This window comes from Caballeronia sordidicola (assembly GCF_002220365.1).
Lineage (GTDB): Bacteria > Pseudomonadota > Gammaproteobacteria > Burkholderiales > Burkholderiaceae > Caballeronia > Caballeronia sordidicola_C.
The window spans coordinates 171,906-228,512 of record NZ_MTHB01000110.1 but is presented as its reverse complement, the minus strand read 5'-3'; the positions used below and the strand labels follow the sequence as shown (position 1 = coordinate 228,512).

53 protein-coding genes and 2 pseudogenes (1 of these 55 cut by a window edge) are annotated in these 56,607 nt (G+C 59.4%); 33 read left to right on the top strand and 22 right to left on the bottom strand.

Features of this window, described 5'->3' with window-relative positions; genetic code table 11:
- The first annotated feature begins 221 nt into the window (after window positions 1–221).
- From BSU04_RS18195 to BSU04_RS18180, 4 genes are all read left to right on the top strand, one after another.
- Window positions 222–977 (top strand): AAA family ATPase, encoded by a 756-nt coding sequence (locus BSU04_RS18195; RefSeq protein WP_089161911.1) that lies wholly within the window; start codon window positions 222–224, stop codon window positions 975–977.
- 83 nt (window positions 978–1,060) lie between these two features.
- The gene (locus BSU04_RS18190; protein ID WP_089161910.1) at window positions 1,061–1,519 is read left to right on the top strand and encodes a GNAT family N-acetyltransferase; all 459 of its coding nucleotides are present in this window, start codon (window positions 1,061–1,063) and stop codon (window positions 1,517–1,519) included.
- A 248-nt stretch (window positions 1,520–1,767) separates the two neighbouring features.
- Window positions 1,768–3,306, top strand: coding sequence for an MFS transporter (locus BSU04_RS18185; RefSeq protein ID WP_089161909.1), 1,539 nt, complete (start codon window positions 1,768–1,770; stop codon window positions 3,304–3,306).
- A 42-nt stretch (window positions 3,307–3,348) separates the two neighbouring features.
- Entirely contained in the window at window positions 3,349–3,819 is a 471-nt protein-coding gene (locus BSU04_RS18180) for a MarR family winged helix-turn-helix transcriptional regulator (RefSeq protein ID WP_089161908.1), read from the top strand.
- A 90-nt stretch (window positions 3,820–3,909) separates the two neighbouring features.
- On the opposite strand, the gene BSU04_RS18175 is transcribed toward BSU04_RS18180, so the two are convergent.
- A complete protein-coding gene (locus BSU04_RS18175) occupies window positions 3,910–4,212 on the bottom strand; it encodes a hypothetical protein (protein WP_089161907.1) in 303 nt (100 codons plus the stop codon).
- 277 nt (window positions 4,213–4,489) lie between these two features.
- Window positions 4,490–5,398, bottom strand: coding sequence for a LysR family transcriptional regulator (locus BSU04_RS18170; RefSeq protein WP_089161906.1), 909 nt, complete (start codon window positions 5,396–5,398; stop codon window positions 4,490–4,492).
- Between the two features lie 370 nt (window positions 5,399–5,768).
- Between BSU04_RS18170 and BSU04_RS18165 the strand changes: the two genes are divergently transcribed.
- Together BSU04_RS18165 and BSU04_RS18160 are read left to right on the top strand one after the other, a co-directional pair.
- On the top strand, window positions 5,769–6,488 hold the full coding sequence (locus BSU04_RS18165; RefSeq protein ID WP_089161905.1) for a hypothetical protein: 720 nt from the start codon (window positions 5,769–5,771) through the stop codon (window positions 6,486–6,488).
- Window positions 6,489–6,559: 71 nt separating this feature from the next.
- The gene (locus tag BSU04_RS18160; protein ID WP_089161904.1) at window positions 6,560–7,717 is read left to right on the top strand and encodes an alkene reductase; all 1,158 of its coding nucleotides are present in this window, start codon (window positions 6,560–6,562) and stop codon (window positions 7,715–7,717) included.
- On the opposite strand, the gene BSU04_RS18155 is transcribed toward BSU04_RS18160, so the two are convergent.
- The 5 genes and pseudogenes from BSU04_RS18155 to BSU04_RS18140 all read right to left on the bottom strand — a co-directional run bounded on the left by BSU04_RS18155 (window position 7,678) and on the right by BSU04_RS18140 (window position 11,219).
- Window positions 7,678–7,866, bottom strand: a complete 189-nt coding sequence (locus BSU04_RS18155; RefSeq protein ID WP_306427200.1) for a gamma-glutamylcyclotransferase — start codon at window positions 7,864–7,866, stop codon at window positions 7,678–7,680. The genes BSU04_RS18160 and BSU04_RS18155 overlap by 40 nt on opposite strands.
- Window positions 7,857–8,018, bottom strand: a pseudogene (locus BSU04_RS47685) (alpha-ketoglutarate transporter); the annotation flags it as partial. The gene BSU04_RS18155 and the pseudogene BSU04_RS47685, both read right to left, overlap by 10 nt.
- Window positions 8,019–8,107: 89 nt before the next feature.
- Window positions 8,108–8,995 carry an isocitrate lyase/PEP mutase family protein gene (locus tag BSU04_RS18150; RefSeq protein ID WP_089161902.1) on the bottom strand — a complete coding sequence of 296 codons (888 nt, stop codon included), beginning with the start codon at window positions 8,993–8,995 and terminating at the stop codon, window positions 8,108–8,110.
- Between the two features lie 53 nt (window positions 8,996–9,048).
- On the bottom strand, window positions 9,049–9,930 hold the full coding sequence (locus tag BSU04_RS18145) for an amidohydrolase family protein (RefSeq protein ID WP_256983007.1): 882 nt from the start codon (window positions 9,928–9,930) through the stop codon (window positions 9,049–9,051).
- Window positions 9,931–9,965: 35 nt separating this feature from the next.
- Window positions 9,966–11,219, bottom strand: coding sequence for an MFS transporter (locus BSU04_RS18140; RefSeq protein WP_089162001.1), 1,254 nt, complete (start codon window positions 11,217–11,219; stop codon window positions 9,966–9,968).
- Between the two features lie 121 nt (window positions 11,220–11,340).
- On the opposite strand from BSU04_RS18140, the gene BSU04_RS18135 reads away from it, so the two are divergent.
- Window positions 11,341–12,234: a LysR family transcriptional regulator gene (locus BSU04_RS18135; protein ID WP_089161900.1), complete on the top strand. Its 894-nt coding sequence runs from the start codon at window positions 11,341–11,343 to the stop codon at window positions 12,232–12,234.
- Window positions 12,235–12,301: 67 nt separating this feature from the next.
- Here BSU04_RS18135 and BSU04_RS18130 read toward each other — a convergent pair whose 3' ends face one another.
- From BSU04_RS18130 to BSU04_RS18110, 5 genes are read right to left on the bottom strand one after another with little or no spacing between them, the layout of a single operon-like run.
- A complete protein-coding gene (locus BSU04_RS18130; RefSeq protein WP_089161899.1) occupies window positions 12,302–13,075 on the bottom strand; it encodes an amino acid ABC transporter ATP-binding protein in 774 nt (257 codons plus the stop codon).
- 26 nt (window positions 13,076–13,101) lie between these two features.
- Window positions 13,102–13,815, bottom strand: coding sequence for an amino acid ABC transporter permease (locus BSU04_RS18125; protein WP_256982964.1), 714 nt, complete (start codon window positions 13,813–13,815; stop codon window positions 13,102–13,104).
- 29 nt (window positions 13,816–13,844) lie between these two features.
- Complete coding sequence (locus tag BSU04_RS18120) at window positions 13,845–14,687, bottom strand: amino acid ABC transporter permease (RefSeq protein ID WP_256982963.1); 843 nt, start codon at window positions 14,685–14,687, stop codon at window positions 13,845–13,847.
- Between the two features lie 45 nt (window positions 14,688–14,732).
- A complete protein-coding gene (locus BSU04_RS18115) occupies window positions 14,733–15,641 on the bottom strand; it encodes an amino acid ABC transporter substrate-binding protein (protein WP_089161897.1) in 909 nt (302 codons plus the stop codon).
- A gap of 51 nt (window positions 15,642–15,692) precedes the next feature.
- Window positions 15,693–17,015 carry an aspartate aminotransferase family protein gene (locus BSU04_RS18110; protein ID WP_089161896.1) on the bottom strand — a complete coding sequence of 441 codons (1,323 nt, stop codon included), beginning with the start codon at window positions 17,013–17,015 and terminating at the stop codon, window positions 15,693–15,695.
- A 212-nt stretch (window positions 17,016–17,227) separates the two neighbouring features.
- Here BSU04_RS18110 and BSU04_RS18105 point away from each other — a divergent pair, with 212 nt between their 5' ends.
- On the top strand, window positions 17,228–18,139 hold the full coding sequence (locus tag BSU04_RS18105; RefSeq protein WP_089161895.1) for a LysR substrate-binding domain-containing protein: 912 nt from the start codon (window positions 17,228–17,230) through the stop codon (window positions 18,137–18,139).
- 532 nt (window positions 18,140–18,671) lie between these two features.
- Window positions 18,672–19,601: a glycosyl transferase family 90 gene (locus tag BSU04_RS18100; RefSeq protein WP_089161894.1), complete on the top strand. Its 930-nt coding sequence runs from the start codon at window positions 18,672–18,674 to the stop codon at window positions 19,599–19,601.
- A 43-nt stretch (window positions 19,602–19,644) separates the two neighbouring features.
- Here the strand turns inward: BSU04_RS18100 and BSU04_RS18095 are convergent, their stop codons facing one another.
- Window positions 19,645–20,730 carry a GlxA family transcriptional regulator gene (locus BSU04_RS18095; protein WP_089161893.1) on the bottom strand — a complete coding sequence of 362 codons (1,086 nt, stop codon included), beginning with the start codon at window positions 20,728–20,730 and terminating at the stop codon, window positions 19,645–19,647.
- Between the two features lie 263 nt (window positions 20,731–20,993).
- Here BSU04_RS18095 and BSU04_RS18085 point away from each other — a divergent pair, with 263 nt between their 5' ends.
- From BSU04_RS18085 to BSU04_RS18060, 6 genes are all read left to right on the top strand, one after another.
- Window positions 20,994–22,085: a branched-chain amino acid ABC transporter substrate-binding protein gene (locus BSU04_RS18085; protein ID WP_256983006.1), complete on the top strand. Its 1,092-nt coding sequence runs from the start codon at window positions 20,994–20,996 to the stop codon at window positions 22,083–22,085.
- A gap of 5 nt (window positions 22,086–22,090) precedes the next feature.
- Window positions 22,091–23,128, top strand: a complete 1,038-nt coding sequence (locus tag BSU04_RS18080; RefSeq protein WP_089161999.1) for an asparaginase — start codon at window positions 22,091–22,093, stop codon at window positions 23,126–23,128.
- Between the two features lie 106 nt (window positions 23,129–23,234).
- Window positions 23,235–24,128 carry a LysR substrate-binding domain-containing protein gene (locus BSU04_RS18075; protein WP_089161890.1) on the top strand — a complete coding sequence of 298 codons (894 nt, stop codon included), beginning with the start codon at window positions 23,235–23,237 and terminating at the stop codon, window positions 24,126–24,128.
- A gap of 191 nt (window positions 24,129–24,319) precedes the next feature.
- Window positions 24,320–25,249 (top strand): hydroxymethylglutaryl-CoA lyase, encoded by a 930-nt coding sequence (locus BSU04_RS18070; RefSeq protein WP_089161889.1) that lies wholly within the window; start codon window positions 24,320–24,322, stop codon window positions 25,247–25,249.
- Window positions 25,246–26,454 (top strand): CaiB/BaiF CoA transferase family protein, encoded by a 1,209-nt coding sequence (locus BSU04_RS18065; RefSeq protein ID WP_089161888.1) that lies wholly within the window; start codon window positions 25,246–25,248, stop codon window positions 26,452–26,454. Before BSU04_RS18070 ends, BSU04_RS18065 begins: the two co-directional genes overlap by 4 nt.
- A 118-nt stretch (window positions 26,455–26,572) precedes the next feature.
- Window positions 26,573–27,991 carry an MFS transporter gene (locus BSU04_RS18060; protein ID WP_373452843.1) on the top strand — a complete coding sequence of 473 codons (1,419 nt, stop codon included), beginning with the start codon at window positions 26,573–26,575 and terminating at the stop codon, window positions 27,989–27,991.
- A 51-nt stretch (window positions 27,992–28,042) separates the two neighbouring features.
- Here BSU04_RS18060 and BSU04_RS18055 read toward each other — a convergent pair whose 3' ends face one another.
- A complete protein-coding gene (locus BSU04_RS18055) occupies window positions 28,043–28,495 on the bottom strand; it encodes a MarR family winged helix-turn-helix transcriptional regulator (protein ID WP_089161886.1) in 453 nt (150 codons plus the stop codon).
- A 109-nt stretch (window positions 28,496–28,604) separates the two neighbouring features.
- Here BSU04_RS18055 and BSU04_RS18050 point away from each other — a divergent pair, with 109 nt between their 5' ends.
- The 7 genes from BSU04_RS18050 to BSU04_RS18020 all read left to right on the top strand — a co-directional run bounded on the left by BSU04_RS18050 (window position 28,605) and on the right by BSU04_RS18020 (window position 34,793).
- Window positions 28,605–29,567, top strand: a complete 963-nt coding sequence (locus tag BSU04_RS18050; protein WP_089161885.1) for a quinone oxidoreductase family protein — start codon at window positions 28,605–28,607, stop codon at window positions 29,565–29,567.
- 53 nt (window positions 29,568–29,620) lie between these two features.
- Window positions 29,621–30,142 (top strand): GNAT family N-acetyltransferase, encoded by a 522-nt coding sequence (locus tag BSU04_RS18045; RefSeq protein WP_089161884.1) that lies wholly within the window; start codon window positions 29,621–29,623, stop codon window positions 30,140–30,142.
- Window positions 30,143–30,539: 397 nt separating this feature from the next.
- Complete coding sequence (locus BSU04_RS18040) at window positions 30,540–31,136, top strand: hypothetical protein (protein WP_256982960.1); 597 nt, start codon at window positions 30,540–30,542, stop codon at window positions 31,134–31,136.
- Entirely contained in the window at window positions 31,096–32,247 is a 1,152-nt protein-coding gene (locus BSU04_RS18035; RefSeq protein WP_089161883.1) for a GGDEF domain-containing protein, read from the top strand. Before BSU04_RS18040 ends, BSU04_RS18035 begins: the two co-directional genes overlap by 41 nt.
- A gap of 289 nt (window positions 32,248–32,536) precedes the next feature.
- Window positions 32,537–34,081 carry a methyl-accepting chemotaxis protein gene (locus BSU04_RS18030; protein WP_089161997.1) on the top strand — a complete coding sequence of 515 codons (1,545 nt, stop codon included), beginning with the start codon at window positions 32,537–32,539 and terminating at the stop codon, window positions 34,079–34,081.
- A gap of 125 nt (window positions 34,082–34,206) precedes the next feature.
- Window positions 34,207–34,461, top strand: a complete 255-nt coding sequence (locus tag BSU04_RS18025) for a type II toxin-antitoxin system HicA family toxin (protein WP_062090929.1) — start codon at window positions 34,207–34,209, stop codon at window positions 34,459–34,461.
- A complete protein-coding gene (locus BSU04_RS18020; protein ID WP_089161882.1) occupies window positions 34,458–34,793 on the top strand; it encodes a type II toxin-antitoxin system HicB family antitoxin in 336 nt (111 codons plus the stop codon). Before BSU04_RS18025 ends, BSU04_RS18020 begins: the two co-directional genes overlap by 4 nt.
- Window positions 34,794–34,968: 175 nt before the next feature.
- Here BSU04_RS18020 and BSU04_RS18015 read toward each other — a convergent pair whose 3' ends face one another.
- Window positions 34,969–35,463: a hypothetical protein gene (locus tag BSU04_RS18015; protein WP_218827306.1), complete on the bottom strand. Its 495-nt coding sequence runs from the start codon at window positions 35,461–35,463 to the stop codon at window positions 34,969–34,971.
- The gene (locus BSU04_RS18010; protein ID WP_089161881.1) at window positions 35,460–36,203 is read right to left on the bottom strand and encodes an SDR family oxidoreductase; all 744 of its coding nucleotides are present in this window, start codon (window positions 36,201–36,203) and stop codon (window positions 35,460–35,462) included. Before BSU04_RS18010 ends, BSU04_RS18015 begins: the two co-directional genes overlap by 4 nt.
- 125 nt (window positions 36,204–36,328) lie before the next feature.
- Here BSU04_RS18010 and BSU04_RS18005 point away from each other — a divergent pair, with 125 nt between their 5' ends.
- A complete protein-coding gene (locus BSU04_RS18005) occupies window positions 36,329–37,225 on the top strand; it encodes a LysR family transcriptional regulator (protein WP_089161880.1) in 897 nt (298 codons plus the stop codon).
- Between the two features lie 179 nt (window positions 37,226–37,404).
- Window positions 37,405–38,739: an argininosuccinate synthase gene (gene argG / locus BSU04_RS18000; protein ID WP_089161879.1), complete on the top strand. Its 1,335-nt coding sequence runs from the start codon at window positions 37,405–37,407 to the stop codon at window positions 38,737–38,739.
- Between the two features lie 160 nt (window positions 38,740–38,899).
- On the opposite strand, the gene argC is transcribed toward argG, so the two are convergent.
- Window positions 38,900–39,829, bottom strand: a complete 930-nt coding sequence (gene argC, locus BSU04_RS17995) for an N-acetyl-gamma-glutamyl-phosphate reductase (protein WP_089161878.1) — start codon at window positions 39,827–39,829, stop codon at window positions 38,900–38,902.
- A 126-nt stretch (window positions 39,830–39,955) separates the two neighbouring features.
- On the opposite strand from argC, the gene BSU04_RS17990 reads away from it, so the two are divergent.
- The 7 genes and pseudogenes from BSU04_RS17990 to BSU04_RS17955 all read left to right on the top strand — a co-directional run bounded on the left by BSU04_RS17990 (window position 39,956) and on the right by BSU04_RS17955 (window position 47,750).
- Window positions 39,956–40,840 (top strand): LysR family transcriptional regulator, encoded by an 885-nt coding sequence (locus tag BSU04_RS17990; protein ID WP_089161877.1) that lies wholly within the window; start codon window positions 39,956–39,958, stop codon window positions 40,838–40,840.
- Between the two features lie 222 nt (window positions 40,841–41,062).
- Window positions 41,063–41,611, top strand: a complete 549-nt coding sequence (locus BSU04_RS17985; RefSeq protein WP_256982953.1) for a class I SAM-dependent methyltransferase — start codon at window positions 41,063–41,065, stop codon at window positions 41,609–41,611.
- 613 nt (window positions 41,612–42,224) lie between these two features.
- Window positions 42,225–43,286, top strand: coding sequence for a multiple monosaccharide ABC transporter substrate-binding protein (chvE, locus tag BSU04_RS17975; RefSeq protein ID WP_089161875.1), 1,062 nt, complete (start codon window positions 42,225–42,227; stop codon window positions 43,284–43,286).
- A gap of 113 nt (window positions 43,287–43,399) precedes the next feature.
- Window positions 43,400–44,911: a multiple monosaccharide ABC transporter ATP-binding protein gene (mmsA, locus tag BSU04_RS17970; RefSeq protein WP_089161994.1), complete on the top strand. Its 1,512-nt coding sequence runs from the start codon at window positions 43,400–43,402 to the stop codon at window positions 44,909–44,911.
- A gap of 28 nt (window positions 44,912–44,939) precedes the next feature.
- Window positions 44,940–46,094 (top strand): multiple monosaccharide ABC transporter permease, encoded by a 1,155-nt coding sequence (mmsB, locus tag BSU04_RS17965; RefSeq protein WP_089161874.1) that lies wholly within the window; start codon window positions 44,940–44,942, stop codon window positions 46,092–46,094.
- Between the two features lie 188 nt (window positions 46,095–46,282).
- Window positions 46,283–46,487, top strand: a pseudogene (locus BSU04_RS47680) (transposase); the annotation flags it as partial.
- 246 nt (window positions 46,488–46,733) lie between these two features.
- Window positions 46,734–47,750, top strand: coding sequence for a GGDEF domain-containing protein (locus tag BSU04_RS17955; protein WP_089161872.1), 1,017 nt, complete (start codon window positions 46,734–46,736; stop codon window positions 47,748–47,750).
- Window positions 47,751–47,983: 233 nt separating this feature from the next.
- Here BSU04_RS17955 and chrA read toward each other — a convergent pair whose 3' ends face one another.
- Both chrA and BSU04_RS17945 read right to left on the bottom strand, forming a co-directional pair.
- Window positions 47,984–49,222, bottom strand: a complete 1,239-nt coding sequence (gene chrA / locus BSU04_RS17950; protein ID WP_089161871.1) for a chromate efflux transporter — start codon at window positions 49,220–49,222, stop codon at window positions 47,984–47,986.
- Window positions 49,223–49,368: 146 nt separating this feature from the next.
- Window positions 49,369–51,510, bottom strand: coding sequence for a heavy metal translocating P-type ATPase (locus BSU04_RS17945; RefSeq protein WP_089161870.1), 2,142 nt, complete (start codon window positions 51,508–51,510; stop codon window positions 49,369–49,371).
- A 67-nt stretch (window positions 51,511–51,577) separates the two neighbouring features.
- On the opposite strand from BSU04_RS17945, the gene BSU04_RS17940 reads away from it, so the two are divergent.
- Window positions 51,578–51,985 (top strand): MerR family transcriptional regulator, encoded by a 408-nt coding sequence (locus tag BSU04_RS17940; protein WP_089161869.1) that lies wholly within the window; start codon window positions 51,578–51,580, stop codon window positions 51,983–51,985.
- Window positions 51,986–52,100: 115 nt separating this feature from the next.
- On the opposite strand, the gene BSU04_RS17935 is transcribed toward BSU04_RS17940, so the two are convergent.
- A complete protein-coding gene (locus BSU04_RS17935; RefSeq protein WP_089161868.1) occupies window positions 52,101–53,558 on the bottom strand; it encodes an NCS1 family nucleobase:cation symporter-1 in 1,458 nt (485 codons plus the stop codon).
- A 492-nt stretch (window positions 53,559–54,050) separates the two neighbouring features.
- On the bottom strand, window positions 54,051–55,064 hold the full coding sequence (locus tag BSU04_RS17930; RefSeq protein WP_089161867.1) for an SGNH/GDSL hydrolase family protein: 1,014 nt from the start codon (window positions 55,062–55,064) through the stop codon (window positions 54,051–54,053).
- A gap of 298 nt (window positions 55,065–55,362) precedes the next feature.
- Between BSU04_RS17930 and BSU04_RS17925 the strand changes: the two genes are divergently transcribed.
- Complete coding sequence (locus tag BSU04_RS17925; protein WP_089161866.1) at window positions 55,363–56,514, top strand: serine hydrolase domain-containing protein; 1,152 nt, start codon at window positions 55,363–55,365, stop codon at window positions 56,512–56,514.
- 24 nt (window positions 56,515–56,538) lie between these two features.
- On the opposite strand, the gene BSU04_RS17920 is transcribed toward BSU04_RS17925, so the two are convergent.
- Window positions 56,539–56,607, bottom strand: the 3' portion of a protein-coding gene (locus tag BSU04_RS17920; RefSeq protein ID WP_179258354.1) for a DUF899 domain-containing protein. The gene runs 726 nt beyond the window's last position; only the last 69 of its 795 coding nucleotides appear in the window; its start codon lies off the right edge, out of view; the stop codon is at window positions 56,539–56,541.

The window sequence follows — 56,607 nt, the reverse complement described above, 5'->3', positions numbered from 1 at the left end:
GTGGGGATGCCCGGATTGCAGTCGGGCGGCACGAAAAATTTCGAGCATTGTAAATGAGGAGCGTCAGGCAGGTAGCCGCTCGCTCCATTACACGGTGGCCCACCGGGTTAAGATAGTGCTTCGTCAAGGCGGCGACAGGCGCGGCTTTCCGCTGTATCCATGAATGTATCCCCACAACGCCATGTCATTAGCGACGTCCGTGAACACATGACGCTACCATCATGATCTCTACCCAGTACATCAGCCGGATAAGCTTGCAGCGCGACAAGGTCGAGTCATTCGATCGTTATCCGTTCTCGCTGCCGGCAGTCCGGTCGCTGGAAACGCTTGAACTGCATCCAAAGATTACTTTCTTCGTCGGCGAAAACGGCTCCGGGAAATCGACGCTCCTCGAGGCCATTGCTGTCTCGATGGGATTCAACCCGGAAGGCGGTACGAAGAACTTCAACTTTGGAACCCGGCTGTCGCATTCGGTGCTTGACGAATACCTGCGCATTGCCAAAGGAGTGAGGCGTCCGAAGGATGGCTTCTTCCTGCGCGCAGAGAGCTTCTTCAACGTGGCCACCGAGATCGAGAACCTCGATGCGGAGCCCTCGTTCGGTCCTCCCGTCATCAACTCCTACGGCGGGAATTCCCTGCACGAGCGCTCGCACGGCGAGTCTTTTTTGGCGTTGCTGATGAATCGCTTCGGCGGCAAGGGTCTTTATCTCCTCGACGAGCCGGAAGCCGCGTTATCTCCACAACGTCAACTCACCGCTCTTGCCAGACTTCATGACCTGGCCCGCGACGAGTCGCAGTTCATCATTGCCACTCACTCGCCTATTCTGATGGCGTATCCGGACGCGTGGATCTACGAGTTCACCACGGAAGGTGTAAAACGCGTCAGCTACGAAGAGACAGAACACTTCCAGGTCATGCGGTCGTTCCTGGCCAACCCCGAGCGCATGCTGCGCACGCTTCTGGGTGACGAAGCATGACATGACCTGTGGAGCGTTGCGTTTCGTCGATCGCGGCACCACGGGTGCATATACTTCAACTCCTTACCCTATGAGGTTCTAACGTGGAACACATCGTTTTCCGGACCGCTCTGCTAGCCGATGTCCCTGCAATCGTCGCCTTGTTAGCCGACGACGAACTCGGGAGCCAGAGAGAAATCATCGGCACGCCGCTCGACCAAAGATACGTCGACGCGTTCAAGGCTATAGAAGCGGATGCGAACCAGCGACTAGCGGTGGTTGCCGATGGCGACGAAATAATAGGCACGTTGCAACTTTCATTTATCCCCGGCATTGCACGCATGGGTTCGTGGAGGGGACAAATCGAGGCGGTTCGAATCGCCGCGCATCGGCGTGATTCCGGGTTGGGCCAGAAGATGTTCGAATGGGCGATCTCCGAGTGCAAGTCGCGAGGATGCAATCTTGTCCAGCTCACGACCGACAAGAGCCGTAGCGACGCCCACCGCTTCTATGAAAAGCTCGGCTTCAAGGCTAGCCACGAGGGTTACAAGCTCGCCTTGTAGCGCCTCAGGGCGGCCCTGCCCGAAAGCTTCCCACACGTCTCCGCAGTCCTCCAGAACACAAACGCACAGGCATCCGTGCGTTTTCGTTTTTGCCAACACGGGGCCTTATTGCGCCTAGGCACGCAGCAGAATTTGCTTGCCTAAATTGCTGCACGGGATAATATATTGGCATATGCAACTACTTTGAATGGTCTTGCAACGGGCCGATGCGCCCAGCCCGGCCGCCGTTATCCCATCAAGGCAAAGATATGCAGAAAAGATTTCTGTTGTTGTTATGCGTGTCGGTACCGTCATTCATGATCAACCTGGACGCGAATATTGTCGCGGTATCGCTCTCGTCAATCGCGCGTTCCCTGCATGCGGATTTCGTCGCCATTGAATGGGTCATCTCGGCTTACACACTGGCGTTTGCAACATTGGTGATGCCCGCTGGCGCGCTCGCCGACCGCTTCGGCAGAAAGCGCCTGTTGATCATTGGCCTGTTCGTCTTCACCACTGCGTCTTTCATCTGCGGCGCCGCTACAACCACGGTTGTGTTGAACGCCGCACGCGCGCTGCAGGGAGTGGGCGCCGCGTTGCAGCTCAGCGCGGCACTCGCAGTCCTCGCACATGGATTTCAAGGTAAGGAACGCGCCAAGGCGTTTGCATTCTGGGGCTCGGTGATCGGCGTGGCCATCATGCTCGGGCCCGTGGCAGGCGGATTGATCACGCAGTCGCTGGGCTGGCAGTGGGCTTTCTATGTCAACCTGCCCGTTGGCGCAATCATGATTGCCATGACGTATTTTGTAGTCGATGAATCCAAAGATCCGCACGCAATCGCGATCGACATGTGGGGCGTGGTGACGTTCAGCGCATTTCTCGGGCTACTCACCTGGGCACTGATTTCAGGCAATCGCGAGGGATGGCTTAGCACTTCCGTCAGGGCGCGACTAGCGGCCTCAGTCATTTTCCTCGTAGCGTTCGTGATCGTCGAACTTAAGCAGGCGCGGCCCATGGTCGAGCTTGACTATTTCCGCAAGCGGACCTATCTCGGCGCGAATCTCGCCGGCGTGTCGTACGCGGTCGCGTTCCTGACCATGCTGACCTATCTGCCCTTCTTTTTCCAAAGCGCCCTCGGCTATTCGCCGCTCAACGCCGGCCTGCTGATGTTACCGCTCGCCGTGCCCTTGTTCGGGGTGCCGCGTATTGTGTCCGTGTATCTCGATCATCGGATGTCGGGACGCATGCTGCTCGTTTGCGGCTTGTTGCTGGTCGCAGCCGGCCTGTTCGGAACCGCGCTGCAGATCCAGGCGTTCAGCTTCAGCGCGATCTTTCTTCCGATGCTGGTGGCCTCGACGGGCGCCGGCATTCTCAACGGTCAGATCGCCAAGGTCAGCATGACGGTGATCCCCGTGGAACGGGCGGGCATGGCGTCCGGTGTATCAGGGACCATGCGGTTCAGCGGCATTGTGGTGGGGTTCGCGGCGCTCGGCGCATTGTTGTTTTATCGAATCCACGCGAGCATTGAGCGAGAATTGCCGGCACTCGGCGGCCACGACAAGCTGGAAATTACGCGTTCCATCGCGAATGGGAACCTGGCTTCCGCGGCGTCGCTGATTTCATCGCATCAGGGACTTGGATCAATCGCGCGAGCCAGCCTTGGTTACGGATACGAGGGTGTGCTGTTCGCGGCGTCCGCTGTTGCATTTGTAGCGAGCGCGCTGTGCTGGCTGTTGATCAGCGCCGAGGAAACGGCGCCTCATCAGGATCGGCAGTCTGCCATGCGTCTGGATGTGTCAATAGACTAAGATTGCCTGACGATCTTTCGAACCGTCATTTTCAAGTGAACCATGAACACTTCGAATAAACAGCACTCTTCGGCCGCAGTCTCGTTATGCAACGGCGCCGCGTTGCGCAAGGCCACGCGCAGGCTCTCGCAACTGTACGAGAGCGTACTTGCGCCTTGCGGTCTCAAGCTGTCGCAACATTCCACACTGGTGCATATTGATCGCGCGGGCACGCCGAACATGAGCGATCTTGCCAAAGACATGGTGCTTGACCGCTCCGCACTTTCGCACAATCTCAAGCCGCTTGAGCGCGACGGGTTTATTGAATTGCTTCCCGATGAAACCGATAAACGCGGACGTCGTGTTGCCTTGACCCCGGCAGGAAAAAAGAAACTGGCCGAGTCGAAGGCTCTATGGAATGAAGCGCAAATACGCTTCGAAAACGCCTATGGCGCAGCCAAGGCGTCGAAGCTGCGCACGCTGCTTGCGGAGGTATATTCCGACGAACTGGAGCAATCATTCCTTGACGGATGATTGCGACAGGCAACCTTGACCAAGCGCACTTGCGCTACGCCACGCGTGCCCCCAATGCTGCGAACAGTGGAACGAAAACGGTCGAATCGATTAAACGGTTGGCAGATCTTCCAACGTTTTTTCAATTCGACCGTCTTCAAAAGACGTTTCGATGCCAATGTGCCCGTTAGCGTAAGGGATGGAGCTAACCTGAGGACCCAGATAGCTTCGCCCCCCCAGCTTGAACACCGTGCGCACCAGCTCTCCTTTCTCCAGGACTTTCACCACGCGGTCCACATCCACGACTTTGGGTACCGACGTCCAGTTGGCCGTCAATTCATCGATGCTGCCCCAACGTACGTGGGTAACGCGATCATTAGTCCAACGAACACCATCAATGGCAACAATAGACATGGCGGACTCCGTCTATTAATGAAGCACCTTAATGAAACGGCAACCGTGTCCTGATGTGCTTATTTTTCTTGTATTGACCCTGGGGACGAACGGCTCGCGTGACACAGCTCGCCGCATTGCGGGCTTCGGCGGGAATCGCTATTAATCGATTCTTTTAATGCAGCCACCGCACGGCGAATGGCAAATAGATTGACACGGTTCAGGCGAATGTACAAGCGAGCACCGCCGCCTCGAATGCGATCGCGATCTTGTGTTCAAGTTCGGCTCTGTCTGCACATCATGAGGTGGAGCGCGAAGTGTCTGCTGTTACCCGCAGGTCCGCTATCAGGTGCTCGATCACGGCGCGACCAGCCGCACGGGTGGCGCGACCAAGCGGAAAATAGGCGTGCACGGGAACATCGACGGTTTTCCAGTCCGTGAGCAACGCGACGAGGGACCCGTCTTCGAGTTCACGGCGGCACGCCCATCCAGTCGTCGACGTAATGCCGAAGCCGGCCACCGCAGCAGCAACGGCACCTTCGTTCTCGTTCGTCGTGAAATGCGGCGAGACATCCGCCACCACGGTTTCGCCATGACGCTCGAACTTCCACGCCCACGGCACCGATGCCGCAGGGCCGCCCACAATCCTGTGCGCAACGAGATCATCGGGCGTGGCTGGTATCCCCGCGCGCTCAAGATAGCTCGGCGCCGCCAGGATCAGGCGAGGGATCGTTGCGATAAGTTTCGCTGTCGCGCCCGAATCTGCCAGCGAGCCAAGGCGGATCGCGACATCGACCGCGTCGCGAACCAGATCCTGCCTTCGATCCTCAAGCAGAAGATGGATTTGCAGATGGGGATGCCTGGCAGTAAACGTCTCGAGGCGCGGGATGACTTCGCGAATCGCCACGCTGGTCGGCATGCTCATTCGCAGCGACCCGCGCAACTCGCCTCCCTCGCGAACGCTATGTTCCGCTTCATCGAGAGCAATCAGAATGGGCTCCATTCGGGCGAGGAATTCGGAACCGGCTTCCGTCGGCACGACGGCGCGTGTGGTGCGCGAGAGCAACCGGGCGCCGAGCCCTGCTTCCAGCTCGGCAATGATGCGCGAGGCCTGTGACTGCGAAAGTCCGCATTCGCGAGCGGCGGCGGAGAAGCTGCCAAGCCGGGCGACGCGGGTGTAGAGCTTGAGCGCGAATATGTCTTTCATCAGGGTTTCCGTAGAACGAGATAACTGCGCCGGCACCATTCTCCGGAAGCAAGGTGATTGATGTGCCTAAGACATAAAAGATAACTGAAATCATCGGCTATCTGTCTCTTGGCACGCGCAGACCTGTCGAAACCACTGTTCGCGATGCGTAGAAACCTCGGACTTATGCGGACGCGGCAAAACCGTACTTCATGGCGTTGCGTTCTTCATTCCCGCTATGGCATTCGCCCGAACCCATGCGCAAACCACATAAGTCATAGCGAAAAAGACCGGCTACCGGCTCGAAGACAGTCGCTTTAACCTGTGTTCATCGACAACGCGAGCCCACCCCTCCTTACGCGTCGTTTCTTTTCACCACCGGAGATTGACCATGAACGACCTGCTTGCCTTTGCCATTGACGCCCACGGTGGCCTGGACCGTTGGAACGCGTTCAGCCGACTCAAGGCCGAGCTCTCGGTCGACGGCGCGATCTGGCACCTCAAGCAGCAGCCCGGTCTGCTCAACGACAAGGTCTTCGAGATCGACACGCATCAGCAGCGGCTGACGATCACGCCTTTCCTGGCGGCCGGTCATCGCAGCGTGTTTGTTCCGGGTCGTGTATCAGTCGAAAAGCTGGACGGCACGGTGCTCGAAAGCCGTGACGATCCCGAGGCCGCCTACGCCGGTCACGTCCAGGAAACGCCATGGGACAAGTTCCACGTCACCTACTTTGCGAGCGAGGCGTTGTGGACCTATCTCACGTCACCGTTCCTCTACACCTATCCCGGGTTCGAGAGCGAGGAGATCGAGCCGTGGCACGAAAACGGCGAGGAATGGCGCCGGCTCGAGGTGACGTTCCCTGCTGATATTCATAGTCACACCCGGACGCAGATCACCCATTTCGGTCCGGACGGGCTGATGCGGCGCCACGACTACACCGTCGATATTTTGGGCGGCGCATCCGGCGCTAACTATGTCAGCGATTACGTCGAATTCCAGGGCATCAAGATGCCGACCAAGCGGCGCATCTATGCCTATGACGAAAACATGCAGAAGGTGCCTGAGCCGCTTCTCGTTTCGCTCGACTTCGGTCAGTTGAGCTTTAGCTAAGCGTCAGCTTAGCCGTAATTGCCTGACGGCACGTCTTTCGCTCCATACCGCATTCGCCCGGGAATCTCGCCATGTCTACCGACCCACTTTTCGTGCCTCTGCAACTAGGCGCGCTGTCGTTGCCAAACCGTATCGTGATGCCAGCGCTTACCCGCATGCGCGCCGGACCCGGTGGAGTGCCTTTGCCCATCAGCGCCGAATACTATGCGCAGCGAGCCACGGCGGGTCTGATCATCACCGAAGCGACGGCAATCAGCGTCAACGGACACGGCTATCCGCAGATGCCCGGCATCTACTCGCCGGAGCAGGTTGCCGGTTGGCGCGCTGTCACCGAGGCCGTTCATGCCAGGGGCGGCCGGATCGTACTCCAGATCGTTCACCACGGGCGCTGGTCGCATTCGACCTACAACCCCGACGGTAGCCTGCCCGTCGCGCCTTCAGCTATAGCAGCGCCGGGCCTCGCTTACACGCCGGCGTTTCAGCAGGAGCCCTACGAGACGCCGCACGCGCTGGACACGCTCGAAATATCGGAGATCGTGGTGTCGTTCTGGAGCGCAGCGAGAAATGCGCTCGACGCTGGTTTCGATGGCGTCGAGATCCACGGAGCGAACGGCTTCCTGCTCGACCAGTTCCTGCAGGACGGCAGCAATCATCGCACCGACGAGTACGGCGGGTCGATCGAGAACCGGACGCGGCTGCTGCTTGAAGTGGTCGACGCGATCACCGACGTCATCGGCGCCGATCGCACTGCTGTTCGCCTGTCGCCGCACGGCAACCTTGGGGGCTTGCACGATAGCGACACGGTGCTTCATTTCACCCACGTGATCCGCGAACTCGGCCAGCGCAAGCTTGCGTATCTTCACCTGATCGAGCCGCGTGCGTCGTCGGCGGGATACGGTGATGACGCGAGCGTGGACAGTGCCAACAACGCCGCGCTTTTCCGCCATGCGTTCGACGGCCCGATGATCACCGCCGGCGGCTACAACCCCGGGACGGCGGTCCAGGTGCTCGAGTCCGGGCTGGCCGACGCCGTTGCGTTCGGACGGATGTTCATTGCCAACCCCGACCTGCCTGAGCGCATCCGCGAAAACGCAGTACTGAATCCGTTCGATCGGGCGACGGCTTACGCCGGGGACGCTCATGGTCTCACGGACTATCCGGCGCTAACAGCTGTGCAACACAGGGGATCTCAGACAGGAGCCGGCTTGGCTGACCTTGCATCGACGTAGACCCACGCCGAGGTGCCTGATGCGAGCAGGACCCGGTCGCGCCGATAAGCGGCGACTTCGTAAGCGTCCGCATGCTGGAGCTCGTCAGCCGTGATGGAGAAGACCGTGCCGCTGACCTTGTCGCTCGCTTGGCCGCTGTAGGTAACCACAGGTAGAAATAGTGCTCGTGCCCGATTGACTTGAACTTCAGCGCGACGAATTCCGTAGTGCCGCCTAGGATGGCCGTGGTCAGGGCATACGGCAGGCCCACAGCCAGCGCCCGCATGCGCACGTGAAACAGTTCGGTTTTAGCCAGCATGCTTCTTCCATTCGAGGGGCACTCATAGTCGGCCTCTTTTTATTTGTTATGTGGTGCAGCTTGTGATCCGCTGGTTTCAGGGCGCAGCGGGGTTAGTCATCATGTGCGGCGTATTTTTCGTCGAGCCGGTCGTAGAAGGGTTTGTCGACCAGGCGCTGGCGCTCGCTGAACGGCACCACGAGGTCCGGATCTTCGTCGAGCCTCCCTTGAGCCTTAAGTACGCCCAAAGCCCGCTGCATGCCACGTACGGCACTCTGAAGCGGTGCGTTTGCGTAAAGCGCAATCCCGAAGCCAAGTTCCGCCAGCCTGGATTGCGGCAGCGTCGGCGTCTTGCCGCCAATCACGATGTTGATGAGCTGCGGCACATCGAACATCGCGGGCAAGCGTTGGATCTCCTCGATTGTTTCAACTGCCTCGATGAAGAGCACATCCGCGCCAGCCTCGGCGAAGCGATGCCCACGTTCAATGGCGGCATCGAATCCATGAGTCGCGCAGGCATCGGTACGGGCAACGATCAGCAGATTGGGGTCCTCGCGAGCATCAACCGCCGCGTGCAGTTTGCCGACCATCTCACTCGTCGATATCACCGCCTTGCCAGCGAAATGCCCGCACTTCTTGGGGCTCTCCTGGTCTTCGAGCTGGATGGCGTCGGCGCCCGCGCGTTCCAGGGTGCGAACCGCATGACGCACGTTGAGCGCATTGCCGTAGCCGGTATCGGCATCGACAATTAGCGGCAGGTCCACCGCGTCGCGGATACGGGCGGTATGGTCAGCCATTTCGTGCAGGCCGACAAAGCCGAGATCCGGAAGCCCGAGAAACATGTTGGTCACGCCGGCACCGGTGATATACAACGCACCGAACCCGATATCGGCAGCAACGCGCGCACTCAGCGCGTTGAACGCACCGGGCACGAGCAACGCGTGCCGGCTTTCGACCAGCGAGCGGAAGGCGCTACGACGTTCAGCGGATGGAAGCGACATGGTTGAACTCTCCGTGTTGATGTTAGTGACGTTAGTGACGTAAGGGGAAATTTTTATTCGAATCGATACAGCGCACGGGCCGAGCGCGTGAGGATAAGCTCGCGCTGCGTCGCGTCAGGAACCCATTGGTCGAGCGCACGCCGCGTGGCGTCGTAATCCACCAGTTGCTGGTGCTGCGTGTGCGGCCAATCGCTGCCCCAGACCAGACGCTCGGGCGTGTAAGCGTCAAGCAGCTGGCTTGCAAGTGCGGTCCCCAAAGCCGTTCCGTCATTGCCGGGCGCACTCCGGTACGCCGCCGACAGCTTAATCCACACGCGTCCCGTTGCCGCAACCGACAGCAGGTATCCGAAGCCCGGGTCGTTGGTGCCGGTGTGCGGATTCGGACGGCCGAAGTGGTCGACGACCACCGTGCATCCCTGCTCGAGCAGTGGACCTACTACAGCGTGCAAATCCACCGCTTCACGATGGACCTCGACATGCCAGCCGAGCGCATTGACACGCGCCAGCAATCGTTGCCACTCAGGCGCGCTCAGTTGAGGAACCGGCAAGCCGATCAGGTTCAGGCGGATACCCACCACGCCTGTGCGATCGAGCAGTGCGAGCTCGGTATCGGTGACCGAGCAATCGACGACCGCCACTCCGCGAAAGCGTCGCGGATAACGCCTCGCCACATCGAGGAAAAAGCTGTTGTCGGTGCCGAGAAAACTGGGCTGGACCAGCACGGCGTGCGAGATACCGTTCGCGCGCAAATGGCCTGCATAGGCATCGAGCGTCGCGTCGTAGTCTGGCGCATGGCGACGCTGCGCCGCAAGCGGCAAGCCGCGCACGAAGACGTGGGCATGGGCGTCGACAGCGGTGATCCGCGCATCGTTAGTGCCATTGATATCGTTGGCGTCAGACCACTGATCCGCTACCGTCGTGTCTTGTGCCTGCATCGTTTCAATCCGTTCGTCGATCATGTGGTCCCCGTCTAGGCGCGAGTCGTGGCATTGGCCGCTACCGTCGCGATAGGTCGGTTCTTTGTTTCCGGCAGCATGAGAGCGGCCACGACCACGAGTCCGTAGGCAATGCCGGCGTCGATGCCAAGCGCCGAGCCAAGCGGCATCGAGTTGCCCATGTGACCGACCAGCACTGGAAAACCTGCCGAGACGATCCGCCCGAAGTTATAGCAAAAGCCCACGCCGGTGCCTCGGATGCCTTGCGGATAAAGCTCGTTGAAAAGCGCGCCGAGCGTGGCCGGGATGCCGGCCGCGAAGAGACCTAGCGGAAAGCTGAGGAACAGCATCGCGGTGTCGCCCATTGGCAGGAAGACGTAGAGGTTGACCGTCGCGACACAGCATACGGCGAAGAGGATCACGTTGAGCCTGCGCCCGATCCGGTCCTGAAGCCAGGCGCTCACAAAACAGCCGCAGATGAATGCCGTGATGACGACGGCGAGATAACCGCCCGTGCCGAGCACGGACAGATGCCGCTCGGTCTTGAGGTACGTGGGCAGCCATGTGGTGATCGCGTGATAACCGCCGTGTGCACCCACGCCGATCAGTGCGCCCACGATCGTTGTGCGCATCACCGACCGGTCGAAGATGCTGCGTGCTGCTGGCAGTGCCAGCCTGGATGACCCTGCGCTGACGACGGCGCGCGGCGGTTCGACCACATTACGGCGCAGATAAAGCACGAGCCCGGCAGGAATCACCCCGATACCGAACAGCAGCCGCCACGCCCACTCCGGGGACACGAACGAGAACACCAGCAGGTAGAGAAGCACCGCGCCCGCCCAGCCGAAACCCCACGCGCTTTGCACAATGCCCATTGCCTTGCCACGATGTTCCGCGCGAATGGTCTCGCTCAGGAGCACCGCGCCCGCGGTCCATTCGCCGCCAAAACCCACGCCCTGCAGGGCCTTGAGAGCAAGCAACTGTTCGAAGTTCTGCGCGAAGGCGCTAAGGAAGGTGAAGAGCGAGAACCAGATCACGGTGATCTGCAACGCACGCACGCGGCCATAGCGGTCCGACAGCATGCCGGCGAGCAGTCCTCCCAACGCGCCGGCGACCAGCGTCGCGCCGCCGATCAGCCCCGCCTGGCCCTTGCCGATACCCCAGGTCACGAGCAAGGTCGGGATCACGAGGCTGAACAACTGCGTGTCCACGCCGTCGAGTGCCCAGCCGGCGAAGCAACTCCATAAGGTGCGTTTTTCCGTCGCCGATATGTCGCGGTACCAGTTCACTGTCGTCTCCATCATATTTTTCACGACGAGGTCACTCACGCATCTCGTCCATGGAGGCATTTTAAGGATCGTCTGGATAAACATATATGATGCAAACGATCATCTTTCATATCGTTTTAATATGGACACGCGCAACCTGAAGTACTTTCTCGCCGTCGCCGATGCCGGCAGTGTCACCCGCGCCGCCGAACGTCTGAACATCGCGCAGCCCGCGCTGAGTCAGGCGCTCACCCGCATGGAAAACGACCTGGGCGTGAAGCTTTTCAGCCGCACGCGGCGTGGGGCGGACCTGACCGCGGCCGGGCTGGCGATCGTGGAGGACGTGCGGATGAGCGTCGCGAGAATCGATGCCGCCTCGCACCGCGCTCGCGCGATCGGCGCTCAGCGCGCAGGGCGGCTGACGGTGGGGTTCGCGTCGGCGGCGCTGTTCGAGGTGCTGCCGCGTGCGATCGCAGCGCTGCGCGCATCGGTGCCGGATGTCGAACTGGTGCTGCGCGAGATGAGCAATGCCGAGCAGGCGAGCGCGCTGGAGAAAGGTGAAATCGATATTGGCTTGTTACATACGCCGGTGGCCGTCGCGGGCAAGATGCGCGAAAAGTTGATCGCGCGCGAGCCGTTGATCGCGGTGTTGCCCGAGACTTTTCCGCTGCCGGCGGGTGCGAAGGTGTCGTTACGCGAACTCGCGCCGCACGGGCTGGTATGGTTTCCACAGGGCCAGCTGCCCGGCGTTCGCGCGGGCATTCTGAGCGCGTTCCGGCAAGCGGGTTGCGAGGTGGAGATCGCGCAGGAAGCAAATCGGTCGCTGACCGTGATCGCATGCGTGGCTGCGGGATGCGGCGTGTCGCTATTGCCGCATTCGGTTCGGGCATTGCAATTTAGCGGAGTGAGACTGTGCGAGATAGTCGATGGCGCCGCGCTGCCGCGTTTTGAACTCAGCGCGATATGGCCTGCACGGGCAAGACAGACGCTCGCCGATCGTTTTGCCGATTTGATCGAGCCTTATTCTGCGGCTTAGATGGTATCGAAGTTGCGGGCTGGTAGCTTGTGCGGCGTCACTCCGCGCGACGCCGTGCAGTCCATCCTCATACGACCTCGGGATGTCCACGAAGCACGCGACCAAGGAACGCCCGCGTGCGTTCATGTTGAGGCGAGTCGAAAAATTGGTCGGGGGCGGCCTCTTCAACAATCCTTCCCCCGTCGATCAAAATGACGCGGTCAGCGACTTCTCTCGCGAACCCCATTTCGTGCGTGACGCAAAGCATGGTCATACCTTCTTTGGCGAGGCCGACCATGGTCGCCAGGACCTCTTGCACGACTTCGGGGTCCAGTGCGGAGGTGGGTTCATCGAAGAGCATGATGGACGGCTGCATGCACAGCGCACGCGCGATGGCGACGCGTTGCTGTTGGCCGCCGGATAACTGTCCAGGATACTTTTGTGCCTGATCCAGCACGCGGACTTTTTCTAGAAAATAAAGTGCTCTATCTCGCGCCTCAGCCTTCTTCACACCGCGCACTTTGATGGGTGCCAGCATGCAGTTTTCAAGTATCGACAAATGCGGAAACAGGTTGAAATTCTGAAAGACCATGCCTACTTCGCGACGGATATCCTTGAGTAGCGTCAGATGTTCGCCGCTACTGACATCGGTGACACATATCGTTCCGGACTTGAATGCTTCCAGCCCGTTGATGCACCGGATCAGCGTCGATTTCCCCGAACCCGATGGACCACATATAACGATTCGTTCTGCCTTGTTGACGCGAAGGTCGATGCCCTTCAGAACAGGAAGCGTTCCATAGCTTTGCTCAAGCCCTTCTATCCGAAGGATTTCATTCCGAAGCGAAAACGGGTCATCCATGATCAGACCTCGAAGCTAGAGATGGTTCAGGGGCGGGCAATGCCGAACATACGCTTGGCGCGTTCGAACCTGCCGCGAGGCGAGCGGTACCCTTGTTTCTTCCGGAAACGCTCTGACAACTCGGACCCCATCGAGCAAATGAGCAGATAGACAACCGCGACCGTCGAATAGAATTCCACCAGTTTCGAATCACGCTGGGCGATCTTTGCTGCCGCGCCAAAGAAGTCGGTGAGTGACAGTACGTACACGAGCGCCGTGTCCTGAAACAGAATGATCGTCTGCGACACGATGATCGGCGCGGTGACCCGAAGGACCTGGGGCACGACAACGCTCCAATACATGGTCAAGCTGGAAAGACCAAGCGCCTTCGCACCTTCGTATTGCCCTTTGTCGATCGCCTTGAGCCCGGCGCGTACTATCTCCGCGTAGTAGGCGGACTCAAAAAGGGTGAAGGTGATGAAAGCGGTGAATTTCGGGCCGAGCGGGATCGAACGGCCCGCTGGCGTCAAGTGACCCAACAGCAGCGGAACCAGGAAGAAGAACCAAAAGAGAACGAGAATCAGGGGAATGGAACGCATCAGGGTGACGTAGGCACGAATGGCCTCGGCCGCAACGGGCACACGCATGTGCCTGATGATTGCCATGAACGTCCCCAACAGCATTCCGCCGATCATGGCCACCAGCGTGAGCTCGGCCGAGAACAAAAGTCCCTGCAGCAGGTACGGGGTGGCGTTGAGCACAGCGGCGAAATCAAAAGACATGACACCCCCTACTTTCTGACCGCGTTGTTTTGGCTCACGCCAGGAATACGAAGCATCCGCTCCACCTGAAATGCGACCTGGTGTAATACGAGTGCGATCAACAGGTACAGAACCGTTGCACTCGCGAAGGCGTCGAACGTCCTGAACGTGAATTCGTTGATCTGTTCCGCGCGGGCGGTGATCTCGAGCAAACCGATCGTCAATGCAACCGACGTATTTTTGAGGAGGCCAAGTGCTTCGCTGGTTAACGTCGGGATGGTTATGCGAAGGGCCTGCGGCAATAAGATCAGCAGGTAGGTTTGGAAAGCGGTCAGGCCGAGTGCATCCGCCGCTTTTTTCTGGCCATCGGAGAGCGCATTGATACCGGCACGAACTTGCTCCGCAATACGCGATGCCGTGTACAGGCTCAGCCCGGCTACAGCGGGATAAAAGCTGGCCCATGGCGGTGCGACCTGCTTGATTGAGTTCCCCCATGCGGTGGGGATTACTTCGGGAAGGACGAAGTACCAGAGGAATACTTGCACGAGCAGCGGGACATTGCGGAACACCTGAACATAAATCCTCGCCGCGATTCGCAATGGAAGATAGCGGACCGTGCGAGCTGCACCCACGGTTATGCCGATTGCGAACGCGAACATGCCGGAAACAAACCACAAGAGCAGCGTCCAGCATAAACCGGACATCAGCCAACCCAGGTAGGTGCCCCCTTCCGCCGTCTGGTCAAAGAGAAATCGCATTGTTTTTCCGCTCACTGAAAAGGCGCACGTGAAAGGGCGCCGCATCGTCACGTCGACGACCCAACGATGTCCCTGTTTGATCGTAGCGATCCACCCGGCACGTACCGGCTTCAATCGGCCGAAGCCTGGACAGGGTCTTTAGCGAGACCGCGTTGAGCGCTACTGCGTAAGAGAATCGCTAGGCGCTGCCACTCGCGCCTTGAGCGCTTCGTTCATCGGTAGCGAAAGGTTCTGTCCGTGGGGCGGAATGGGTTGCGTGAACCACTTGGCGTAAGTCTTTGAAAATTCCCCGGACGCCATTTGGGCACTTAAGGCACCGTCTACCAGCGACTTGAATCCCGGGTCGTTCTTTGGAATCATCAGGCCGTAGTAATAGACCTGAACGCCTGCATCCGGCAGATATCGGAATGCCTTGGGGTCAGGCGATCCCGCCACCAGACCCGCTTCCAGAATGTTGTCTTCAAACCATGCCGACGCGCGTCCTGTGCGCAGCAACAGGAGAGACTCTGCTTGTTCCTTCGATTGAAGGATCGTCATGTTGAGCTTGAGATCGGTATTGATCTTCATGGCAAGACCCAGGTTAAGCGACCCCTGCGTCAGTACGACGGTCTTGCCCTGAAGCCCTTTCACATCGGTGATTCCCGACGATGACGTGGTCAGCCAGGTCGGCCCGCCGGCAAACGTGGCGACCGAAAATCCGACCTGCTGCTGGCGTTCGGCTGTGTTGGTCGTGCTTCCGCATTCAATGTCGATCGTGCCGTTTTGCAGGAGCGGTATTCGGTTGGCTGCGCTAACCGCCAGATAAGCCACGTTCAGCTTCGGCAGCTTCAGATCCGCCTTCACTTTTTCCGCGATTGCCGCGCACAGGTCTAGCGAAAAGCCGACCGGCTTTTGCCCGGCGCCAAGAAAAGAAAAAGGAATAGATGACTCGCGATAGCCAAGCGTAAGCGTATTGGAGGAACGGATTTTTTCCAGTGTTGAACTTTCCGCGTGCGCTGCGGGCGCAGTAAGTCCAAACCCACTAATGGCCGCAATGAACAGCCAATGTCTCGCCGCAATCTGCTTCATGGTTTCCTCAACGTTGAAAAATCCGTTCCTTACTCGCACCCATGCCCAATGTCAGGCGGCTTTCGCTACCGCTGTTTCGTGCAGACTGTCGCGCAATGCCTTGTCGAGGATGTCCACCGCGCGATCGATCTCGTCCGTTGAAACCGTCAGCGGAGGTGCGATGCGCCACACGGAGCCGCGTTCCGGACGACGGCGAATATTCATGCTGAGACCGTTTTCAAAGCATTTCCGGGTCGTCATTGCGCCGAGCTCGTGGGCCGGGTTGCGCGATGCGCGGTCGGTCACCAGTTCGACGCCAAGCAGGAGACCCGCGCCCCGGATGTCGCCGATGACCTCATAGCGCTGCTGCAATTCTTCGAAGCGGCGGCGCAGATAGCCCCCCATTTCATTCGCACGCGCAATGAGGTTTTCTTCCTTGATCACCTTCAACACGGCCAGTCCCACTTCCGCTGTGAGCGGGTCCGAAACGTGGCTGGTGTAAAACGTGAAGTGCTTCTGATGGAGGACTTCTTCGATCTTTGCGGTCGTCGATACCGCGGCAAGCGGCAAGCCGCCACCGAGCGTTTTTGACATGGTCATGATGTCGGGAACCACACCGAAGAATTCGGATCCGGTACGCGTTCCGATCCGGCCAAACGCGGTTTGCGCTTCATCGAAAATGAGCAGCATGCCTCGGTCGTCCGCCGCCTTTCTGAGTGCCTGCATGAACGACTTCGGTGGCACCAGGACGCCCCCTGCGCTAATGATGGGCTCGACAATGATCGCCGCACCGCGCCCGCTCGACTGCATGTCGAACATCCTCAACGCCAGGTTCAGGTTTGCCAGCGCCGCTTCTTCCGGTGTTGCCGCCTGAATGTACGGTCGATACGAATTCGGCTCGGGAATCAGGAAAACGCCGGGTGCCGGTACGCCATAACCCTTGCGGTCGCTCGCGAAAGACACTGTACTCGCGCCGCCCGTGATGCCATGCCAGGAGCCGCCCAGCGCCAGGACTTCATAGCCGTCGGTATACATCTTGGCCATGCGCAGCGCGACCTCGGTGGCCTCGGAGCCGGTATTGATGAAGATCGTCTTCTTGATGTCGCCGGGCAACCAGTCACGTGCAAGCGTCTGCCCGAGTTCGGCCACGACCTCGGGGATCATGCCGCTGAACATGTGGAAGGCCTTCTCGCCTGCCCGGTGAACGGCTTCGACTATCGCAGGATGGTTGTGCCCGATCGTGGCGCACATCTGCCCTGATGTGAAGTCCAGGTACTCGCGTCCGTTACTATCCTTTACGATAGTGCCCTTGGCAGATGTGAACAGGTTCGGGAAGGCGTCGCCGCCGTATCTGACCAAATAGTCCCTGGATGCTTGCAGAAGTCCTTCTTTCATCGTTCACTCCGTTGGCTCGTTGGCTGTTCATGGCCGGATCTGATCGCTGGCCCATCGTCGAACGGTCGCCACCGCGTCATGCTCGTCGACGTGCACTATTTGGCATACGGCTTGCTTTGGCTGGCGGCCGTCAGAAAAGATCATAGGGAGGCGAAAATGTCCGCGCCAACGCATATAACTCAGCACCCCGTCAAATGAGCTCAAGTAGAAGCATGACGAAATCCCGCCTGCCGCCGCTCAAGGCACTCCTTGCGTTCGAAGCCGCGGCACGACGGGGAAGCTTCGCGCTTGGTGCGCAAGAGCTTGCGGTCACACCATCGGCCGTCAGTCATCACATCCAGCAACTCGAGGATTTCCTGGGCATGCCGTTGTTTCAGCGGCATCCGGGGCGAGCCGCGCTGACGGCTGCGGGGCGCACGTACGCCCGCGAGCTTGAACACGCATTCGGGGTGATCGCCGAAGCCACCAACCTGGTCGCGCCGCAGTCACAGCGCGGTTATCTGGTGGTTGCATCGGGTCCAAGTTTCGCCGCCAAGTGGCTGCAACCCAGGCTTCCGGAATTCCTGCGCGCCAACCCGGAGGTCAGGATCCGGTTATCCACGCTGTCAGATCACGATGACCTCGACACCACTCGATTCGATATTGCGATCGCTTACGGGCATCCGAATACCTCAAAACTCGATGTCGAGCCCTTGCTGCTGGAGCGACTGCGCCCGTTGTGCAGCCCCGCCCTGGCGGCCACGCTCGCGCTGCGCACGCCACAGGACCTTTTGCGCGCGACCTTGATCCACTCGTCCAATGGGCTGACGTGGTCGGAGTACTTGCGGCGGGTTTGCGGCGAGGAAGTCCGGCCGGACAACGAACTCTGGCTCGATCGGTCGGTCATGGCGATCGAGGCTGCGGTCGACGGGCTGGGCGTCGTACTCGAAAGCGAACTTCTGGCGGCAGAAGAATTGAATGACGGGCGGCTTATTGCGCCATTCAATGACGCTCAGTTCAGCATAGAAGTGACGTCCTACTACCTGGTTCGATCGAGAGGTTATCAATCCAGCTCGCAAGCAGCGGCGACATTTGAGGCGTGGTTGCGGTCTGCCTTTACTGCGGCCAACCTGACGTCGAACTAGGTAGATCGTGGGTCAGGCGGGATCTCTCCCTGGCGGTCCCTTGCCACTTGCAAGGAAATGCCGGATGACGTGGACGCCTTGTCTCACCGTCGTGGATTTGCATATTGGATTGAAGCACATAATTAGCATGACTGACCACTTACCAAGGTCCGCAAGCGTTAGCTCGCATGCAGCACAACTTGAGCAGTGGGTCGACAACCTTCAGTAGTCGCCACGGATCGAACTCGACCTCCAACACCCGAAAGCGGTTGACTATATTGTCGAAAGAATGGTAACAGGTACACTACTCCCGCTGCCCGTGTGTTCCGCTCCATGCAACAACTGTTCCGCCCGTTCAATGTACTACTGTCTGGCAATCCGCTTTTTGCACGTGAGCGCTGTAACGCAACCACTGCAAAGCAACTGCTGAAGAGCATTTCGGTGTGACCCAAAGGTGATGAGTTTTTGAAGAATGATGGTTGCCCTGCCCGCAAGTGCTTCAAATCATTTTTGGTGAAATTTTAGCGCCCCATTAAAAGATTGAGTCAGATTTATGCATGCCAGAAAATTAAAATTTTACGCAAAAAATGTTATTTTCGATCTGTTTCCATCGTTGATTTTTGAAAAAAGATATGACCGCATGTTCAGGAATCTGGACGAACAGCAATGGAGTTATATTCGCTCGCGTGCCAATTATTATAATAAACTTGAGCAGCAATTCGTCCTGAACGAAACGGCGAGCCGCAGCAGCGCGCTACCTTTGCGCGGCAATCCAAGCGCCTATTACTATGATTTCAAAGAAATATCCCGATACTTCGCGCGCTCCGTAAAATTCAACTACGTGTTCAAGGACATTAAAGAAACGGTAGACGAGCCTACGCTTCTTAAAACCAGGCCCCTTAATGAAGCCAATGAAAATTCTGTCATATTGAAGCTGGACAAAATGAGGCACTTCAATTTTATTGAAGATACGCGATCATTCGAAAGCAAACTTGACATGGCCGTTTTTCGGGGGGCCTGCTACCAGGAACACAGAAAAGCATTCGTCGCCAAGTATCACGGCTCACCCATAGCCGATATTGGCGACACTGATGACGCCAGAAAGGGGCAACGCGGTCATCGACCTTATATGAGTATCGCTGACCAGCTGAAGTACAAGTTCGTGATCAGTCTGGAAGGTAATGACGTCGCGACCAACTTGAAATGGATCATGCTCTCGAACTCCGTTTGCTTTATGCGCAAGCCGCGAGTGGAAAGCTGGTTTATGGAAGGCTCCTTAATCCCCGACCATCACTATGTACTGCTGGACGATGAATTTTCGGATTTGGAAGATAAAATAAATTATTACGTTAAGCATACAGACAAGGCGATGGCGATAATTAAAAATGCCAATCAGTACGCCATGCAGTTTCTCGACACGCGGCGGGAAAAGCTTATTTCACTGCTGGTTCTTAGAAAGTACCTCGATCTTTCCGGTCAATGAAGGGTCTGTCACATCGTAGACATGCCGCCATGTTCCCCGCATGTCAGGACAGACGTTCTTCCAGTGAGATCCTGAGCCGGCCGGGCGTCACGCCGTAGACTTCCTTGAAGCCGCGGATGAAGTGTGCGGAGTCGGCAAAACCGCATTCATAGGCAATGACCGTGATACGTTTTTCCGTATTGAGTAGTAGCCAGCGCGCGTATCGAAGCCGCATCGTCCGGTAAAACTCCTTGGGAGATACCCCCATTTCAGTCAGGAAGTTGCGTTCGAGTTGCCTGACGCTCGTACCGGTCATCTTCGCGATTACCGCGACGTTGAGCGGCGCCTCCAGGTTTTCTTCCATCAGCACAATCGCGTGCCGTACCAGCAAATCACCGACTGCCAGATAGCCCAGTGCCTTACGGCGCTCGACGAACGACGTGCCGCCGTGACGGCTGACTGTCATTTGATGAATCACCTTGGAGGCTCTGTCCGAGCCGCAATGCAAGCTGATCAAACGCGTGGCCAACTCGAGGACGGACACGCCGCCGGCGCACGTAATGCGGTTGCCGTCGATCAGATAATCTGAATTGGCGATGACCCGCAGGTCCGGGAACATGGTCTTGTAGTCCTCCAGGTGGAACGCGTGGACACAAGCAACCCGGTCCTGCATCAAGCCGGCTTTCGCCAGCACGAAACTGCCCGTGCACATGCCGATCAACGGCACACCTTCGGCGTCGGCCTCGCGCAAATAGTCCCAGTAGCGCCGGTCGACCTGTTCAAGTTTCGGCAAAAGGCCACCAATCACAACGAGGTAATCGAATTGCCGCGGCGAGCCTTGTACCGCGTGCACCGGCACGGTCACACCGCAGCTCGCTTCCGCGGTTTCATCGGCCATGCCGAGCAGTGTCCATGCGCAACGCAGCGGACGGCTCTGGTCGCCGAGATCGGCTGCATGGCGCAACGCATCGCAGAAGCCCGCCAGCGAAAGCAGCGGGAAAGTGGGCCAGAGAAGAAATCCGATGTTGAGTTCGGCCCCCGAGCGGGACGCCTTGCCCTCTCGTTTGACGCTGGCGCGATCGAGCCGATCGACGAGATCGCGGCCAAGGGACGGCTCCCGGCCATCGTGCAGTGGTTTTTCGCGTGCCATGACGTTCCCGCAGGGCGTTGGTGAACCTGAGTATATAAGCCAAAAAATGCGCTTGGCCGCCATGTCGCATTTCTTCTATTTTTTTGCGAGTCGGTGCAATGCCGGCCATTTTTTCGTCACTAAAGTCGCTCCTGTCACCTGCCCGCAATCGATCACTGGCAAGCGCCAGTGCACCATCGTCCAGCAAGCTGCATAACCAGGAGAGTCTCATGTCGGCTAGATTTCACTGCGCGCTATGCGCCAATATCGGAGTAAGTCTGATCATGCTCGGCTCGGCCAGCGCATTCGCAGACGAAGTTGTCAAAATTGGACATGCCGCGCCGTTGACCGGCGCAAATGCCGAGTGGGGAAAGGACACCGAGAACGGCGCCCGGCTGGCAGTGGAGGAAATCAACGCGAAGGGTCTCGTGGTCAACGGCCAGAAGGTCACGCTGGAGCTCGATGCACAAGACGACGCGTCGGACCCGCGCCAGGGCACGCAGGTGGCGCAGAAGCTGGTCGACGACCAGGTCGTCGCCGTGGTTGGCCACATGAATTCGGGGACCACTATCCCTGCGTCGAAGATCTACAGCGACGCAGGTGTGGTCGAGGTCTCTCCTTCAGCGACCAATCCGGTTTATACGCAACAAGGCTTCAAGACCACCTACCGGGTTGTTGCAACCGACGCCCAGCAGGGTCCGGCGCTGGCCGACTATGCGAAGAAGACGCTCGGGGCGAAATCGGTGGCGATCGTGGACGACGCGACGGCATACGGCCAGGGACTCGCCAATGAATTTGAAAAGCAGGCGAAGGCGGACGGGTTGACCGTGCTCTCACACGATGCAACCAACGACAAGGCAGTCGACTTCCGCTCGATTCTCACCAAGATCAAGGGCGAGCATCCAGACATCATCATGTACGGGGGAATGGACGCCACGGGCGGTCCGTTCGCGAAGCAGGCGCAACAGCTCGCCATTGCAGCACGCGTGCTCGGCGGTGACGGCCTGTGCGCCGATTCGCTCGCGAAACTGGCCGGTGATGCTGCAGACAACGTCGTGTGCTCGATCGCCGGCATGCCGCTTGAGAAAATGCCGAATGGTCCCGCTTTCGAGCAACGCTACGAAGCACGCTTTCATCAGCACGTACAGCTCAATGCCCCGTTCGCCTATGACGCGGTGTACATCATCGTCGACGCAATGAAGCGCGCCAACTCGATCAAAGCCTCGGACATCCTTGCAGCGATGCCAAGCGCAAATTTCGTCGGCGTGCTGGGCCGCACGCAGTTCGACGCTCACGGCGATCTGAAACAAGGCGCGATCTCCCTGTATGACTACAAGCGCGGCAAGCAGACGCTGCTCACCGTCGTGAAGATGTAGTGCTCATGGACGTCCCTGTTCCTGGCGCGGGCGTAATTGGCCCTGCTGCTCCGCCGAAAGCGCGGATCGTACTGATTGGCACAGGCGGCACGATAGCGGGCCGTGGCGCGTCGCCAGTCAACACGTCCGCGTATGACTGCTCCGTGCTGTCCGTCGACCAGATTCTTGACGGTCTGCCTGCCGCGGCATCGATTGCCGACATCAGCGCGGAGCAGCTATTTCAGTGCGGCTCGGAGAATTTCGGCAATGGACAATTGCTGCAGTTGGGCAAGCGAATCTCAACGCTGCTGAAACGGGATGACGTGGATGGCGTTGTCATCACGCACGGCACCGATACCATCGACGAAACCGCTTATTTCCTTCATCTGACGCTCAAAAGCACGAAGCCGGTAGTCGTGGTGGGCGCAATGCGTCCTCCCTCCGCGCTCAGTTCGGACGGACCGCTTAACCTGTACAACGCGATCGTCGTGGCGGCGAGTGAGTCAGCTCACGGAAAAGGCACGCTCGTCGTTGCAAACGATGAGATTCACACCGCGCGTGATGTTGCGAAGACCAATACGTTCAAGCAGGAGGCGTTCAGCTCGCCGTACGGTCCCTTGGGATATATCGTCGAGGGCAAGCCGGTCTTTTATCGACTGCCGGCGCGTCGGCATACAGTGCAAAGCGAATGGTCGATCGACGAGATCGACGCGCTGCCGGAGGTCGGTATCCTCTATGCGCACGGCGGCATGAACGACGCCATGGTGCGCGCCATGCTCGACTCAGGTGTGAAGGCGCTCATCTATGCGGGGACCGGCAACGGCAACGTGGCGACCTCGGTAGTGGCTTCGCTCGTCAATGCGAGAGCGCGTGGTGTTCACGTCGTCCGAGGTTCGCGCACGGGAAGCGGCGTGGTCATCCGCAACGCCGCACAGCCCGATGATCGCTATGACTGGCTGGTAACGGACGATCAGGTTCCGCACAAGGCGCGCATCCTGATGATGCTCGCGCTTACCGGAAAGCATTGCACACGAAAACTTCAGAATGCCTTTTTGACGTATTGATTCGGCCTCTGTGCTACGACTTGGCGGCCGAAAGATCGGGTACATCCCAGCGGTCAATACGCTCAAGCTGGTGCAAACTGGGTTCCTTGACTCCCGGCGCTCAACCATGTGGCAAATCGACCAAATGAGTCTTCGACTTTTCATCGCGGTATGCGAAGAAGGGACCATCGCGCGCGCAGCCGAGCGCGAATTCATCGCGCCTTCGGCTGTCAGCAAGCGGTTAGCGGACCTGGAAACATTGGTCGGTACGGCATTGCTGTCGCGCAGCCAGCGCGGCGTCAGGGCGACCGCAGCGGGCGAGGCGCTGCTCAAGCACGCGCGCCTCATCATGCTTGACCACGAGCGCCTGCAAGCTGAGCTAAGTGAATACGCCGCGGGCGGCCGCGGACATGTGCGCGTGCTGGCGAACGTGTCGTCAATGGTTGAGTTTCTTCCGGAAGTGCTCTCCAGATTCCTGCAAGCGAACCCGGGTGTGCGCGTCGACGTTGAAGAGCGTACGAGCGCTGACATCGTCCGGGGACTGGAAGAGGGCGCAGCCGATATTGGTATCTGCCGCGATTTCGTCTCCACCCGTGAACTCGATGTGACGACGTATCGCTCGGACCATCTTGCCCTGGTGGTTCCGAAGGACCATCCCCTGGCGGGGGCGCCGGCCATCGGCTTCGTGCAGACGCTCGATCTGAACCACCTCGGGCTATCGTCGAACGCGTCCGTGAACGCCCTGATGCAGCGCATTGCTGCGGAGAAGGGGAGAGAGCTTAGCTACCGGGCGTACGTATCGACTTTCGATGCAGCCTATAGATTCATCCAGGCGGGACTCGCTGTAGCGATCCTGCCTCGCGAAGCGGTCAACCCTCAGGTCAGGCAGCAGTACGGGCTTGAAGTGATTCCGCTGGCCGAAGCCTGGGCCGAGCGGCGCTTCGTCATTTGCGTACGTGATCGCGCGGCCCTGACGCTGCCGGCGGCGCGACTGATCGAGCACCTGATGGCAACTCGCTGACACATCGCTGATGCATCGCGCCGCTCCCCAAAAGCCCTTAAGGGTTTTCCCTTTTCAGCCATTTCGCCCCGTCAGGCAACCGTCAACCGCCATCGCGGGGCAAGATGGACTGCATCGCCAAATGAGTCTTTTCACCGCGTACCCGGCCCGTCACGCTTGATCTCAACTTTGTCATCATGAGTTGAGAAACGATGAACCACCCTACCGAACGCGTGATCGTCACCGAGGTCGGCATGCGCGACGGCCTTCAAAGCATTTCGCGGATCATGTCGACCGACGACAAGAAGCGTTGGATCGACGCTGCCTGGGAAGCCGGCATTCGCAGCATGGAGGTCGCTTCCTTCGTGCCGGCGAAACTGCTGCCGCAAATGGCGGATGCCGAAGCGGTCATTGCCCATGCGCTGACTCTTGAAGGCCTCGTTGTAACCGCGCTGGTTCCAAACGTGAAGGGCGCACAGCGCGCGATCGAATCCGGCGTCCACAGGATCGTCGCACCGATATCGGTCAGCGTCGCCCACAGCCTCTCTAACGTGCGAAAGACCCCCGAGGAGATGCTCGGCGCGTTTGCCGAGATGTGTTCGCTCGCCAAAGGTCATGCCGAGACCATTGCCGGGCTATCCACCGTATTTGGCTGCACGTTGCAAGGCAACGTGCCTTATGACGACATCGGCCACATTACACGGCAAGCACTCGAAGCAGGCGCTGACGTCGTCGCACTCGGCGATACGACGGGTCAGGCCACGCCTCGACAGGTGGGCGAAATCATCGACCTGGTCCGTGGCATTGCGGGCCACAGACTGCGCTCCGTGCACTTCCATGACACGCGCGGCCTTGGCCTTGCCAACACGCTCATTGCCCTTCAGCACGGCATCCGGGAGCTTGATTCGTCGCTCGCCGGGCTCGGAGGGTGTCCGCACGCCCCGGGCGCTACCGGTAACGTCAACACCGAAGACCTTGTCTTCATGCTGCAAAGCATGGGCTATGAGACCGGCATCGATATGGAAAAGCTGATTGCCTCGCGCAGCGTGCTCGAACAAGCGTTGCCCGGCGAACTGCTTTACGGATACCTCGCCCGCGCGGGTGTTCCCTCGCAATTCCACGAATCAAAGGTCACCCGATGAACGCCTCTACGTCGTCTGCGCAAACCAGCGCCCTGCCCCTGGCAGGCATTCGCGTGGTCGAGCTGTCGCACATGGTGATGGGGCCGACGTGCGGCATGATCCTGGGAGACCTCGGTGCTGAAGTCATCAAGGTCGAGCCGCCACGCGGCGACGGCACCCGGCGCCTGCTCGGCACCGGCGCTGGTTTCTTCAGCACTTTTAACCGCAACAAGAAGAGCATCGCCCTCGACCTCGATACCGAAGCGGGTCTTGGCGCGCTACACAAGCTCGTCGACACGGCCGATGTCTTTATCGAAAACTTCAAACCTGGCCGCATGGCAACACTGGGTCTGGACTACGAGAGTTTGAAAGCGCGGGACCCAGGCTTGATTTATGTGTCGCACAAAGGCTTTCTCAACGGACCCTACGAGCATCGACTCGCGCTTGATGAAGTCGTGCAGATGATGGCGGGTCTCGCCTACATGACCGGCCCGGTCGGCCGGCCGCTGCGCGCAGGGAGCTCCGTGAACGACATCATGGGCGGCATGTTCGGCGCGATTGGCGTGCTTGCAGCGCTCTTCGAGCGCAAATCGACCGGCATTGGCAAGGAAGTGCAAAGCGCGCTGTTCGAAAATTGCGTGCTGCTGTCCGCCCAGCATATGCAACAGTTCGCCGCGACCGGCGTCGCCGCTGCCCCGATGCCTGAGCGCATCAGCGCGTGGGCGGTGTACGACGTCTTCACGCTTGCAGGAGGCGAGCAGATGTTCATCGCGGCGACAGGAGATACTCAATGGCGCGCCCTGTGCGCCATTCTCGATCGACCCGATTTGCTCGAGGACCCGCGGCTCGCAACCAACAATGATCGCGTGATGGTGCGCCCGTGGCTCCTGCAAACGCTGGGCGAAACGTTGAAACAGCTAGATGGCTCAGCGCTGATACCGCAATTCGAACGCGGTCATATTCCGTTTGCTTCGATCACCAAGCCCGAAGACCTTTTCGAAGACAAGCATCTGATCGAAAGCGGCGGCCTTGCAACGTTGACACTCGACGACGGAACCGAAACGGCGATGCCGCTTCTGCCCATCTCCATGAATGGTGAGCGCCTGCAGCCACGTCAACCGATTGCGAAGGTTGGCGAGCATACGGCCGACGTGTTGCGCGAACTTCGCTACGGTGAAACACAGATCGACGAACTCACCGCCGCCTCACACCCGAAAGCCGCCTGAGAGCGTATGGAAATCCCGAACATTACTCAAGCCGGCCCAAGACCGGAACTCATGGAGACAGGCGATGGAGTCGTCGAATCATGCTGTTTTTTCTGCCGCCGTTGCGCATCCTCGCGCAATGCCGGATGCATCCGCCCAGGCCGAAGCCGCTGTGGATGAGGTTGCTCTGGGCGCGGCGCGGATCTCGGCGCGGCTGGACCGGCTGCCCGCAACGAGAACGATCTGGCAACTCGTGATGCTGTTGAGTCTTGGCCTGTTCTTCGAACTTTTCGACCTGATGTTTTCAGGTTATATCGCCCCAGGCCTGGTCAGGAGCGGCATTCTGACCTCGACCACACATGGATTGTTTGGGACAAGCGGAGTGGCAAGTTTTATCGCGGCGCTGTTCGCCGGTCTCTTCATCGGAACGGCAGCATGTGGCTTTCTCGCCGATAAATTCGGGCGTCGCGCGATCTTTACCTACTCGCTGCTCTGGTACACCGCGGCGAACATCATCATGGCGTTTCAGGACACCGCCTTCGGATTGAACCTGTGGCGCTTTATAGCAGGCGTTGGAATAGGCGTGGAAATAGTGACTATTGGGACGTATATCTCAGAGCTCGTTCCCAAGCACATTCGTGGACGAGCATCGGCATGCTCGCAGGCGATCGGTTTCTGCGCAGTTCCCGTTGTCGCGTTCCTGTCTTACTTGCTCGTTCCTCGCCAGGTTTTCGGCATCGACGGCTGGCGTTGTGTGGTCTTGACAGGCGTGGTTGGCGCGATGGTCGTCTGGTGGGTAAGGCGACGGCTTCCTGAGAGTCCACGCTGGCTCGCCCAGCAGGGCCGCCTGAATGAAGCCGATGCCGTCATGACACGGATCGAAGCGCGCGTCGAGAAAGAATATGGAAAACCTTTGCCTACACCCGCGCTGCCAGAACCCGTGAGAGCCCGTGCATCGTTTCGGGACCTGCTTGTGGCACCTTATCGAAAACGCGTAGCCATGCTGATCATTTTTCACGTCTTCCAGACAATGGGGTACTACGGGTTCGCCAACTGGATTCCCACCTTGCTGATCAAGCAGGGTGTGACGGTCACCAGCAGCCTGATGTATGCATCGATCATCGCAATTGCGTCACCGCTGGGCCCGCTGCTTGGCATGCTGATAGCAGACAGATTCGAGCGCAAGACCGTGATCATTGTGATGGCGGCGATGAATGTTGCGTGCGGCCTGATGTTCAGCCAGGCGCGCGATACCCTCATGCTGGTCAGCCTGGGCGTATGCCTGGTCCTTGCTGGCAACATCATCTCGTTCAGTTACCACGCGTACCAGGCCGAACTGTTCCCGACCAGTATCCGGGCGCGGGCCGTAGGTTTTGTCTATTCATGGAGCCGGATCTCGGCGATATTCTCCGCTTTTGTGATCGCCTGGTGCCTGAAGGAGTTTGGTGTATGCGGGGTGTTCGTGTTTATCTCCGGCGCGATGATCGTTGTAATTTGCGCAATCGCGATACTGGGACCGAAGACCCGGAACGTTGCGCTGGAGGATATATCCACCTGAGCACTTCACGAAGTCAAGAAGCAGTTTTCACTCGGTCACGGGTGGTCCTGCTTACAGAGTCTTGACCCAGCCAAGCGCATCATCCGCAAATTTTCTAAGCAGACGGGCAAGCTCACCCACCTCTTTGGCTTCCCAGCCGGCAAGCAATTCTTCGATGATTTTCCGACGCGCCGCGTCAAGCGCATCCGTCATGACCCGCCCCTGATCCGTAATGACGGCCGCCCGAACCCGGCCGTCGTTCGGGCTTGGACATCGCGAGACAAGTCCGAGGCTTTCCAGTTTCGCGACCTGCCTGCTGACCGTGCTGTAGTCGCGCCCCGCGAGTTCCGCAAGTTCGACAATACCAAGCGGCCCCAGCCGTTCGACCCTTGCAAGCAGCGGGAAAAGTGCGCGATCCAGATCGACACCTGCCGCTGCAATCAGGGCAGCATCCGGTTGCGGCCGATTGAGCACGCCCGTAAGGTCCAATAGTGCTTCCCGCAACTGGCGTATCTCTTTCCCCATCGCGATTCAATTCCTTGTCAATGACTTTATATGTGTATAATACACATATATTTGATGATCCAATCCCGGATGAAGCGTACGCTCGGATACTTGGCAAAGGAGAGCAACCATGAAAGCAGCACTCGTTAGAGAATCCGGCGCGACGCCGGCTTATGCCGACTTCACCGAGCCCGCTGTCACCGAAGGCGTGGTCCGTATCGCGGTTGTAGCATCCGCCCTGAGTCATGTCACCAAGAGCCGGGCATCGGGCAAGCACTATAGCTCCGCGGCCAAGCTCCCTTTCGTGCCTGGGATCGACGGCACCGGGGTTCTTGAAGACGGCACGCGTGTCTATTTCGTGCTGCCCGAAGCGCCCTTCGGCGGCATGGCCGAGTACTGCATCGTCAAGAAGGCGCGTTGTATTGCTTTGCCGGCCGCCTTGGATGAGGTGACTGCGGCGGCAATCGCCATTCCGGGCATGTCGTCATGGGCGGCTTTGACCGAACGTGCAAAGCTGGTGAAGGGAGAGACCGTACTGATCAATGGTGCAACAGGCGTATCGGGCCGTCTCGCTGTGCAGATCGCCAAGTATCTGGGCGCTGGCAAGATCATTGCGACCGGGCGGAATGCGGGAACCCTGCAGTCTCTGAAAGCGCTCGGTGCTGACGAGACGATCAGTCTCACACAGGACAACGACGCACTTGAAAGCGCGTTCCAACGGCAGTTTCACGATGGCGTTGGCGTCGTGCTCGACTATCTTTGGGGGCAAAGCGCAGAGCTGTTGCTGGCGGCCGGCGCCAAAGCTTCGCCGGAGGCGGTGCCGCTCCGGTTTGTTCAGATTGGGGCCATGAGCGCGGCAACCATCACGCTTCCCAGCGCAGCGCTGCGATCATCAGCCATCGAACTCATGGGCAGCGGTATAGGCAGCATTCCAATGCCGCGCCTTCTTGGTGCGATCGAACAACTGTTGAACGCCACGGTCCCCGGCGGTTTCGAGATCGCGACTAACTCAGTACCCTTGTCTCAGGTCGAGGATCACTGGGCCAATGAAAACCAGGCACGTACGGTGTTTACGACAGGGTTTCAACCGTGACAACCGGGCATTGCCTATTTGCCGAACTTCGCGATTCCGCAACATCTGACCACATGATCACAATCCGTCTCCTCGCCCCCGGCGACGCCGATAGTTTTAAATCCCTGCGCCTCGCCGCCGTAGATAACTCTCCAACGTCCATATGGCCGACACGCGAGGAGGAAGAAGCGCGAACGACCGAACAAACCGCTGCCCGCATTCAATCGACAGGGACGCAGGCTGTATTTGGAGCATTTGCCGGTGCAGCGTTGGTCGGTATCACGGGAGTGCGTCGGGAGCCTCTCGCCCAGGTTCGTCACAAAGCGACGATCTGGGGCGTATTCGTCGAGCCCAGGTATCGCGGAAAAGGGATTGCGCAGGCGCTTTTAGCGGCTGCCACCACACACGCGTCACGCGACTGGGACAGTGTCCAACTCATGCTATGCGTGAACGCGGAAAACCTGGCTGCCAAGAAGCTTTACGCTAGCCATGGCTTCGTGACGTTCGGCGTCGAGCCATGTGCGATGCAAGTTGATGGCCGATTCCATGATGAAGAACACATGGTAAAAAGGCTTGGAGAGCCGTTGGCGAGCTAGCAATCACCCCATCCGGCCGCCAAGAGCTATTCAACAATCTCTATTCAAAAGTGCATCCCACCGATGCCCGCTTTCACGCCAGTCACGATTTCCCCGACCGTCCAGACATTCGACCGGCGTCGATCAGTCACATTCGATCTTCGGGCTTCAATAGCAGCGTGCGTCGGCAACGTTGAAAGGAAAGACGAACGAGCTTAGAGGCCTTGCCCGGTCCGATAATTTACGCTTGAGTGCTGAGCGTCTGCTTGCACGGTACTGGCACATTAACTGCTGCTTTATCGGGTTACCTCCTCCCGATGGGGGTACATTCTCTAGGCAGCCTTACTCAAAAAACTTTGCGTAATCGTATGAATTAATTTCGTCGAAATATCAGATGAAATGAAGGGAGAGTAGTGTGATGTCCAAGCATACCGAGTTGCCATCGGACACAGACGGAACCGATACAGACTTCGCTCTTGACGCCGACCCCGCGTTTGCACGAACGCCCGTGAGATTCGGACGGCTTGCGCTTTGGGTCGCCTCGGCAAGCGCGCTGGCAATCGGAATCATGGGCACGGTCGCGTATGGTGTCTGGTTCAACCAGGATCAACACGCCTACGCCGAAGCCATGGAACACGCCCGGCAGACGCTCTGGCTCTCAGCACCGGCACCGGAACCGACTCCGGTGGTGCAGCAAACGGCTTCGTCCGGTCACGTCCCGGCGCCCTTGGCTCCCGTACGTCCGGTCACCGTCGCCAGTACCGATCTGAACGCGCCCGTGCCTCCCCCCACCCAGTTCAATCGCCGTGTAACGGCTTCTGATTCGGCCGTGCCCAAGCTTGCCGTCACCCGCCCTCCGCGAGCGAGTAGCACTGCAAGCGTGGAACGCCACCGTCCATTGTCGCGCGTCAAGTCCAATGGCAACCTCTTCACCCGCGTAGGTTCATTTTTTCATCGCGTAAGCTACCGGCAGCATGGCACCGAAAGCCAGCGAGATATCTACGGCCATCCGTGAGCGGCAGCGCGCCTGCAAACCTGTCCCCCGTTCGCGTTTCAGGCCAGGTCCGGCTACGATCGCCTGCATTTCCTTCCTCTGCCTGCTGATGGGTCTGCTGTTCCTCGCATTACAAATCCGGTCGATCTTCTCGGACCAACTGAAGCAGGAATACAGTGGGCTCGTTCTCGAAGGAATTGAAAGGGCGGAAAGCGCCCGCAATCTGGTCCGCGTCTGGCAACGACAAGCCGACAACAGCATTGCGAGACCAGGACAACCGGAACAGTCGGACGACTATCGGCGTGCACGAATTGACCTGGCTGGGCGCCTCACGTCGCTCGCGGCGCTGGTGAACGCGAGCCCGTCGGCGGCGCCCCCCATCCCTCGATCCGCCCTGTCACCCGACACCAATCTCGACGATACCGACGCGCTGCTCGCCGTGCAATCCGTTTACTGGCGGGCGCAGCGCACCAATGACAGCGCCGACGCACGCACCCGCATAGCGCGCGTGGCGAGCACATTGATCGTGTTGTCGGCATGTGTATTCGGTGCGCTGGTCACCGCTCTGGGCATGTATGCCAAGCGCGCGCGCCAACTGGCCGGCGAGTCGCACAAGTTCGAGCATGCAGCGCTGCATGACGCAATGACCGGCCTGCCGAACCGACGAAAATTGTTCGCCACGCTGGCGGAAACGGCAACGGGGTCATCGGGCAATCCGACGCTCCTTAAAATTGCCGTGATTTACATCGACCTTGACGGGTTCAAACAGGTCAACGACTCGCTCGGCCATGACGTCGGTGATGAATTCCTGATTGCCGTTTCAAAGCGCTTTCGCAAGACCGTGCGTCTGGTCGATGTAGTCGCCCGCTTTGGCGGCGACGAGTTCGTTGTACTGGTCCGCGAGTTTTCGACTAACGCCGAATTAGAAGCGATTGCACAGCGCCTGATCGACTGCGTACTCCAGACGGACGAGCAAATGGGCATTGGATTTGTCCGCGCCAGTATCGGCATAGCGAGCTTTCCACATCCCGTCAGGGACTACCATCAGCTCGTCGCCGCCGCCGACGAAACCATGTACCAGGTGAAGCGCAACGGCAAGAACGGTTACGCGTTCGCGACACGGGTGGGCTGAGCAGGATCGTGTCAATGTCTACGCCGCGCGCGTTGCGCGCAGCATCCCCCGCTTATCGGCACGAACACGCAGAATCTGAAGGCGCACATTTCCCGATGTCGCTATCACGCGGCGTGCATGAGAATCGCGTAACGAGCCTTATCGACTAGCCTGCCCGTTCCGGCGATCAGCTTGACTCGCCAGAGCCGCGGCCGGCATCGTCCGTCGTTTATTAAAGAAAACTAAACGACATCGGCCAAAGACCAACCAAGGATAACCACGCGTGCGGTGTTCGCCCGCGATCAAGACCATGCTCAAGAACTTTACGATTCGCCGCGGCCTCACGATTACCATCGCCGGTTATACGCTCGCGCTCGTGGCGGTGCTGCTTGCAGCCGCTTTGTGCCTGCGCCAGAGCAACCAGGCGCTGGAGCAGATGGTCGCCACCGATACCGTCGCCATCACGCACCTCAAGACGAGCTCGCAACGGCTGCTGCAAGTACGCCTTGCGCTCGGCAGCTTTGAGACGTTGTTCATGCTCGGCAAAGCTGGCGACGACCTGCTGCCCGACGCGCGCAAGACGCTGAAAGCGAGCGATGCCGAGTTCGATGCGTACCTCGCCAAACCGCGCGACCCGCAGGAGGAGCCGCTCGTGCAAGCCGCGAAAGCCGCCCGCGATGCATTGATCGCGAAAGCGCTCAACCTTGAATTCGATGCCCTCGCGCAGAACGACTTCACGACGTTCCGCACGCTCCAGGTTCAGACGGCGGACGGTTTATACGCCACCTACGATCACGCGATGTCCGCGCTGGAAGCGTTCCAGGTCGCGCATCAGCAAGACCGCTTTGCGCAGGCACAGGCTCAATTCCATACGATGGCGACGGCGGCCGTGATTGTTGCCGCGTTGGCGCTAGTGCTAGGGTTCATCGCGCGGGCCGCGTTGGGTGCGGCGGTGATGAAGCCGATCGAGTCGGCGATTCACCACTTCGAACAGATTGCCGCGGGCGATCTGACGGCGAGTATCGATTCCTCGCGCGACAACGAAATGGGCCGCTTGTTTGCCGCGCTCGGCAAGATGCAGCAGGGGCTGGTGGGGACGGTGCAACAGGTCCGCGGCGGCACTGGCGCGATCTCGCATGGTGCGCGCGAGATTGCGGCGGGTAACATCGATTTGTCGCAACGCACGGAAGAACAGGCGGCGTCGTTGCAGCAAACAGCGTCGAGCATGGAGCAGTTGACGGCCACCGTCCGCCAGAACGCCGACAACGCGCGGCAAGCGAGCGAGCTGGCCGTCGATGCATCGGCAACAGCCGTGCGTGGCGGCACTGTCGTCGGCAAGGTCGTTCATACGATGGACGACATCGCGACGAGTTCCACGCGGATCGCGGACATCATTGGCGTGATCGAGGGGATTGCGTTCCAGACGAATATTCTTGCGCTGAACGCGGCGGTGGAAGCCGCGCGTGCGGGTGAACAAGGGCGGGGTTTTGCGGTGGTCGCGGGCGAAGTGCGCAACCTTGCGCAACGCAGCGCCGGGGCCGCGAAAGAGATCAAGGAGTTGATCAATGCATCGGCGGGCAAGGTGCAGGCCGGCAACGTGCTGGCGGGACAAGCGGGCCAGACCATGAGCGAAGTGGTCGCGGCGGTGAAGCGGGTGTCGGACATCATTGGCGAGATCAGCGCGGCATCGAATGAGCAGACCGGCGGTATCGAACAGATCAACCGCGCGGTCGCGCAAATGGACGAGGTGACGCAGCAGAATGCGGCGCTGGTGGAGGAAGCGGCTGCGGCTGCGGCGTCGCTTGAGCAGCAAGCTGAGAAGCTGGATGTCGCGGTGGCGGTGTTTCGGGTTTAGGGGGTTTGCGTCGGTGTTCCTGGCACCGCACTGTTATCGCTCACCGGTACTCGTGCGAGCCTGGCTTGCTCCTTTCATCAAAATCTGCCCCTCGAAGTGATATCAATTTGTGATATCATCCAATAATGAAAGCCAAGCATAGGAAGACGCTCGAAGCGATATTCAGAAAACCCACGAACGGCGGTATTGTTTTCGCGGAAATTGAATCACTGGTCATCGCGCTTGGCGGTGAGGTACGGGAGGGCTCTGGCTCACGAGTCGCATTCGAGCTGAACGATCGCCGCCGATATCTGCATCGGCCGCATCCAGGCAAAGATGCAAAGAGGTATCAGGTGGAAGAAGTGCGAGAGTGGTTTATCGAATTGGAGGTGAAGCCGTGATAAACGCAATGAGCTATAAGGGGTATCTTGCGCGAGTCGAGTTCGATCCGCGCGACAACATTTTCGTGGGACATGTGCTCGGTGTATCGGAGCACATCAGCTTCCACGGTGAGACGGTGCTTGAGTTGACCACCGGGTTTCATGAGGCAGTCGATCACTATCTTGAGGATTGCGCCAAGACAAGCCGCGATCCGCAAAAACCGGCATCGGGCAAACTCATGTTGCGGATTAGACCGGAAGTCCATGCTGCCGTGGGCATAGCAGCCGCAGCAGCTGGTAAAAGCATCAGCCAGTGGGCGGACGAAGTATTGGCACGCGCTTCGCACGCGTAATAGCCTCGCCCTTGGGGGCATCCGCGAGGGCCAAAGATTCTTCGGTATCAGCTAGGTTTAAAAAACAAAATGCCCGACGGCAAATAAGCGTTTCGTCACCCCATGTGGCAGAAGTCGCGTACTGCCGCTTCCCGGTGCTTCCAGCATACGTCGTGCTCAAACGCACAAAGCTCGATCAACCTCCCGCCGGCAGCGCCGCAAACGTCTTCGAGGGATAACCACGCCCTTGCGCCAAGTGCGGCTCAAAAGCAAATCCACGGTTCAGCATGTCGTTCATATCGGCGCGGGTGATTTTCATCACGTAGCTGTGCTCAGTCGTGACCAACCGGCAGTTCCCCGAGGTCTCCGATGCGCTGAACCACTTGCCCGCATCGGCATGACCTGCCGGGTCGGTGTGGCCGTCATGCTCCACTTGCCAGCGGCCATCGAGCAGGATCCAGAAGTCATCGCTCTTGTCCGCCGCCGAACAACTCGCGACCACCGTGCCCGCCTGCGCTTCCCACTCTCGCGAGTGTCCGATGGTCCAGCGCAACTGTTCCGTATCAAGCCCTGCAAAAAACGGCGTCTTCCTGAGCAGATACAAATACGTCGTCGACGCTTTCATGGTCTTGCCCTCCTGCTGCGCGTAACCCTGCTGAGCGCACGCAGCGCTCAGCATAAGAAGTCTCAAGCGAGACCGCCATTGGCGCGCAGGATCTGGCCGTTGACCCAGCCGGCATCCGGACCGGCGAGGAACGACACGACCGAGGCGATATCTTCAGGTTGGCCGAGGCGTTGCAGCGGCGGCATCTTGGCGAAGGTCTGGATCTGTTCGTCCGTCTTGCCATCGAGGAAAAGCGAGGTTGCGATCGGACCAGGCGCAACCGCATTCACCGTGATGTTGCGGCCGCGCAGTTCCTTCGCGAACACGTGCGTGAACGCTTCAACGGCCGCTTTCGTCGCGTTGTAGATAGCGTAGCCGGGCATGTTCAGGGCGAGCGTCGTGCTCGAGAAATTAATGATGCGGCCACCGTCGTTCATCCGCGCCGCCGCTTCGCGCAGCGTGTTGAAGGTGCCGCGAACGTTGATGCCGAAGGTCTGGTCGTAGAGCGCGTCTGAGGTATCGGCGAGCGGAACCGTCTTCAGCACGCCTGCGTTGTTCACCAGCACGTCGATCTTGCCCAGTTGCTGTTCGGTCGCGTCGAACATGGCGCGAACTTCGTCGGCGTTCGATACATCGGCCTTGATCGCGATCGCTGTCGTGCCCTGGGCGGCGAGTTCCGCGACGAGCGCATCGGCTTCCTTCGAACTCGATGCGTAGTTGATGGCTACCGCAAAACCGTCGTTGGCGAGACGCCGCGCCACTGCTGCGCCGATACCGCGCGATGCGCCCGTGACAATGGCTACCTGACTGTTCTTGACTGTGTTCATGATTCGCTCCGTGTGAGTGGTGAGTGTGTGGAATGAAGTATTGATCATTCACATCGATTGATAATTACGCCTGATTTGTTAATATCGTTCCGTTTACTTTAACAATCAGCGCTCGCGAGTCGCCCATGGACCGGTATCAGGAAATGCAGGTGTTTATTCGTATCGCCGAGCGGAGCAGCTTCACGCAGGCTGCCGACGACCTGCAGATACCGCGCGCCACGGTCACCAACCTGCTCAAGCGTATGGAGGAACGGCTCGGGACGCGGCTGCTTGAGCGCACCACCCGCACGGTGCGGCTTACGCACGATGGCGAGGCGTTCTACCGGCGCTGCGTGCGGCTGGTCGCGGACATGGAGGAAGCGGAGGGATCGTTCCGCAATGTCGCGCCGAAGGGTCTGCTGCGTGTGAATTTGCAGGGAACGCTTGCCCGGCATTTCGTGGTGCCGGCGCTGCCTGAGTTCATCGCGCAATATCCGGAGATCGAATTGCAGATTGGCGAGGACGACCGGCTGGTGGATCTGGTGCGCGAGGGGATCGACTGCGTGCTTCGGGCCGGGACGCTCCAGGATTCGTCGATGGTCGGACGCCGCGTCGCGCTGATGGAGCAGGTGACGGCAGCGAGTCCCGCCTATCTGGAGCAGTTCGGGGAGCCCGAGACGCTCGAGGCGCTGGGTGCGCACCGGGCGGTGAACTATCTATCGAGCGGATCGGGGCGCGTCTTGCCGATGGAATTTACCGTCGATGGCCGCGTGATCGAAATTCAGCTTGCCGCGGTGGTATCGGTCACTGGCGCGGATTTATATACGGGGTCAGCGGTGGCGGGATTAGGGCTGGTGCAGGTGCCGCGGTATCGGGTGACGGGGGAATTATCAGCGGGGACGCTGAAGGTCGTGCTTGAGGACTTTCCGCCGCCCGCTATGCCGGTTTCGGTTTTGTATCCGCAGAACAGGCAGTTATCGGCGAGAGTTCGCGTTTTTGCGCAATGGGTCCGGGAAATTTTTGAGGCGGCGGGAAAGGTTTGATTTTGGCACCCATTTGGTCAGTGGTCATTCGACAACGACGTCCAAATCGTTGAAAATCGCTGTTTGAATTTTCGACTTCCGGGTCGGAACGATCAAGCAACGCCAAGGCGCCCTCGACTCGGCGGCGCAGCTCCGCCTCTCACAGCTCATACGCCACCCCTTAACCAGACGATTCCACCATGACCACTATTCTCGAAAGCCTTCCCGTCCAGCAGCGCGTCGGAATCGCGTTCTCCGGCGGCCTCGATACCAGCGCCGCGCTGCATTGGATGCGCCTCAAAGGTGCCGTACCGTTCGCGTACACCGCCAACCTGGGCCAGCCCGACGAGGAGGATTACGATGAGATTCCCCGTCGAGCGACACAGTACGGCGCAGAAGGCGCGCGGTTGATCGACTGCCGGGCGCAGCTCGTCGCCGAGGGCATTGCGGCTTTGCAGTCTGGCGCGTTCCATATTTCGACCGCTGGCGTGACCTATTTCAATACGACGCCGATCGGCCGCGCCGTGACGGGAACCATGCTCGTCGCCGCGATGAAGCAGGATGGCGTCAATATCTGGGGCGACGGCAGCACGTATAAAGGCAACGACATCGAGCGGTTTTATCGTTATGGCCTCTTGGTGAACCCGGACCTCAAGATCTACAAGCCGTGGCTGGATCAGGCGTTCATCGACGAACTGGGTGGGCGCGCCGAGATGTCCGAATTCATGCGCAAGGCCGGATTCGACTACAAGATGTCGGCAGAGAAGGCTTACTCGACCGACTCCAACCTGCTGGGTGCGACGCACGAAGCCAAGGACCTCGAAAGCCTCGAAAGTGGCATGCAGATCGTCAACCCGATTATGGGCGTGGCGTTCTGGCGCGACGACGTGCAGATCGCCCGCGAACAGGTCACGGTCCGTTTCGAAGAAGGAAGGCCGACCGCACTGAACGGCGTGGAGTTTCCAGATGCGGTCGAACTGATGCTGGAGGCAAACCGTATCGGCGGACGCCACGGACTCGGAATGAGCGATCAGATCGAGAACCGGATCATCGAGGCGAAGAGCCGCGGGATCTATGAGGCGCCGGGGCTGGCGCTGCTGCACATTGCGTACGAGCGGCTGGTGACGGGCACCCACAACGAGGACACGATCGAGCAGTATCGTGAAAGCGGCCGCCGTCTCGGACGCCTGCTGTACCAGGGCCGCTGGTTCGATCCGCAGGCAATCATGCTCCGCGAAACCGCCCAGCGCTGGGTGGCCCGTGCAATCACTGGTGAAGTGACTATCGAACTTCGGCGCGGCAATGACTATTCAATCATGAGCACGAAGTCGCCGAACCTAACCTATCAGCCGGAGCGGCTGTCGATGGAAAAAGTGGCGTCGACGTTCTCCCCACGCGACCGGATCGGGCAGCTGACCATGCGCAATCTGGACATCAACGACACACGCGAAAAGCTCCGTGTCTACGCCCAGGTCGGCCTGCTGACTCCCGGCGATACCTCAGCTCTGCCGCAGTTGAAAGACGCCGCCGAGTAGGACAGGGGAGACCGATAGGATGATAGGAGCGCAGCTTGCGCAGATGGTCGACTGATACCTGGATCCCGCTCAACTGACTGCTATCGGGCACGTACCGGTCACTTTGGCAACAATCGCTGGCATAGGGGTGCAGCCGAACATCAGCTCAATCCATTGGCCGCTATTGCTGCGTGAGCATCAGGTTCAGGTTCTGAACCGCAGCGCCAGATGCGCCTTTTCCGAGATTATCGAAAACCGCGGATAGCAGCACGTGCCCGTGTTCCATGTTGGGAAATACGCTCAAGCGCATGTCGTTCGTGCCGTTCAGCACTTGCGGATCGAGGTGCTTTAACGCGCACGATTCCTGCAGCGGCAAGACATGCACATGAGTCGCTTCGGCATAGTGCCGCGCGAGGCATGCGTGTAACGCGGCGCCATCCACGCCGGGCGCCAGCAGCCGCAACGCCAAGGGCACCGTCAGCACGATGCCCTGGCGGAAAGCACCATACGCAGGGACGAAGATGGGACGCTGCGCGAGCCCGGCGTGCTGCTGGATCTCCGGGGTGTGCTTATGCGCGAGTTCCAAACCATATACCTGGTAGGCAGACACGTTGACGGTGCCCTGTCGCTCATGTTCTTCCACGCCGGCACGTCCGCGTCCGGAGTAGCCGGACACCGCGTGAATGCTGACCGGATAACTGCCTGGTATCAGCCCGGCTCGCAGCAGGGGACGCAACAAGCCGACTGCGCCGGTCGGATAGCAACCGGGATTGGTGACCCGATGCGCATTCGCAATGCGTTCCGCCTGCCCCGGATCCATCTCGGGAAAGCCGTATATCCAGCCCGGTTGCGTGCGGTGGGCGGAACTTGCGTCGATTACTCTCACGGCAGGATTGACGATAGCGTCCACCGACTCACGCGCGGCGGCGTCGGGCAGACAGAGGATGGCGATGTCGCAAGCGTTGATCGCTTCGGCGCGACGCTGCAGATCCTTACGTTCCGAAGCGGGAAGCGTGAACACGCTCAGGTCGGTCCGGTCTCGCAGCCGTTCGTGGATTTGCAATCCGGTGGTGCCTTGGTCGCCGTCGATAAAAACAAGGGGAGAGCTCATGCGCGCAATACTCCGGTGACTGGGTCATAACAAGTAGAACGAGCCCTATCTTCCGCGCACCGCTAGAATAGCAAAAGTTGAATTTCACAACGCTAACATTCAGTTTTTCTGAATTTGGACGTCGACATGCGAGAGATCAGCCTAGACCGCTTGCGCACGTTGGTCGCCATTGCCGACCGTGGTTCATTCGCTGATGCGGCCCGTGCGCTGCACCTGGCTCCGCCAACGGTCAGCCTCCACATCGCCGAACTGGAAGACCGCATTGGAGCTCCGCTCCTGTCACGCAAGCGCGGACATGTTCGGCCGTCGGCGATAGGCGAGCTATTGGTCGAGCGCGCGCGCCGACTGCTGGCCGACGCGGAACAGGCGTTGGATGATGTTCACCGCCAGGTGCAAGGGCTCGCCGGACGCGTTCGGCTCGGAGCATCGACCGGCGCTATTGCGCACCTGCTGCCGCAAGCGCTCGACGTACTGCGCCAACAGCATCCCGCTATCGACATTCAGATTGCGGTACTCACGTCGCATGAAACGCTGTCCCGACTGGCCGATGGAACGCTGGATGTTGGGCTGGTCGCCCTGCCTCAGTCCCCGGTGGCTGGACTCACGATAAAGCCCTGGCGTCGCGACCCCGTCATGGCCTTCATGCCGGCACATTGGCCATGTCCGGCTCGCATCACGCCTGAGTGGCTCGCAGCTCAGCCTCTCATTCTTAATGACACCACCACGCGTCTCTCGCGTCTGACTGCCGAGTGGTTCGCGACCGGCGGTCACCACCCTGCGCCGCGCATTCAGCTCAACTACAACGACGCAATCAAGAGCCTGGTCGCGGCAGGTTATGGCGCAGCGCTGTTGCCCCATGAGGCCAATACGCCATTGCCCGACCGGCGCATTGTCATGCGTGCGCTGCGCCCTGCGTTGTGGCGCCGGCTTGGCGTTGCACATCGTGCGGGGTACATCGAACTTTCCACGCAACACGTACTCGATGTGTTGTGGGATCTCCGATCGGGATAAGAACTGCCATTTGTCGCTTCGGTTCGTTCTCGCTGGGACAGCAACCGCCTGCGCGCCACGAACGAATGGCCGGTTTGTAGAAATTCGACCGACCGAATTGGATCGGTCTGAGAAGGTCGGCATCGATCACGGTGCTGACCTTAAACAAGCAGCGGAAATCGTTTCAAAAACAACCTTCAGGATATGTTCGCCATGTTCCCCGACCCTTGGCTAGACAGATGGATGACATTGATAAACGCGCGCGCTGGCGAACGGCCTGTACTTGAGATTGGCTGTGGCTACGGCGACGACACCGCAACCCTGGCGAAAGCCGGTCTACGCGTGATCGGCTTTGACCTGTCACGCGCCTCGGTCGCGTCGGCGAGGATCAGAGTGCCCTCTGCGAGCATCGAACGACGAGATGTTCGTGATCCGCTTCCCGAAGATGCCACGGACCTGGGCGTTGCGTTGGCCAGTCTGTCGCTTCACTACTTCGCTTGGGAAGAAACGGTGTCGATCGTGGATCGTGTGCGATTGGCGCTACGATTGGGTGGCGTACTGCTATGCCGTTTGAACTCTACCGAAGATAGAAATTTTGGCGCGTATGGATGCGAGGAAATCGAACCGAACTATTTTCTGGTGAACGGACAGCCAAAGCGATTCTTTGACGAAAGCGCGGTGCGTCGACTCTTTGCGCAAGGCTGGAACACGATCGCGCTGGAGCATATGACGACTGACAAATATCAGAAACCCAAGGCAGCTTGGGAAGTCATTCTTGAGCGGGTGCGGTGATCCGTTGTCGAACGGGTCTTTAGTTGGATCCGGCCAAACACGATCCCACCGCCTAGCCCTGCAATCAGCTAGCCGATTTCAATGCAGCGGGCGTAGAAGGCGCAATGGACGATACCGAAATTGGTATCGATGCTAGGGTTTTTTTATATTGGACGCATGCTGACGCCGGACGTAGACTTGCTCCCAACCCACCAGAGGGCAAAAATCAAAACGAGCGAGACCGGAGCGGGAGACACGAATTACATCAATGGGCGCCGGGTCAGCGGCGTCACAAGGGGCTATCGCAACCATCCCCCCGACGCGCGTGAAGTGGCCGCCAGATAGGCGCACGGTGGCCGGGCGCAAGCCTGCAAGGCCGTTCGGGCCGCCGCGAGTGCGTTTTCCCAATGGCGCCTGGGTCTTCCGTGCATGATGAATTTGTACCGAAGACGGGTGCACGCTTGAGTGCGCGCGAGCCGGGGCTTGATAAGGCCGAGTTCCGTTCCATCATCGACACCACCTGCATGCGGGCCTGACACGGACTAGTCAAGATCAAACCGCGGTGCTTTAACAATACGCTCGCCTGGACCGCGGCCAGAGCGGCACTCATTCATACAACGAAGGAGACATACCAATGAAACGTCTGTTCTTGAAAACCCTGATTGCGGTCATGGCGCTGCCAATGATCGGTGTCGCGCATGCCGACAGCAAGGGGCTGGTTGCCGTGTCCATGCCGACCAAGTCGTCGGCGCGCTGGATTGCCGATGGCAATAACATGGTCAAGGATCTGCAGGCGGACGGTTACACCACCGATCTCCAGTATGGCGACGATGACATTCCGAATCAGCTCGCGCAGATCGAGAACATGGTCACCAAGAAGCCGAAGGTGCTGGTGATCGCTGCAATCGATGGGACGACGCTGACGGATGTGCTCAAAAAGGCGCACGATGCCGGCATCAAGGTTATTGCATACGATCGCCTGATCAAGGGCACGGCCGATGTCGATTACTACGCGACGTTTGATAACTACAAGGTCGGTGTGCTGCAGGCGCAGTCCATTGTTGACAAGCTCGGTCTGAAACAGGGTAAAGGCCCGTTCAATATCGAACTGTTCGGTGGTTCGCCTGACGACAACAACGCCTTTTTCTTCTATAACGGCGCGATGAGCGTGCTGGATCCGTATATCAAGAGCGGCAAGCTGGTGGTGCGCAGCAAGCAGTTTGGCATGAACAAGGTCGGTACGCTGCGCTGGGATGGCGCCGTCGCTCAGGCCCGTATGGACAATCTGCTGTCGGCTTACTACGGCAATGCCAAGCTCGACGCCGTGCTGAGCCCGTATGACGGTCTGAGCATTGGCATTCTGTCGTCGGTCAAGGGTGTGGGTTATTGCACGGCTCAGCAGCCGTGCCCGATCGTCAGCGGCCAGGACGCCGAGATTCCTTCGGTCAAGTCCATCCTGCACAACGAGCAGTACTCGACCGTGTTCAAGGACACGCGTCAGCTCGCCAAGGTGACGGTTGCGATGATCGACGCAATGGCACAAGGCAAGCAGCCGGAGGTGACCGACACCAAGACCTACAACAACGGCGTGAAGGTTGTTCCGTCGTATCTGCTCAATCCGGTGCTGGTGGATGGCTCCAACTGGAAGCCGATCCTGATTGACAGCGGCTACTACACGGAAGCGCAGGTCAAGTAAGACAATATCGAAGCCAAGTCTGTCGCCGGAGACGCCACGCGCGCTCCGGCTGGCGGACCCTGCAAAACATCACGAATTCAGGAGACGGCGTGGCGGACGAGACCATCCTGTCCATGCGCAGCATCACCAAGACGTTTCCGGGTGTCAAAGCACTCGACAACGTCAATCTGACGGTCAAAGCTGGGGAAATCCATGCGATCGTCGGTGAGAATGGCGCGGGCAAGTCCACTCTCATGAAGGTGCTGAGCGGTGTGTATCCGCACGGGTCCTACGAGGGGGAAATCCACTTCGAAGGGCAGGTGCAACGCTTCACGGACATCAGCGATAGCGAAGAGCGCGGCATCATCATCATTCATCAGGAATTGGCATTGGTGCCGACGCTCTCGATCACCGAAAACATTTTCCTTGGTAATGAACTGGCGCAATGCGGCGTGATCGATTGGCACGCGGCGCATAAGCGCACGCGCGAATTGCTGCGGCGCGTCGGTCTGAACGAGTCGCCCGATGCGACCGTCGGAAAGCTCGGCGTCGGCAAGCAGCAGCTGGTGGAAATTGCCAAGGCGCTATCGAAGCGCGTGAAGCTGCTCATCCTCGACGAACCCACTGCGAGTCTGAACGAGACCGATAGCGCCGCGCTGCTGAAACTGCTGCTGGAACTCCAGGCACAAGGTATTTCCTGCATCCTTATTTCGCACAAGCTCAACGAGATTACACAGGTCGCGGATCAGATCACCGTCATCCGCGACGGAAGCACGATCGAGACGCTCGACTGCGCCGCAAGCGAGATCAGCGAGGATCGCATTATTCGCGGCATGGTCGGCCGTGACATGGAACACCGTTATCCGCAGCGCGAGCCGCAGATCGGCGACGTGATCTTCGAAGTCCGCGACTGGCACGTGTTTCACGAACAGTATTCGGAGCGCGAGGTCATCAAGGGCATCGACCTGAACGTGCGCAAGGGCGAAGTGGTCGGCATCGCCGGACTGATGGGATCGGGCCGCACCGAACTGGCCATGAGTATCTTCGGGCGCTCGTATGGCCGGCGGATCAGCGGACAGGTGCTGATCGACGGCCAGACAGTGGATGTATCGACCATCGGCCGCGCCATCAAGCATGGCATTGCCTATGTGACCGAGGATCGCAAGGGGTATGGCCTGATCCTCGAGCAGGAAATCCGCAAAAACGTGTCGCTCGCCAACCTCGCCGAAGTGTCGGATCACGGTGTGATCGATGAACACGCCGAGGCAAAGGTTGCGCAGCAGTATCGCGAATCGTTGCGCATCCGCAGTTCGGGCATCCAGCAACGGGTGGTCAATCTCTCGGGCGGCAATCAGCAGAAGGTCGTGCTGAGCAAGTGGCTGTTTACCAAGCCGCGTCTGCTGATTCTCGATGAACCCACGCGGGGTATCGATGTCGGGGCCAAATACGAGATCTACACCATCATCGACGAGCTGGCGCGCAAGGGCGAAGGAATTCTGATGATTTCTTCCGAAATGTCGGAGCTGCTTGGGATGTGCGACCGCATCTACGTGATGAACGAAGGTCGGCTCGTGGTCGAGCTCGATCGAAACGAAGCGAGCCAAGAACGTATCATGCGCGCCATTGTGAACGCCGGTCATGCGTGACCTATCTACATCGAACCAAGGCCATTTCATGAAACTCGGCTTTCTCAAGAACAATCTGCGCGACTACGGCCTGCTGCTGTCGTTGGTCGTCATCATGGGGTTCTTCCAGTACCAGACCGACGGCGTGCTGATGCAGCCGTTGAACATCACCAATCTGGTTTTGCAGAACAGCTACATCATTGTGATGGCGCTGGGCATGCTGCTCGTGATCGTGGCCGGCTATATCGATCTGTCCGTCGGATCGGTCAGCGGCTTTATCGGCGGCCTGGCCGCGGTGCTGATCGTGCAGTACTCATGGCCCGTGGTGCCGACGATCATCGTGGCGCTTCTGGTGGGAGCGTTGATTGGTGCGGCGCAGGGCTGGTTCGTGGCTTACGCGCGCATTCCGTCGTTTATCGTGACGCTGGCAGGGATGCTTATTTTCAAGGGGCTTGCACTCGCGCTGTTGCAAGGCCAATCGGTCGGGCCGTTCCCGCTGCGATTTCAGCGGATCAGCACGGGCTTTCTGCCTGATCCGTTCGGCGGCACGGACTTCCGGGTGCTGTCCCTGATCGTGGGCATCATCCTGGCGCTGGGGCTGGTCGCGGCGGAGGTGCGCAAGCGCCGCAAGGCACAGGCACACGATATGGACGTCGAACCGGTCGCCTTCTTCGCACTGAAAAACGTGTTGTTCGCGGGAGCTGTCACGTACTTGTGCTGGCTGCTTTCCACGTACAAGGGCTTGCCCGACGTGTTGATCCTGATGGCCGTACTGATCCTGATTTACCAGTTTGTGACCAATCGCACGACGATCGGTCGCCGTATCTATGCGCTGGGCGGCAACGAGAAGGCGACGCGTCTGTCGGGCGTGAACACCGCGCGTCTGTCTTTCCTGACCTTTGTGAACATGGGAGTATTGGCGGCAGTGGCGGGTCTGATTTTCGCGGCACGCCTGAACACGGCAACGCCGAAGGCTGGCCTCGGCTTCGAGCTAGATGTGATCGCGGCCTGTTTCATCGGCGGAGCATCGGCCTCCGGGGGCGTGGGCAAGGTGGTGGGCGCGGTGATCGGCGCTTTCATCATGGGCGTGATGAACAACGGCATGTCGATCATGGGCATTGGCATTGATTACCAGCAAGTGATCAAGGGGACGGTCTTGTTGGCGGCGGTGTTTCTTGATGTCTACAACCGTAACCGCGGCTGACGGGACACGACAACACGTCCTTTACCTCTCCGAGAGCCTGTCACGAGCCACTCCGGGCGTATTCGATTTCTTGTGTGTGAAACGGGCCGGTAGCAAGGCCCGATGTCGAAGCGCTCGGGATCAAGCAACACCAACCGAGTCATTGCGCCCGTTCAATCTCGGTGTGAGCCGGTCCATTTGGTCATCACGTGCCGCAAGCACATCTGTTGCGCCAGGTCGACCGGTACGTTGAGCGTACCGGCTTACGAGGGCATTGACGCCTCACTACAGTCGTACGTGGTATCTGATCCTTTCATCGACCCCGAGCTCATGATTCGCTTTTTGATCGTGTGTTACTGCTTTGGGATTCGTTCGGGCCGTCGTCTTGGCGAAGAGGTTGATCTCAACCTTGCATAACGCGGCGTACCTCCAGGGCCGCTTCCCTCTTAGACAGACGGTGGCCGCCCAGTTTGAGATGTTCAACTCCGCCGCTCGGATCGCCGACAATCGAGGCGTTCTGGTCTGGAATGCCTGCATTCAAATATACTAAGTCGACTCAGTGCGCTGAGCCTGCCGAGAAATTCTGGCGGAGGAGTCGCGTCGATACTGACCGCGAACGAGCCTGAATAGAAAGTGTAATGCAGACAAACAGAGGTCCACATGGAGTTGATGCTTGAACGCTTGTCGGAGTCGGTCGCATCAGCCGAGAGTCTGGAGCAACTCGCAAGGCCGTTGCTGGAAATGCTCGAACTGATCAGCGGCCTTGAGTCCTTGTACCTGACCTCGATCGATGAAGAGGCAGGGGTGCAGTGCGTCGACTATGCGAGGAACGCTGGCGAACTTTTTATACCGGAAGGACTGACCGTTCCATGGTCCGATACGCTATGCAAGCGTTGCATAGAAGAAGGACGCCGTTTTACGTCCAACGTGAGCGAGATTTGGGGCGATTCGCAAGCTGCGAGGGATCTCGGGATCGAGACATATGTTAGTGCGGCCGTTCGCGCCAGCAATGGCTCGGTGATCGGTACGTTATGTGGGGCAAGCAAGCGTAGCCAGACGCTCGGTCCGCAAGCACTAAGCGCCTTGAACATATTTTCGAAGCTGATCAGCCAGCACGTTGAGCGAGAGCGATTGCTAGGGGAGTTGAAGCGGTCGAATGAATACCTCGCAAACTTCGCGTTGACCGACTCCCTCACCGGTCTGCCTAACAGGCGGGCTCTACACGGCGAGCTCGGCAGGCTATTGGCGCGCGCGGCGAGGGACGGATCGTATGTCATCGTCGGAATCTTCGACCTCGACGACTTCAAGGGCATTAACGATTCATATGGGCACGTAGCCGGTGATCACTTCCTGAGCGAATGTGCACAGCGCCTTGCTGGAATTACGCGCGACACTGACATGCTGGCACGCGTTGGTGGTGATGAATTCGCCTTGGTTGGTCCTGGCCCGGCCGCTGCAAAGAAGGCGCACGGCGCAGCGGACCAATTGCAGAAACGTGCTTCAGAGATAACTCGCGGTCTCTACGCCCTCGGTGGCAGCGCCGTGGAATATGCGGGCGTGAGCGCTGGTGTAATTGCCGTCAGATTTATGTCGGTCGATCAAGCGTTAGAGTTGGCAGATGCAGCCATGTACCGCGAAAAGCGACAGCGCAAGCAATGTAGCCCACGCAACGCGTGAATGAATGATCGACCGAGGCTGCCGGGCCCCGTTGAAGTCTGGGTTTGTCGATCACCCATCGTCGGTTCTGCCGGACAACACTCGTTGGAACGGTAACCACTGATCCACGATTAATTCGCGGATGGGCCGAACGCTACAGTCGCGAGCCGGCCAGAATCGGTTATTCGACCAACAGAGCTGAATTGTTGACAATAACAAACGTGCTCGGAGAGCTTCATCGAATGGGTATCCGCTCAGCGCAAGGCGAACTCGGCAATTCCAGCGAATGCACACAGGACGACCACGACAAGCGGCGGGACCTTCCAACGCGTCAGCAGTAGAAAACAGACTGCTGAGATCGCAAAGTCAACGCTTGAAAGAACCGCACTTGTCCATACCGGCGTATAGAGCGCTGCAGCCAGCAAGCCGACGACCGCCGCGTTCACGCCGCTCAGCATCGCCGCCGTGGCAGGGCGCGAGCGCAGTGCTTGCCAGTGAGGAAGTGCGGCGATCACTAGTAGAAGACCAGGCAGAAAGATACCGACTGTGGCTAGCGCGGCGCCCGCCCACCGATGCGGTGCTTCAGACATCATCCACCCGAGAAACGCTGCGAAGGTGAACAGCGGCCCCGGTGCAGCTTGAGCCGCACCATAGCCGGCTAGAAAATCGCTAGACGCAACCCATCCCGTGGCGACCGTTCGCTGCTGCAGTAAAGGCAAGACGACGTGGCCGCCGCCGAACACAAGCGCGCCTGAACGGTAGAAAGCGTCGAACATCTGAATGCTGCGCGCATGCTGCAGAGTGAGCAGGGCCGGAAGTCCGAATAGAAGAACGAAAAAAAGCGCGAGCGCGCCCCACCCGACCACGCGTGAGACGCGCAATGTCGCAACCACCGGCTGCGGCTCGTGACCTCTTTGCGCGCCTTCCGATCTGCAAAAGACGACGCCGAGCAGCGCTCCGAGTGCTATGACCAACAACTGTGCATATACCGTTGTCAAAACGGCAAGCACACCGATTGCGATAAGGGCGATGGCCGCCCGCTGGCGATCCGGGCACAAGCGCCGTGCCATATCCCACACTGCTTGCGCGACCACCGCGACAGCCACTAGCTTTAGGCCGTGGATCAGGCCTTGCCCAGCGGCACTGCCGAGGTCGGGGGCGACCGCAGCAAAGCCGATGAGCAACAGCACGGACGGCAACGTGAAACCACACCAGGCAGCTAAACCGCCGAGCCAGCCCGCCCGCATCAGGCCGATGGAAAATCCCACTTGACTGCTGGCGGGGCCCGGCAGAAATTGACACAGCGCCACCAGATCGGTGTAGGCCTCGTCGTCGAGCCAGCGACGCCGCTCGACGAACTCACGACGGAAATACCCGAGATGGGCGATCGGCCCCCCGAACGACGTCAGACCCAACTTCAGAAAAGCTTTCAGAACATCGAACACATCGAGTAATCGGCCGGAGCGCGGCGCTATGACCGGAGGAGCGTCCATAAACTGCCATCCTGGGAGAATTGTGCGCGCATCTTACAACGGCCATCGCCAAGCGTCGGACAGAGAATCGGATGCTCGATGCGCGAGCAAAGAGCATCGATGTACGAAGCGCGGCCGCCCGCCAAATTCGACCTTCCGATGCGAGCCTAGCGTGCCTGCTGCGAGCGACCGTGACGGAGCAAGCGCAACGCATTGGCGGTCACAAGAACAGTTGCACCCGTGTCCGCGAGAATCGCCATCCACAAGGTGGTCACACCCAATACCGTCGTGGCAAGAAAAATCGCTTTGAGCCCCAGCGCCAGCCCAATGTTCTGCCAGATGTTTCCGAGGGTCGCCTTGGACAATTCGATAAGATCGGCCACACCCATGACGCGATTGCGGAGCAAGGCGACTTCGGCAGTCTCGAGCGCCACCTCGGTTCCTCCACCCATGGCCACACCGACCGATGCGGCCGCGAGTGCGGGCGCGTCGTTGATGCCGTCGCCGACCATGGCGACAGGCCCTGCCTTCTTCAACAAAGCGATTTCCGCGAGTTTTTCATCGGGCAACAGCGCTGCTTTCGCGCTGATTCCAATCGTTGCACCGATCGCGTTCGCTGTTCGCTGGTTATCCCCAGTCAGCATGACGGTAGCGATGCCCATCGACTTCAATCTCGCAACCGCCATGACCGCGTCATCCCGCGGCTCATCCCGTAACGCGATAAGCGCATCCACTCGCTTGCCCGAAAGCAGCACGACGACGGTTTTTCCTTGGTCCTCCAACTGGGCAATGGAGTGCGCCACTCGGTCATCTAACGATGCATGCTCCGCTGCGTATCGCGGCGACCCGACGGAGGCAAAGCCATCCTTCAATCGTACGGTCACAGCCTTGCCCGGTGTCGCCATTGCACCCCCGAAGCTCGAAGGAAGCGCAAGCCCGCGCGCCATCGCTGCTTCGACGATGGCGATCCCAAGTGGATGGTTTGTTTTGCGCTCAACCGCCGCCGCTCTTGCGAGAACAGTCTCCTCATCACCCTCAATCGGCACAATGTCGGTCACCCGCGGGCGACCCTGGGTGAGGGTTCCCGTTTTATCGAATGCGACCGTTTTCACTTTGCCGAGTGTTTCAAGCGCTGCGCCACCTTTGATCAGCAAACCGAGCCTGGCTCCGGCCGCTAGGCCGGATGCGATTGCGGCAGGCGTGGAGATGACGAGCGCGCAAGGACAAGCGATCAATAGCGTTGCGAGACCCCGATAGATCCAAGTCACCCAGTCTCCGTCGAAAGCGAGGGGTGGCACCACGGCGACCAGAAGCGCAAACAGCATTGCGCCCGGCGTGTACTTTGCGCTGAAGCGATCGATCAGTCGGGCTGTCGGGGCTTTCGATCCCTGTGCCTCCTCAACCATTTGAATAATGCGGGCGATCTTGTTATCAGCAGCAATGCGTGTAATCTCGACTCGCAACTCTCCATTCGCGTTGATGCTGCCGGCGAACACGCGTGCTCCAGCTTCTTTGGGCACCGGTACGGACTCACCCGTTATCGGTGCCTCATCTACTTGGGATATTCCGTCGATCACTCGGCCGTCAGACGGCACACGATCGCCAGGGCGCACGATCACAATGTCTCCGACCAGCAAGTCTTCAGCCGATACTTTTTCGAGCTTGCCATCCCGGTCGCGCAGTGCCTCGCGAGGCGTCAGGTTCATTAATGATTCGATCGCGCTGCGCGCCCGGCCGGCCGCAATCGTTTCGAGCAATTCGCCGACCGCGAACAGAAAGATGACAACGGCAGCCTCTTGCGCCGCACCGATTGCAACAGCACCGAGCGCCGCCACCGACATGAGCGTCTCGATGCTGAACGGGGTACCGGAAATTGCACCCGCATAGACCCGCTTTAACACCGGAACAATACTGACCAGCGCCGCGATCGAATACGCCCATTGCCCTACCTGCGGGTCGATTTGGGCCAATGCGAACGCGGTCGCGAACATCGCACCCGTGAACAGCGCAAGTCGCCCTTTCCGGGTACGCCACCATGTCGGCGCGTTGGGCTCATCTGCGTCCGCTGCCGCCGAGGATTTACGTTGTGCGTTCGATAACGGGGTAAAGCCAAGCGCCTTGATCCTGGTCTCAATGCTTTCCGGCGACGTACGATCTCCGTCGAGCGTAAGGCTCAGGCTCTCCTGAGCGTAACTCACGTTGATATCACTGACGCCCGGCAGTCGCTTCATTGCGTTCTCGATCTTGACCGCGCAGGCTCCGCAATCCATTCCCTCGATCCGAAGTTTAAAAGTGCTCGGACTTGCCATTGGGTAACCTCGACGAACTTCATATTGAGCACTAGCATAGACCCTGTAGTAACTAGAGGGTCAAGGAATGGATTCATCGGTTTTGACGATTGGTCATCTGGCAAAACAGACAGGCGCGAAGGTAGAAACGATCCGGTTTTATGAAAAGATCGGTGTGTTACCGCAACCTGAACGCACAGGCGGCAACTATCGCGCCTACGATATCTCCCACCTCAACCGGCTGGGGTTCATCCGGCGGGCTCGAGAGTTGGGCTTCTCACTCGACCAGGTGCGCGAGCTTTTGTCGGTCGCAGATGACCGAACGCAGTCGTGTGCTGCGATCGACGCGATCGCCAATGAGCACCGCCGCGACGTCGAGCGAAAGATAGCTGATCTCCAAGCGCTGAAGGTCGAACTGGACAGTTTGATTGATCAATGCAGCTGCGGCACAGTCGCCGAGTGCCGAATCATCGAATCGCTTTCGCCGACCGTGTAGTTGAAGGCCTGGTTGCTACACGACGCCTGGCTTAAAGCTATGAACTCCGTCTGGCTGTGGAGTGCGGAGCCGCGAATGTCTCTTAACTGGAAAGCCGGACGGCCCGAACAATCCATCAAGCGCGGGTCGCCGCGATCGCGGTACGTGGCCGCAGCGTTGCCATGATCAGATACATGCCGCCGCCGATCGCCACCCCGAAGAACCAGCCATAGGTATTCCACCAGGCCGGCAGCAGGTTGGTGAAGTTGGGCAAGAAGGTCGAAAACACGCTGCCGACCGCCGCGGCGACCACCGCGTTGATATTCCAGCCGCCTTCGTAGCGGTACTCGCCGTGCTCCTGATAGAGCTCCGCGACGTTGATGTTGCCCTTGGCCACTAGATAGTAGTCCACCAGGATGATCCCCAGCAGCGGGCCCATCGTGGCGCCTATGGCGTTGACGAAGTGCGCGGCGTTGCCTTCCCACGGCGCGAACGGGTAGAGCACCAGGGCGATGGCCGCGGCAATATAGCCGCCCCTCTTGAAGCTGATCTGCTTGGGGAACGTGTTGGAGATGTCGAACGCGGCCGAGACGAAATTGGCCACCACGTTAATGCCCAGCGTGGCGACTGCAAAAGTCAGCGCCGCGATGAGTGCCAGCACCCAACTGTCGAACTTCGCCGAGATCTGTTCGGGGTGCAGCATCACTTCGCCGTACACCTTGAAGGCGGCGATGGTGGTGACGCCCGCGACCAGCGAGAACGCGATCAGGTTGACCGGCAGTCCCCACAAATTGCCTTTCTTCACTGCGCTGCGGTTTTTCGCGTAGCGCGAGAAGTCGCAAAAGTTCAGGTATAGCGCCGCGAAGTAGGTGATCCAGGTCGCGCCCACTGCCATCAGCGCCCAGAACGAGCCGGGCTCACCACTGACGCCGGCGTCCTTGGTCTTATCGAGTAGCACGTCCATCGGAATGCCACTGCTGAATGAAAAGCCACCGGCCTTGACGCACAGGCCGATGGCCAGGATCAGCATCGCGACCCACACCGCCGGACCGGCCCAATCCTGGAATTTGCGGACCGTCTCCATGCCCTTCTGGATGATGAGCAACTGCAGGGCCCAGATGACCACGTAGCAGATCACCTCCAGTCCCGAGTGGCCCAGGAAGTGCGTGCCCTTGTGAAAGTCCATCAGGCTGTCGTTGCGGATCAGCAGCGCGACCATCGCGCTCGAAGCTGCTGCTGTCTGCGCGCCATACCAGAAGCAGGCCACCACGGCGCGCACCAGCGCCGCCAGGTTCGCCCCCCACACGCCAAAGGAGGCGCGCGCCAGCACGGGGTAAGGCACGCCGGTCTTCTCGCCAGCGTAGCCGATCAGGTTCATCAGCGCGAAGATCACCAGCGAGCCGATCCCGATCGCCAGCACAAAGTTGATAAAGCTGCCGCACAGAAGGAACAGGCTCGCGGCGAGGTAGTAGCCCCAAAGGCTGTGCACGTCGGAGGTCCACACGTTGAAGATGCTGAAGGCACCCCAGTTGCGCTCCCTGGCGGGCGCGAGATCGTCGTTGTAGAGGCCGGGGGAAGGATCGCGGATTTCCATCTGTCATCTCCTTTGCGTTCGTGGAACTGCGCACACACCGCCAGACGCCCCTAGGCAGAAATGCCTGCGCGTTTGAAACAAGCTGGGATGCAAGAACTGTAGGTAAGTTGTCGCACAGTTTCGAATGGGTTAACCCTGATGGGGATGCCTGAGGGCACAAGCCAAACACCCGATCCCACGCCCCATAAGCGCCATCGCAGGTTCGTCGTTGCTGTACACGCGAGCGTTCTGTGGAAGTATCAATGCTCAAGTGAAGCACTGCACGAAGTCGCTGCTCGGTTGGACGATGTTTCGCAGCGTAAGACCGCCATGTCCCGCCGGATTCGAGGTTTAGCGAGGGGTGCTTGCCGCCGTTTCGGCGAGAGCAAGTTTGCGAACTACCTCGTGTTCACGGCGTCCAGGAACGCTCTTGATCGACGCGATAGCAAGACGAAGTCGGACCGGACATATGAGTGCCCGACAATTGAGTCGGCAAGTCGTCATTTCCGAGGATCAATGACCAAGACCGCTCGCGGCGACCTGCTGCTCCACGAACTGAGCGAACAGCGCATGCAGACGCGTTGTCGGATGAATGTCGTCGGCGAAGATGTACGTCTGGTCGGCATTGGGCGTTGCGTAGGTAGCCGGCGAGCACAGCAACGACGTGTCATCGGGCGTTTTCGAAGGGTCGCAGGCGGTGCTGGTGTTGGACACGGCAAAGCCATTCGCCTGAAAGTTCGCAATGATCTGATCCGCCCATGTATAAGCATCGATCTGGATCACCTTGCCTTGAAGGCCATCGGCCTGCAAGGCAGCGTTCAGGTCATTGTTGAACAGTTGCGATAACTGAGTCAGGTTTGCCCCGCCGTCGGACGAAGTAATGCCCTTGGGCGTCAGTCCGATGTTCGGGACATTGACCACTACGACATGAGTGGCGCCGCCCTGGACAATCTGTCCGACAACTTGAGCCAAGGTGGTTGCCGCCGTCTGCACGGTCGGCGCCGCGGCCGGCAGCGACCCGGCGCGGAGCACGTCGTTAGCGCCAGCCCAGACCAGCACCAGTTGACCCGAGTTGAAGCTGCCGTGAGAAGCCAGATAGCTCGACACCTGCTGATTCACGGGCATTTCAATATTGCCGATCACGTCGGTGAGAAAGTCGTACTGGTTTGCCGGCGTTGCCACCGTGGCCCCGCCCTCCGCATAGCCGAGGCCACCTTGCGCACTCAATTCATGAGTGATGTCGATCGTGAACGCAGCGGTGAGCTTATCTCCGTAGTATTGCGCAACGTCCTGAGTCCACACTTGGCCCGGATTGGTCGTGAACCGCCCTCCGCCGACCGCGCTGGCGATCGGCGCGTAGGTCCCGACGTCCGACAAACTGTCGCCGAACGAGACAACCTGCAGATCAATGCCGCCCGGCGGGTTGGGCGCACCACTCGAGCCACTTCCACCTCCGCCGCATGAGGCAAGCAGCAACACCACCACGGCAAGAATTGCAGCGCGTACCCGGTCATTGCTTCCTTGCATAGATCCTCCCACGCTCACCGGCCGGGCAGCCGCCCTCGCGTGGCGGGCTTATCGCCAGCCATGCTGCACGTTGCTCTTGCCATATGCCCCTTCGCTCCATCGCTTAAGCAAAAAACATGCGCTATCTTCCTGATTGCCGACGGCTGGCTGTAGACGCTGGCACCGCAAGCCAACCCATCACCAAAATGCGCAGTTCATCCATCGTCTGCTTTGTCCAGCTCGTTGGCGCAAAATGGCACGGCCCGTACCAGCGGCGATGCCCCGTACGGATCCTCAATCACGAACGCAGGAGACAACCATGACTTTTGACGGTTCTGCCATCAAGGCGCTGCTGGACGACGCTGTCTCGAAGGGCGCTGTTCACGGCATTGCGGCAGTAGTAGTTGACCGCAGCGGCCCGCTGTTCCATCACGCCGCCGGCGAGGCAAGCCAACGCACGATGTTCCGCAACGCCTCGATGACGAAGGCGGTTGCCACCACGGCCGCACTGCAGTTCGTGGAGAAGGGGCTGCTGAGTCTTGATGCCACCGTCGAATCGATTTTGCCGGCGTTCGGTCAGTTGCAGGTGCTGGACGGCTTCGACGGCGACAAGCCACGCTTGCGCGCGCCTGCCAGCCACGCCACAGTGCGCCAACTGATGACTCACTCGGCCGGACTGGGCTACTTCTTCCTCAACGAGAAGTTGATGCGCTACCACCAGCTCACGGGTGAGCCCCACCCGCTCACGGGACTGAAGAGCAGTCTCTCGGTGCCGCTCGTCAACGATCCCGGCACTGTCTGGGAGTACGGCACCAACACCGACTGGCTCGGGCTCATTGTCGAGAAGCTATCGGGACAGAGTTTGGGCAGCTACCTCCAGCAGCACGTGTACGGGCCGCTCGGAATGACCGACTCGACATTCACGCCCAGCGCCGGGCAGCGCGGCCAGCTGCTGCGCGTGATGCAGCGCCAGACCGACGGCACGCTCGCGCCTTCAACAGTCGATCTGCCGCCAACTTCCGAATGGGACGCTGCCGGCCACGGGTCTTACGGAACGGTGCAGGACTACGGCCGCTTCGTGCAGGCATGGCTCGACGACGGTGCCGGCATCCTCGAACCGGCGACCGTGCAGATGGCGTTGCAGAACCACCTCGGGAGAATCGAGCTCCCCGAGCTGCTGAAGTCCGCGATGCCCGAACTGTCCAACGACGTGCCCGCAGCGCCAGTGCCGCAGGGCTGGGGGCTGGGTTTTCACCTCACGCTCGACGACGTGCCGGGCATGCGCAGCAACGGCACCGCCGACTGGGCCGGCGTTTTCAATTCCTACTATTGGATCGACCGCTCCAAGGGCATCGGCGGGGTGCTGATGACGCAGCTGCTGCCTTTTTTCGACATGCCTGTCGTCGAGACGCTCATTGGCTTCGAGACGGCGGTGTACCAGCAGGTGGGAGCGACCGTACCAGCGGCATGACGCCGAAACCGGCCTGGCTCATGGTCATGGCTTCGTGCTCGCGTCCTGGTCTCGGAACACCGCCTCTCCGGCGTCCGATACCTCGACCCACTT

What these genes read in the sequence shown, in the direction of transcription:
- BSU04_RS17990 (WP_089161877.1), top strand. Translation starts at nt 39,956, where the DNA reads ATGCGAGAGATCAGCCTAGACCGCTTGCGCACGTTGGTCGCCATTGCC.
- argC (WP_089161878.1), bottom strand. Translation starts at nt 39,829, where the DNA reads ATGAGCTCTCCCCTTGTTTTTATCGACGGCGACCAAGGCACCACCGGA.
- BSU04_RS18195 (WP_089161911.1), top strand. Translation starts at nt 222, where the DNA reads ATGATCTCTACCCAGTACATCAGCCGGATAAGCTTGCAGCGCGACAAG.
- BSU04_RS18165 (WP_089161905.1), top strand. Translation starts at nt 5,769, where the DNA reads ATGAACGACCTGCTTGCCTTTGCCATTGACGCCCACGGTGGCCTGGAC.
- chrA (WP_089161871.1), bottom strand. Translation starts at nt 49,222, where the DNA reads ATGGACGCTCCTCCGGTCATAGCGCCGCGCTCCGGCCGATTACTCGAT.
- BSU04_RS17925 (WP_089161866.1), top strand. Translation starts at nt 55,363, where the DNA reads ATGACTTTTGACGGTTCTGCCATCAAGGCGCTGCTGGACGACGCTGTC.
- mmsB (WP_089161874.1), top strand. Translation starts at nt 44,940, where the DNA reads ATGAAACTCGGCTTTCTCAAGAACAATCTGCGCGACTACGGCCTGCTG.
- BSU04_RS18180 (WP_089161908.1), top strand. Translation starts at nt 3,349, where the DNA reads ATGAACACTTCGAATAAACAGCACTCTTCGGCCGCAGTCTCGTTATGC.
- BSU04_RS18025 (WP_062090929.1), top strand. Translation starts at nt 34,207, where the DNA reads ATGAAAGCCAAGCATAGGAAGACGCTCGAAGCGATATTCAGAAAACCC.
- BSU04_RS18085 (WP_256983006.1), top strand. Translation starts at nt 20,994, where the DNA reads ATGCTCGGCTCGGCCAGCGCATTCGCAGACGAAGTTGTCAAAATTGGA.
- BSU04_RS18075 (WP_089161890.1), top strand. Translation starts at nt 23,235, where the DNA reads ATGTGGCAAATCGACCAAATGAGTCTTCGACTTTTCATCGCGGTATGC.
- BSU04_RS17940 (WP_089161869.1), top strand. Translation starts at nt 51,578, where the DNA reads ATGGATTCATCGGTTTTGACGATTGGTCATCTGGCAAAACAGACAGGC.
- BSU04_RS18065 (WP_089161888.1), top strand. Translation starts at nt 25,246, where the DNA reads ATGAACGCCTCTACGTCGTCTGCGCAAACCAGCGCCCTGCCCCTGGCA.
- BSU04_RS18095 (WP_089161893.1), bottom strand. Translation starts at nt 20,730, where the DNA reads ATGGCACGCGAAAAACCACTGCACGATGGCCGGGAGCCGTCCCTTGGC.
- BSU04_RS18150 (WP_089161902.1), bottom strand. Translation starts at nt 8,995, where the DNA reads ATGTCGCTTCCATCCGCTGAACGTCGTAGCGCCTTCCGCTCGCTGGTC.
- BSU04_RS18170 (WP_089161906.1), bottom strand. Translation starts at nt 5,398, where the DNA reads ATGAAAGACATATTCGCGCTCAAGCTCTACACCCGCGTCGCCCGGCTT.
- BSU04_RS18185 (WP_089161909.1), top strand. Translation starts at nt 1,768, where the DNA reads ATGCAGAAAAGATTTCTGTTGTTGTTATGCGTGTCGGTACCGTCATTC.
- BSU04_RS18030 (WP_089161997.1), top strand. Translation starts at nt 32,537, where the DNA reads ATGCTCAAGAACTTTACGATTCGCCGCGGCCTCACGATTACCATCGCC.
- BSU04_RS18110 (WP_089161896.1), bottom strand. Translation starts at nt 17,015, where the DNA reads ATGAAAGAAGGACTTCTGCAAGCATCCAGGGACTATTTGGTCAGATAC.
- BSU04_RS18175 (WP_089161907.1), bottom strand. Translation starts at nt 4,212, where the DNA reads ATGTCTATTGTTGCCATTGATGGTGTTCGTTGGACTAATGATCGCGTT.
- BSU04_RS18050 (WP_089161885.1), top strand. Translation starts at nt 28,605, where the DNA reads ATGAAAGCAGCACTCGTTAGAGAATCCGGCGCGACGCCGGCTTATGCC.
- BSU04_RS18010 (WP_089161881.1), bottom strand. Translation starts at nt 36,203, where the DNA reads ATGAACACAGTCAAGAACAGTCAGGTAGCCATTGTCACGGGCGCATCG.
- mmsA (WP_089161994.1), top strand. Translation starts at nt 43,400, where the DNA reads ATGCGCAGCATCACCAAGACGTTTCCGGGTGTCAAAGCACTCGACAAC.
- BSU04_RS18040 (WP_256982960.1), top strand. Translation starts at nt 30,540, where the DNA reads ATGTCCAAGCATACCGAGTTGCCATCGGACACAGACGGAACCGATACA.
- BSU04_RS18070 (WP_089161889.1), top strand. Translation starts at nt 24,320, where the DNA reads ATGAACCACCCTACCGAACGCGTGATCGTCACCGAGGTCGGCATGCGC.
- BSU04_RS18160 (WP_089161904.1), top strand. Translation starts at nt 6,560, where the DNA reads ATGTCTACCGACCCACTTTTCGTGCCTCTGCAACTAGGCGCGCTGTCG.
- BSU04_RS18035 (WP_089161883.1), top strand. Translation starts at nt 31,096, where the DNA reads ATGGCACCGAAAGCCAGCGAGATATCTACGGCCATCCGTGAGCGGCAG.
- BSU04_RS18055 (WP_089161886.1), bottom strand. Translation starts at nt 28,495, where the DNA reads ATGGGGAAAGAGATACGCCAGTTGCGGGAAGCACTATTGGACCTTACG.
- BSU04_RS18100 (WP_089161894.1), top strand. Translation starts at nt 18,672, where the DNA reads ATGCATGCCAGAAAATTAAAATTTTACGCAAAAAATGTTATTTTCGAT.
- BSU04_RS17955 (WP_089161872.1), top strand. Translation starts at nt 46,734, where the DNA reads ATGGAGTTGATGCTTGAACGCTTGTCGGAGTCGGTCGCATCAGCCGAG.
- BSU04_RS17935 (WP_089161868.1), bottom strand. Translation starts at nt 53,558, where the DNA reads ATGGAAATCCGCGATCCTTCCCCCGGCCTCTACAACGACGATCTCGCG.
- BSU04_RS18005 (WP_089161880.1), top strand. Translation starts at nt 36,329, where the DNA reads ATGGACCGGTATCAGGAAATGCAGGTGTTTATTCGTATCGCCGAGCGG.
- BSU04_RS18130 (WP_089161899.1), bottom strand. Translation starts at nt 13,075, where the DNA reads ATGGATGACCCGTTTTCGCTTCGGAATGAAATCCTTCGGATAGAAGGG.
- BSU04_RS17930 (WP_089161867.1), bottom strand. Translation starts at nt 55,064, where the DNA reads ATGCAAGGAAGCAATGACCGGGTACGCGCTGCAATTCTTGCCGTGGTG.
- chvE (WP_089161875.1), top strand. Translation starts at nt 42,225, where the DNA reads ATGAAACGTCTGTTCTTGAAAACCCTGATTGCGGTCATGGCGCTGCCA.
- BSU04_RS18105 (WP_089161895.1), top strand. Translation starts at nt 17,228, where the DNA reads ATGACGAAATCCCGCCTGCCGCCGCTCAAGGCACTCCTTGCGTTCGAA.
- BSU04_RS17985 (WP_256982953.1), top strand. Translation starts at nt 41,063, where the DNA reads ATGACATTGATAAACGCGCGCGCTGGCGAACGGCCTGTACTTGAGATT.
- BSU04_RS18060 (WP_373452843.1), top strand. Translation starts at nt 26,573, where the DNA reads ATGCCGGATGCATCCGCCCAGGCCGAAGCCGCTGTGGATGAGGTTGCT.
- BSU04_RS18080 (WP_089161999.1), top strand. Translation starts at nt 22,091, where the DNA reads ATGGACGTCCCTGTTCCTGGCGCGGGCGTAATTGGCCCTGCTGCTCCG.
- BSU04_RS18145 (WP_256983007.1), bottom strand. Translation starts at nt 9,930, where the DNA reads ATGCAGGCACAAGACACGACGGTAGCGGATCAGTGGTCTGACGCCAAC.
- BSU04_RS18115 (WP_089161897.1), bottom strand. Translation starts at nt 15,641, where the DNA reads ATGAAGCAGATTGCGGCGAGACATTGGCTGTTCATTGCGGCCATTAGT.
- argG (WP_089161879.1), top strand. Translation starts at nt 37,405, where the DNA reads ATGACCACTATTCTCGAAAGCCTTCCCGTCCAGCAGCGCGTCGGAATC.
- BSU04_RS18045 (WP_089161884.1), top strand. Translation starts at nt 29,621, where the DNA reads ATGATCACAATCCGTCTCCTCGCCCCCGGCGACGCCGATAGTTTTAAA.
- BSU04_RS18135 (WP_089161900.1), top strand. Translation starts at nt 11,341, where the DNA reads ATGGACACGCGCAACCTGAAGTACTTTCTCGCCGTCGCCGATGCCGGC.
- BSU04_RS17945 (WP_089161870.1), bottom strand. Translation starts at nt 51,510, where the DNA reads ATGGCAAGTCCGAGCACTTTTAAACTTCGGATCGAGGGAATGGATTGC.